This is a genomic window from Streptomyces sp. NPDC031340 (genome assembly GCF_055569945.1).
The window spans coordinates 1-50,716 of the sequence record NZ_JBVIIE010000065.1 but is presented as its reverse complement, the minus strand read 5'-3'; the positions used below and the strand labels follow the sequence as shown (position 1 = coordinate 50,716).

General features: G+C 69.1%; 42 protein-coding genes and 6 pseudogenes. 20 read left to right on the top strand and 28 right to left on the bottom strand.

The features are described 5' to 3' along the window. Positions 1-200: 200 nt before the first annotated feature. Positions 201-404 (bottom strand): annotated as a pseudogene (locus ACZ5GT_RS34840) (MFS transporter); the annotation flags it as partial. Between the two features lie 4 nt (positions 405-408). Here ACZ5GT_RS34840 and ACZ5GT_RS34835 point away from each other — a divergent pair. After that, positions 409-567, top strand: a pseudogene (locus tag ACZ5GT_RS34835) (MFS transporter); the annotation flags it as partial. 256 nt (positions 568-823) lie between these two features. Here the strand turns inward: ACZ5GT_RS34835 and npdG are convergent. The 9 genes from npdG to ACZ5GT_RS34790 form a co-directional block, all read right to left on the bottom strand. After that, complete coding sequence (gene npdG, locus ACZ5GT_RS34830; protein WP_469034454.1) at positions 824-1,552, bottom strand: NADPH-dependent F420 reductase; 729 nt, start codon at positions 1,550-1,552, stop codon at positions 824-826. A gap of 512 nt (positions 1,553-2,064) precedes the next feature. Further along, complete coding sequence (locus ACZ5GT_RS34825) at positions 2,065-3,024, bottom strand: alpha/beta fold hydrolase (protein ID WP_469034452.1); 960 nt, start codon at positions 3,022-3,024, stop codon at positions 2,065-2,067. 336 nt (positions 3,025-3,360) lie between these two features. Continuing rightward, positions 3,361-3,852, bottom strand: coding sequence for a carboxymuconolactone decarboxylase family protein (locus ACZ5GT_RS34820; RefSeq protein ID WP_469034451.1), 492 nt, complete (start codon positions 3,850-3,852; stop codon positions 3,361-3,363). Positions 3,853-4,178: 326 nt separating this feature from the next. Next, a complete protein-coding gene (locus ACZ5GT_RS34815; protein WP_469034449.1) occupies positions 4,179-5,030 on the bottom strand; it encodes an ABC transporter ATP-binding protein in 852 nt (283 codons plus the stop codon). Continuing rightward, a complete protein-coding gene (locus tag ACZ5GT_RS34810; RefSeq protein WP_469034447.1) occupies positions 5,027-5,845 on the bottom strand; it encodes an ABC transporter permease in 819 nt (272 codons plus the stop codon). The genes ACZ5GT_RS34815 and ACZ5GT_RS34810 overlap by 4 nt, the downstream gene beginning before the upstream one ends. Before the next feature lie 16 nt (positions 5,846-5,861). After that, positions 5,862-6,731 (bottom strand): ABC transporter permease, encoded by an 870-nt coding sequence (locus tag ACZ5GT_RS34805; protein ID WP_469034445.1) that lies wholly within the window; start codon positions 6,729-6,731, stop codon positions 5,862-5,864. 15 nt (positions 6,732-6,746) lie between these two features. Further along, a complete protein-coding gene (locus tag ACZ5GT_RS34800) occupies positions 6,747-7,754 on the bottom strand; it encodes an ABC transporter substrate-binding protein (protein ID WP_469034442.1) in 1,008 nt (335 codons plus the stop codon). A gap of 548 nt (positions 7,755-8,302) precedes the next feature. Beyond that, positions 8,303-9,229, bottom strand: a complete 927-nt coding sequence (locus ACZ5GT_RS34795) for an amidohydrolase family protein (protein ID WP_469034439.1) — start codon at positions 9,227-9,229, stop codon at positions 8,303-8,305. Further along, complete coding sequence (locus ACZ5GT_RS34790) at positions 9,222-10,049, bottom strand: SDR family NAD(P)-dependent oxidoreductase (protein ID WP_469034437.1); 828 nt, start codon at positions 10,047-10,049, stop codon at positions 9,222-9,224. Before ACZ5GT_RS34790 ends, ACZ5GT_RS34795 begins: the two co-directional genes overlap by 8 nt. A gap of 252 nt (positions 10,050-10,301) precedes the next feature. On the opposite strand from ACZ5GT_RS34790, the gene ACZ5GT_RS34785 reads away from it, so the two are divergent. The 3 genes from ACZ5GT_RS34785 (at position 10,302) to ACZ5GT_RS34775 (ending at position 13,356) form a co-directional block, all read left to right on the top strand. Beyond that, positions 10,302-11,660 (top strand): hypothetical protein, encoded by a 1,359-nt coding sequence (locus ACZ5GT_RS34785; RefSeq protein WP_469034435.1) that lies wholly within the window; start codon positions 10,302-10,304, stop codon positions 11,658-11,660. A gap of 302 nt (positions 11,661-11,962) precedes the next feature. Then, positions 11,963-12,718, top strand: coding sequence for a CoA transferase subunit A (locus tag ACZ5GT_RS34780; RefSeq protein WP_469034433.1), 756 nt, complete (start codon positions 11,963-11,965; stop codon positions 12,716-12,718). Between the two features lie 8 nt (positions 12,719-12,726). Next, positions 12,727-13,356 (top strand): CoA transferase subunit B, encoded by a 630-nt coding sequence (locus ACZ5GT_RS34775; protein ID WP_469034455.1) that lies wholly within the window; start codon positions 12,727-12,729, stop codon positions 13,354-13,356. A 421-nt stretch (positions 13,357-13,777) separates the two neighbouring features. Here the strand turns inward: ACZ5GT_RS34775 and ACZ5GT_RS34770 are convergent, their stop codons facing one another. From ACZ5GT_RS34770 to ACZ5GT_RS34760, 3 genes are read right to left on the bottom strand one after another with little or no spacing between them, the layout of a single operon-like run. Continuing rightward, positions 13,778-14,923 carry an FAD-dependent monooxygenase gene (locus tag ACZ5GT_RS34770; protein WP_469034429.1) on the bottom strand — a complete coding sequence of 382 codons (1,146 nt, stop codon included), beginning with the start codon at positions 14,921-14,923 and terminating at the stop codon, positions 13,778-13,780. Next, entirely contained in the window at positions 14,911-15,837 is a 927-nt protein-coding gene (locus tag ACZ5GT_RS34765) for an MBL fold metallo-hydrolase (protein WP_469034426.1), read from the bottom strand. The genes ACZ5GT_RS34770 and ACZ5GT_RS34765 overlap by 13 nt, the downstream gene beginning before the upstream one ends. 23 nt (positions 15,838-15,860) lie before the next feature. After that, entirely contained in the window at positions 15,861-16,907 is a 1,047-nt protein-coding gene (locus ACZ5GT_RS34760; RefSeq protein ID WP_469034423.1) for a VOC family protein, read from the bottom strand. A 130-nt stretch (positions 16,908-17,037) separates the two neighbouring features. Here ACZ5GT_RS34760 and ACZ5GT_RS34755 point away from each other — a divergent pair, with 130 nt between their 5' ends. The 4 genes from ACZ5GT_RS34755 to ACZ5GT_RS34740 are packed head-to-tail and all read left to right on the top strand — an operon-like array spanning position 17,038 to position 20,525. Beyond that, positions 17,038-17,538, top strand: a complete 501-nt coding sequence (locus ACZ5GT_RS34755; RefSeq protein ID WP_469034421.1) for a MarR family winged helix-turn-helix transcriptional regulator — start codon at positions 17,038-17,040, stop codon at positions 17,536-17,538. Further along, on the top strand, positions 17,535-18,548 hold the full coding sequence (locus tag ACZ5GT_RS34750; RefSeq protein ID WP_469034418.1) for a fumarylacetoacetate hydrolase family protein: 1,014 nt from the start codon (positions 17,535-17,537) through the stop codon (positions 18,546-18,548). Before ACZ5GT_RS34755 ends, ACZ5GT_RS34750 begins: the two co-directional genes overlap by 4 nt. Then, positions 18,545-19,585, top strand: a complete 1,041-nt coding sequence (locus tag ACZ5GT_RS34745) for an amidohydrolase family protein (protein ID WP_469034415.1) — start codon at positions 18,545-18,547, stop codon at positions 19,583-19,585. Before ACZ5GT_RS34750 ends, ACZ5GT_RS34745 begins: the two co-directional genes overlap by 4 nt. 10 nt (positions 19,586-19,595) lie before the next feature. Beyond that, positions 19,596-20,525 carry a fumarylacetoacetate hydrolase family protein gene (locus tag ACZ5GT_RS34740; protein WP_469034413.1) on the top strand — a complete coding sequence of 310 codons (930 nt, stop codon included), beginning with the start codon at positions 19,596-19,598 and terminating at the stop codon, positions 20,523-20,525. Positions 20,526-20,778: 253 nt separating this feature from the next. On the opposite strand, the gene ACZ5GT_RS34735 is transcribed toward ACZ5GT_RS34740, so the two are convergent. Next, entirely contained in the window at positions 20,779-21,519 is a 741-nt protein-coding gene (locus tag ACZ5GT_RS34735) for a GntR family transcriptional regulator (protein ID WP_469034411.1), read from the bottom strand. Between the two features lie 515 nt (positions 21,520-22,034). Here ACZ5GT_RS34735 and ACZ5GT_RS34730 point away from each other — a divergent pair. From ACZ5GT_RS34730 to ACZ5GT_RS34720, 3 genes and pseudogenes are all read left to right on the top strand, one after another. After that, the gene (locus ACZ5GT_RS34730) at positions 22,035-22,565 is read left to right on the top strand and encodes a nuclear transport factor 2 family protein (RefSeq protein WP_469034409.1); all 531 of its coding nucleotides are present in this window, start codon (positions 22,035-22,037) and stop codon (positions 22,563-22,565) included. Positions 22,566-22,906: 341 nt separating this feature from the next. Then, positions 22,907-25,326: pseudogene (locus ACZ5GT_RS34725) on the top strand (SpoIIE family protein phosphatase). 393 nt (positions 25,327-25,719) lie between these two features. Then, positions 25,720-26,835 (top strand): LLM class flavin-dependent oxidoreductase, encoded by a 1,116-nt coding sequence (locus tag ACZ5GT_RS34720; RefSeq protein ID WP_469034407.1) that lies wholly within the window; start codon positions 25,720-25,722, stop codon positions 26,833-26,835. Between the two features lie 124 nt (positions 26,836-26,959). On the opposite strand, the gene ACZ5GT_RS34715 is transcribed toward ACZ5GT_RS34720, so the two are convergent. Further along, positions 26,960-27,385 (bottom strand): hemerythrin domain-containing protein, encoded by a 426-nt coding sequence (locus tag ACZ5GT_RS34715; RefSeq protein WP_469034405.1) that lies wholly within the window; start codon positions 27,383-27,385, stop codon positions 26,960-26,962. Positions 27,386-27,614: 229 nt separating this feature from the next. Here ACZ5GT_RS34715 and ACZ5GT_RS34710 point away from each other — a divergent pair. After that, positions 27,615-27,846, top strand: a pseudogene (locus ACZ5GT_RS34710) (cytochrome bc1 complex cytochrome b subunit); the annotation flags it as partial. Positions 27,847-28,473: 627 nt separating this feature from the next. Here the strand turns inward: ACZ5GT_RS34710 and ACZ5GT_RS34705 are convergent. From ACZ5GT_RS34705 to ACZ5GT_RS34685, 5 genes are read right to left on the bottom strand one after another with little or no spacing between them, the layout of a single operon-like run. Beyond that, positions 28,474-28,914, bottom strand: coding sequence for a hypothetical protein (locus ACZ5GT_RS34705; RefSeq protein WP_469034403.1), 441 nt, complete (start codon positions 28,912-28,914; stop codon positions 28,474-28,476). Positions 28,915-28,958: 44 nt separating this feature from the next. Next, positions 28,959-30,035: a hypothetical protein gene (locus tag ACZ5GT_RS34700; protein ID WP_381087620.1), complete on the bottom strand. Its 1,077-nt coding sequence runs from the start codon at positions 30,033-30,035 to the stop codon at positions 28,959-28,961. Beyond that, the gene (locus tag ACZ5GT_RS34695; RefSeq protein ID WP_469034400.1) at positions 30,032-32,047 is read right to left on the bottom strand and encodes a hypothetical protein; all 2,016 of its coding nucleotides are present in this window, start codon (positions 32,045-32,047) and stop codon (positions 30,032-30,034) included. The genes ACZ5GT_RS34700 and ACZ5GT_RS34695 overlap by 4 nt, the downstream gene beginning before the upstream one ends. Continuing rightward, a complete protein-coding gene (locus ACZ5GT_RS34690) occupies positions 32,044-32,802 on the bottom strand; it encodes a toll/interleukin-1 receptor domain-containing protein (RefSeq protein ID WP_469034397.1) in 759 nt (252 codons plus the stop codon). The genes ACZ5GT_RS34695 and ACZ5GT_RS34690 overlap by 4 nt, the downstream gene beginning before the upstream one ends. A 13-nt stretch (positions 32,803-32,815) precedes the next feature. After that, the gene (locus tag ACZ5GT_RS34685) at positions 32,816-34,108 is read right to left on the bottom strand and encodes a helix-turn-helix domain-containing protein (RefSeq protein WP_469034394.1); all 1,293 of its coding nucleotides are present in this window, start codon (positions 34,106-34,108) and stop codon (positions 32,816-32,818) included. Between the two features lie 709 nt (positions 34,109-34,817). On the opposite strand from ACZ5GT_RS34685, the gene ACZ5GT_RS34680 reads away from it, so the two are divergent. Beyond that, entirely contained in the window at positions 34,818-35,180 is a 363-nt protein-coding gene (locus tag ACZ5GT_RS34680) for a hypothetical protein (protein ID WP_381087603.1), read from the top strand. After that, positions 35,177-35,836 (top strand): nucleotidyl transferase AbiEii/AbiGii toxin family protein, encoded by a 660-nt coding sequence (locus ACZ5GT_RS34675; protein WP_469034390.1) that lies wholly within the window; start codon positions 35,177-35,179, stop codon positions 35,834-35,836. The genes ACZ5GT_RS34680 and ACZ5GT_RS34675 overlap by 4 nt, the downstream gene beginning before the upstream one ends. A 7-nt stretch (positions 35,837-35,843) precedes the next feature. Here ACZ5GT_RS34675 and ACZ5GT_RS34670 read toward each other — a convergent pair whose 3' ends face one another. Further along, positions 35,844-36,209, bottom strand: a complete 366-nt coding sequence (locus tag ACZ5GT_RS34670) for a hypothetical protein (RefSeq protein ID WP_469034388.1) — start codon at positions 36,207-36,209, stop codon at positions 35,844-35,846. Positions 36,210-36,407: 198 nt separating this feature from the next. Between ACZ5GT_RS34670 and ACZ5GT_RS34665 the strand changes: the two genes are divergently transcribed. The 3 genes from ACZ5GT_RS34665 to ACZ5GT_RS34655 all read left to right on the top strand — a co-directional run bounded on the left by ACZ5GT_RS34665 (position 36,408) and on the right by ACZ5GT_RS34655 (position 39,988). Next, positions 36,408-36,989, top strand: a complete 582-nt coding sequence (locus ACZ5GT_RS34665) for an HNH endonuclease (RefSeq protein ID WP_469034386.1) — start codon at positions 36,408-36,410, stop codon at positions 36,987-36,989. 47 nt (positions 36,990-37,036) lie between these two features. Next, a protein-coding gene (locus tag ACZ5GT_RS34660) for an IS3 family transposase (protein WP_469034384.1) occupies positions 37,037-38,289 on the top strand; the annotation gives its coding sequence in 2 pieces (ribosomal slippage) (positions 37,037-37,319 and positions 37,319-38,289; 1,254 coding nt in all). A 568-nt stretch (positions 38,290-38,857) separates the two neighbouring features. Further along, positions 38,858-39,988 carry a hypothetical protein gene (locus ACZ5GT_RS34655; RefSeq protein ID WP_469034382.1) on the top strand — a complete coding sequence of 377 codons (1,131 nt, stop codon included), beginning with the start codon at positions 38,858-38,860 and terminating at the stop codon, positions 39,986-39,988. A 446-nt stretch (positions 39,989-40,434) separates the two neighbouring features. Here the strand turns inward: ACZ5GT_RS34655 and ACZ5GT_RS34650 are convergent. After that, a pseudogene (locus ACZ5GT_RS34650) lies at positions 40,435-40,690 on the bottom strand (YnfA family protein); the annotation flags it as partial. A 137-nt stretch (positions 40,691-40,827) separates the two neighbouring features. Here ACZ5GT_RS34650 and ACZ5GT_RS34645 point away from each other — a divergent pair. Both ACZ5GT_RS34645 and ACZ5GT_RS34640 read left to right on the top strand, forming a co-directional pair. Then, positions 40,828-41,091, top strand: a complete 264-nt coding sequence (locus ACZ5GT_RS34645; RefSeq protein WP_307080270.1) for a hypothetical protein — start codon at positions 40,828-40,830, stop codon at positions 41,089-41,091. A gap of 90 nt (positions 41,092-41,181) precedes the next feature. Further along, the gene (locus tag ACZ5GT_RS34640; RefSeq protein WP_469034379.1) at positions 41,182-41,691 is read left to right on the top strand and encodes a hypothetical protein; all 510 of its coding nucleotides are present in this window, start codon (positions 41,182-41,184) and stop codon (positions 41,689-41,691) included. On the opposite strand, the gene ACZ5GT_RS34635 is transcribed toward ACZ5GT_RS34640, so the two are convergent. The 5 genes from ACZ5GT_RS34635 to ACZ5GT_RS34615 form a co-directional block, all read right to left on the bottom strand. Continuing rightward, positions 41,692-42,087, bottom strand: a complete 396-nt coding sequence (locus tag ACZ5GT_RS34635; protein ID WP_469034376.1) for a MerR family DNA-binding protein — start codon at positions 42,085-42,087, stop codon at positions 41,692-41,694. Beyond that, entirely contained in the window at positions 42,084-42,182 is a 99-nt protein-coding gene (locus ACZ5GT_RS34630) for a MerR family DNA-binding transcriptional regulator (RefSeq protein ID WP_359760314.1), read from the bottom strand. Before ACZ5GT_RS34630 ends, ACZ5GT_RS34635 begins: the two co-directional genes overlap by 4 nt. A gap of 213 nt (positions 42,183-42,395) precedes the next feature. After that, positions 42,396-42,548, bottom strand: a complete 153-nt coding sequence (locus tag ACZ5GT_RS34625) for a hypothetical protein (RefSeq protein ID WP_234308088.1) — start codon at positions 42,546-42,548, stop codon at positions 42,396-42,398. 257 nt (positions 42,549-42,805) lie between these two features. After that, a complete protein-coding gene (locus ACZ5GT_RS34620) occupies positions 42,806-47,818 on the bottom strand; it encodes a hypothetical protein (RefSeq protein WP_469034373.1) in 5,013 nt (1,670 codons plus the stop codon). A 73-nt stretch (positions 47,819-47,891) separates the two neighbouring features. Then, positions 47,892-48,029, bottom strand: a complete 138-nt coding sequence (locus ACZ5GT_RS34615; protein WP_469034372.1) for a hypothetical protein — start codon at positions 48,027-48,029, stop codon at positions 47,892-47,894. A gap of 568 nt (positions 48,030-48,597) precedes the next feature. Between ACZ5GT_RS34615 and ACZ5GT_RS34610 the strand changes: the two are divergent. Then, positions 48,598-48,762: pseudogene (locus ACZ5GT_RS34610) on the top strand (tyrosine-type recombinase/integrase); the annotation flags it as partial. A gap of 559 nt (positions 48,763-49,321) precedes the next feature. Here the strand turns inward: ACZ5GT_RS34610 and ACZ5GT_RS34605 are convergent. Continuing rightward, entirely contained in the window at positions 49,322-49,987 is a 666-nt protein-coding gene (locus tag ACZ5GT_RS34605) for an endo alpha-1,4 polygalactosaminidase (protein ID WP_469034370.1), read from the bottom strand. Positions 49,988-50,716 lie beyond the last annotated feature (729 nt).

Here is a 50,716-nt window from a genome sequence, read left to right as displayed (position 1 = left end):
AGGTCCGCGTCCCCGACCCTGTGTCCCCCTCCCGAACGTGGTCTGTCTCTGCCCGGAGACCCCGCCCTCCCCCCCCCCCCCCCCCCCCCCCCCCCCACCCCCCCCCCCCCTCCCCCCCTCCCCCCCCCGCTCGGGCGTCGGGGCCGCACCGCGAACGGACTCTGCAGGCCGCGGTGCGGAAGGGACCCGTCAGGCTCCGGCTATGCCGCGACGGGCTGCGGCTGCTCTGCCGTGCCGAGGCGGCCGGTTCGGGCGAGTCCGGCGACCGAGGCCGCGCACGCGAGCCCGGTCGCGGTGAGGACCGTCCAGGGCAGCCAGCGGGCGTCGTGCCGGTGGGCGAAGTCCCACAGCGCGCCGGTGCCGAGATTGCCCAGGGTGATGCCGAGGCCGGAGACGGTGTTGTAGCTGATGATGGCCAACCAGTTCGCCATCAACCTCGCCTTCTACATGCTCATGCCCTACCTCGCCGCCCATCTGTCCGACGGGCTCGGGCTCGCCGCCTGGGCCGTCGGACTCGTGCTCGGCGTCCGCAACTTCTCCCAGCAGGGCATGTTCCTGTTCGTGGGCCAGCGGCGCGTAGGCGGCGACGTTGTCGGGGTTGTTGTACTGGTCCGGGCACCAGGCACCCGGGTGCGCGGTGAGGAGTTCTTCGACGCGCTGTCGGCGGCTTTCCTGCCAGCCGCCTTCCGGGTGGGGCGTGGCGACGAGTTCGACCTGGGCGCCGTAAGCGGTGAGCAGCCAACGGCAAGCACCGCTCCGGCCCAGGGCACGGAGCGGTCTCGTCGCATCACCGGCTCCGTCCGCATCGACACGAGGGGTCTTCTCAGACGTCGCTGAGGCGCAGGCCGGCGTGGGCCTTGTAGCGGCGGTTCACCGAGATCAGGTTGGCTACCAGCGACTCCACTTGGTGGGCGTTGCGCAGGCGTCCGCCGTAGACGCCGCGTGCGCCCGGGAGGCGTGAGGCCAGTGCCTGGACGGTGTCGGTGGCAACGCGATCATCGCCCAGGACGAGTACGTCGGTGTCTATCTTCTCGATCTGCCGGTCTTCCAGGGTGACGGCGGAGAGATGGTGAAACGCGGCGGTCACCCGGGAGCCCGGCAGCAGTGCGGCAGCCTGCTGGGCGGCGCTGCCCTCCTCGGGCCGGAGTGCGTAGGCCCCCATCTTGTCGAAGCCGAGCGGGTTGACGCAGTCGACCACGATCTTGCCGGCGAGCTCTTCGCGGAGCGTGGTCAGTAGCTCGGCATGTCCCTCCCAGGGAGTGGCGACGATCACCAGATCGCTCTCCCGTGCGGTCGTGGCGTTGTCAGCGCCGCGGACGTCCCTGCCGATGGCCGCGGCGGTGGAGGCGGCCCTGGCGGCGTTCCGTGAGCCGATGATGACCTGTTGGCTCGCGCCGGCGAGCCGGTAGGCGAGGCCGCGCCCCTGTGGGCCGGTGCCGCCGAGGATGCCGACGACCAGGCCGGACACATCAGGGAGGCGATGGGGATCGTTTCGGCCGGCTGCAGCGGGAGTCGAGGAACGGGTGTCGGCGGCTTCGTCGGGATTCGTCATGCTGTGGTCCTTGGCTCGTTCGGTTCGTTCTTCCGTGGCCCGTGCCGTTCGTGGTCAGCGGGCTGCTCGGGCCGTGGGGCGTGTCCGTAGCGGTAGTCAGGCGGTCAGGGACTCCACGCGGCATATCACCTCGCGGCAGAACACGCCCACCCCGTCGGGGTCGTCGGCGAACTGCGAGGGCTTGACGCACAAGGTGAAGCCCTGGGGCAGATGCTCGGGAGCCGCCGGAAGGATTGTCCGCGGCGTTGCCGTACTTGTGGGCGGAGCAGTCGCCCGTCCGCGTGTCCGGAATGGAGTCTTTCGCAGCGGACCGATACAACTGCGGCAACAGGGCCCTCCGGATGAGCAGTGGCGTAGACACCGTTTGCGCTACCGAGAGGCCCTGCCTCATGCCCCGTGCGGCCACAATCACCTGAACCGCACGCACGCACGAAACCCCCAGCTCCACACTCGGTTTCGGCTGATGGCGTGTGCATACGAAGACGCGTCTGCGAAGGATCGGGCGCGGGTGCTCAGTGACGGCGCAGGAAGCTGAGCACGACGCTGTTCCAGGCGTCGGGCTGCTCCCAGTGAGGGTTGTGGCCCGCCTCATCGATGACGTGCGTCTTGGCGTCTTGGAGATGCTGGGCAATGAGCCGCTTGACGGAGGGCGGGGTCCAAAGGTCCGCGTCGCCGGTGATCAGCTGAACCGGCAGGGCGATGGTTTCCAGAGCCGACCAGGTGATCTTGTTGGCGGACCTCTGGGAGTACGCGTCGTTCTGCTTGGCCCGCCGGTGGATCTCCAGCCAGGCCGCCACGCCGTCCGGGTTGCCACCCCGATAGGAGGGGCCCAATTCCCTGAACTCGACTGGAAGTGCATCGAACGGGGCAGGTCGGAGCGAGGCGGAGAGCTGCGTGTAGTCAGGGTCGGAGATGCCCATGACGCTGTTGGAGACGGTGAGGCTACGCAGCCGATCCGGGTGGGACAGGGCGTAGTCGACGGCTATCGCACCGCCCGCCGCCGAGGCGACCACGTGGAAACGCTCAAGGCCGAGATGGTCGGCCAGGGTGTGCAGATCTCCGGAGGCTGTATCCGCATCGGCCTGGTTTCCGGCCACCGAGCCGTAGGCGCCACGCCGCGAGTAGCCGATCGTCCGGAACCCGGCGCGGGCGAGCACCGGCTGCTGGTACGGCCAACTCTCGCCGCTGCCGGAGTAGGGGTGCAGCAGAACGACGGCCTCTCCGCTGCCGCCCGTGTCCCAGCACCACAGATTGCCACCCCCGACGACCGGGACCCTGTGCTCGGTCACCGGCATCTGCTTCGGCACGGGCACGGGCTCCCACGGCGCGCCCTGGTGGGTGTCCCTCTTCCGGTCCTGGCCGGCGGCGGTGTCGGCGACGGCACGCCCGGTGCCGATGCCGGCGACCGCCAAGGCGACCGCTGCCCAGCCGCCCCCTACCAGCGCACGGCGGCTGGGCCCTGATCCGTGCATTGCCTGTCTTTTACCCATGTCGACCTCTTTCGTTTATGGTCCTTTGATTCAGGCCGGCCGAACTCTAAATCATCGATTGTTCGGCAACAATGCCCTTACTCTTGATAGTCGCTGCTATCTGTGGTCAAGCCGAGAAGGTGCTCGTGCATTCGAACTGAGGAGGGAAAGTCGCACAGCCCGATCGCTGAACGGCGGACAATATGCCGGGCCCCGATGACCCGCCTAGAAATGCCCGCGCAAGTAAAAGGTGAAGCGAAAACTCACCCGGCAAATCGGCGAACTCGACCGGGGGACAACCTCAACCACGAAACGGACAAGAGCGCACGTTCCGCACCCTCAGACGTCCAGGGCCACCAGGAAGCGGGACACCATGTTGTACGCGGCGACGGTGGCGGTCAGTTCGACCAGCTCCGCGTCCGAGAAGTCGGCCCGCAGGGCGTCGAAGAGCACGTCAGGGACGTGAACGTCGCGGGTCATCGCGTCGGTGTATGCGATGACCCGCCGTAGGCGCTCGTCGAGCGCCGGGCTCTCCTCCCGCACGGCCGCCAGCTGGGATTCCCCCAATCCCGCTTCACGGGCCGGGCGCTCGTGCGCGGCCCATTCGTACGGCGCCCGGTTGAGGACGGCGATCCGCAGGATCACCAGTTCCCGGATGGCGGCGGGCAGGGCGATGCGCTGGCGGATGGCGCCGAGCAGGCTGTTCCAGCCGTCGGCCAGCTGCGGACTGTGCAGGAGCATGCGGTCGAGTGAATGCAGGTTTCCGCCGCGCCGCTCGCGGATGCGGTCGGCGATCTCGCCGCTGCCGTCGGTCTCGGGGATTCGTGCCATGTGGGTCCTCATTCGTGGGTGGTGCGCGACCTTCCGGGGGTGTTCTCGCGTGCCCAGGTCAGTGCGGCGACGTTATCGAGCGGCCCGTAGTCACCGGACGCGCCGGCGGTCGGCCGGGGCGGTCGTCGGCGCAGGTCGCCGGCCGGCTGCGAGGCGAAGGGGACACCGCGGAAGAACCGCGGAAGACATGGCCCCGTCCCGTTTCCCGAGCAGCCCCCTGGGGCGGTGCGTGCGCGTGGGTCTGTCATGTCGGTGCCTTGTGCGGATGGCCGTCCTTCATGATCAACGTCGCCGGTCGCGGCCCTGGCCCGCGTGGTCGAAGCGCATCATGGTCGGCTCATCATGCTTTCGGGTTCCTGGGGCGTCGAGGCAGGTGTCTCCGCCGTGTGGTGGGGCGGTGACGGGTGTGGGTCCCGGATCTGGGTGAGGACACGGGTTCGCAGGTCCGCGAAGCGTGGGTCGGCCCGGGTGGCGATCTGGTCGCGTTCGGCGCCCAGATCGACGGGGAGGTTGTCGATGACGGCCGTCGGCCTGCCGCCCAGGACAATGACGCGGTCGCCCAGGTACACGGCCTCGTCGATGTCGTGGGTGACGACGATGACGGTGATGCCGAGTCTCCTGCGCAGCGACAGCGTCAGGTCCTCCAGGTCGAAGCGGGACTGGGCGTCGACCGATCCGAACGGCTCGTCCATCAGCAGCACCGGCGCCTCGTAGGCGAGTCCGCGGGCGATGGCCACGCGCTGCTGCATGCCGCCGGACAACTGCCAGGGGTACTTGTCGCCCACGTCCGGAAGACCGACCGCGGCCAGGCACTCGTCGGCCCGCTTCCTGCGCTCGGCCCGCTTCACGCCCATCCCTTCCAGGGGGAAGGCCACGTTGTCCCGCACCCGCAGCCAGGGCATGAGGGAGCCGCGGTAGTCCTGGAAGACGACGGCGATGTCCGCCAGCGGCCTGGTGAGCGGCTGATCGCCGTATCTGACCGTGCCCGAGGAGGGGCGGGTCAGTCCGGACAGACAGCGCAGCAGGGTGGTCTTGCCGGCACCGGACGGGCCGACGATGCAGACGAACTCCCCCGGGTCGACGCGCAGCGACAATCCGTCGATCACCCGGTGCTCGTCCGCGCCGTGACCGAACGTCTTGCAGACGTCCTCCACGATCAGGCTGGATCCGCGTTTCATGATGAGACGACCTCGTTCCGGTGCTGGGTCCGCCGGGTTCGGGGCGGACGCTGGTGGTACCAGCCGAGCAGCGCGTACTCGGCCGCCAGGAGAAGGACACTCAGCGCGTAGCCGAGGATGCCGATCAGGATGGTGCCGGCCCAGGTCTCCGGGACGGCGAAGCTGGACCCGCTCTCCAGGATGAAGTTGCCGAGGCCGACCGGGGATCCGTAGATCTCGCTGACGACCATGAGGACGACGGCGATGGACAGGGCGATCCGGATGCCTGCGAAGATCTGCGGCAGGGCGCCCGGCAGCACTACCTTGACCAGCCGCAGCCGCCAGGGAATGCGGTAGCTGCGCGCGGTCTCGTGGACGGCCGGGTTGATGCCCTGGACTCCGCTGACGGTGTTGAGCAGGATCGGCCACAGGGAACCCAGAGCGATCAGGAAGATCTTGGGGCCCCATCCGATGCCCAGAGTCAGGATGATGACCGGGACGAACGCCACCGTCGGTGTCGCGCGGGCGAAGTCCAGCAGCGGGGCGGTCGCCTGGCGCAGCGGCTTGACCTCTCCGATCACCAGGCCGGCCCCGACACCGAGGACCGTGGCGGCGGCAAGGCCCAGGACGATGTTGCGCAGGCTGAACAGCAGGTCGCCGACGAGCCCGCCGTGGAGGAGTTCCCGCCACAGGACGGTGAGCACGTCCGTCAGAGGCGGGAAGTAGAAGCTGGTGCTGCCCGCGGTGGCAAGCACGAGGACGGCGAACACCAGGAGCGGCAGCCACAGCTGCTTGAGCAGAGACTTCCAGAGCGTCCTGGACAGGTTCGAGAGCATGGGTCTTCTCCCCGCCTCAATCGGTGTGCGCGGGCGGACGCCAGCGCAGCAGCCGGGATTCGACGAGCTGGGACAGCTGGTTGATCGAGTAGCCGATCAGCCCCGCGGTGAAGATGTAGGCGTACGCCTCCGCCGACGCGCCACCCTGCTGGTCCTGGACGACCTGGTGGCCGATGCCCGGCAGCGTGGTGAGCACCTCGACTCCGATGGCGACCAGCACGGAGGTCGTCGCGGCCAGCCGCAGCCCGGTCATGATCGACGGGGTGGCGCACGGCAGGACCACCTTGCGGAAGTTCAGCAGCCGGGGGATGCGGTAGCTTTGGACGGTCTCCGCGATCATCGGCGTCACCGCGCGCGCTCCGTACTGGGCCTGCAGGAAGACGGGGAAGACACAGGCGATGAAGACCACCGTGGCCTTCATCGACGGCGTCGACCCCATGACCAGCAGGAACACCGGCAGCAGCGCGATGACCGGGAACGACCGCAGGATGTCCACCAGCAACCGGGAGGACTGCTCGGCAGCCGCGTAGGTCCCCGTGGCGAGGCCGAGCGGGACGCCGATCACGACGGCCGCGGCATAGCCGGTGACCGCGCCGCGCAGGGTGTCGGCGACCGCCTGCCAGTACGCGGCGCTGCCGACGAGTTCGGGGAACTTCGCGAACACCGCCCCCGGGGTGGGCAGCGCCATGGAACTCACCAGGCCGGCCGCGGCGATCAGCGCCCACACGGCGAGTACGACCAGTACGGCGGACAGCTGGAGCAGCATGATCCTGCCGCGCGCCCGGGCGGCGGCCCTCCTGCGCCCGGTGAGCGAGAGGAGGGCCGGAGCGGTGTCCCGGCGGGTGGATGTGGCCGGGGCGAGGTCCCGGCCGGTGGATGTGGCCATCGTTTCCTCGCCGCCTCAGCTGCTGGATGTGACGGTCGGCGCCTGGTTCCAGTACAGAGCGTCGTCCTTGGGAGCGCTGGTGAGGAGGCCGTACTCGTTCATCTTGGTGATCATGGTCCGCACGAGCGTGGCGTTGATGTTCTTGTCATAGTGCGCGATCGACGACTTGTCGATGTAGTCGGCGGGCACCTGGGTGTACTTCTTGTCGACCGCCTTGACCGCGTCGGGGTGTTTGTCGGCGTACGCCAGGGCCTTGGCGACGGCGTCGGTGAACTTCTTGGCAGTGGCGGCGTTGGCCGACAGGTACTTCTGGCTGGAGAAGAGCACCCCGAGGGGGATGCCCGGCAGCTCGTTCATGCCGTTGCCCACGGAGCGCAGGCCTGCCGCCTTGCCGGCCGCGTAGAAGGCGCCGAAGTTGTAGACGGCGTCGGTCTTGCCGGTGCCGGCGGCGTCGTTGAGGGAGGTGACGGGCAGCGCCACGAACTTTACCTTGCTGGGGTCACCGCCGTCCTTCTCGACCAGGTACTGGGCGACGAAGTGAATGTTGCCGCCCAGGGCCGCCAGGCCCACGGTCTTGCCCTCCAGGTCGGAGAAGCGCTTGATGTGGCTGCCCTTCTTCACCAGCAGCCCCTCGGTGCGGGCACCGTCCGCCGTGGAGGAGACCAGTCCGCTGACCATGCGGATGGGCAACTTCTTGGCGGCGCCCTTGAGGAAGCCGGAGGCGTCGGTCATGGCGAACTGCGCCTCGCCGTTGAGGACCGAGGGGGCGTTCTGCGAGGTGTCCGGCGCGCCGGGCTTGATGGTGACGTCCAGGCCGGCGTCCTTGAAGTAGCCCTGGTCCTGCGCTATGTAGAGGGGCTCGAAGAGCGCGCCGGTGGAACGCAGGACGGTGATCCTGGCCGTGCCGTCACTGCTCTTGGACGGCGACGCCTGCGAGCCGCAGGCGGCGAGCGGCGCGGCGACGGCGAGCGTCACGACGGCTACGGGGAGTCGTCCCCATGTGGTTCTCGAACGCTTCGTCATGAGGTTGTGCTCCTTTGTGCGGGTACGACTCTCGGCGGGTGTGTGCCGGTGCGGCCGCGTGGGCGGATGGAGGCGGCACGGATGGTGGGCTCCGGTGGGACCGTGGAGGTCCCGAAGAGACCACCGGGTCGTTCGATCGCGGACCTTCTCCGGGGGTTCGGCCTGCTCGCGGCCGGGGCCATGGCGGGAAGCGGTCAGCGAAGTCGTTGTCGAGTCAGCGGTCGTGCATGCAGTTCCACCCGGCTCCGTCCCCCGGAACGGACGGGGACCGGGAGCCCTTCGACCCGGGCGGGCCGTACGGCCCCGGTCACGTTCCGCCCGTCTCTGGCGATGACGTCAGCCTCGCCGATGTCACCACCAGGGTGGATGATGGCTTCACCAAGGGCCTCGGCAGGCTTCGGACCGGCTGACCTGGACAACTTTGTCTCCTCGGGCGGTGCGATACCGCGACGCTACTGTCGACACTAATTGCGGGTCAAGTGGCGTATCGCATCTATTTTGACCTCCCTGTCGACACTATTCGGTAACGGTGAGGCGTGAGTGACGGCCTACGCGACGGGCGGGAAGTCGAAGAGTTCCGCCGGGTTGTCGACCATCAGCCGGCGCAGCAGTTCGGGGTCGGGTGCGATGCCGGCCAGCAGGTCGACCAGCAGGCCGTCGTCGGGGGCGGCCCCCACGATGTTCACGTGGGGATAGTCGGTGCCCCACAGCACGCGCTCCGGCGCGTAGGCCACGAGGGACGCGGCAAGCGCCACCGCGTCGGCGTAGGGCGGCCCCTGCCGGGAGACCCGGTCCACGCCGCTGACCTTGAGCCAGACGTCGCCCGTGTCCAGCAGAGCGCGCAGGCTGCGCAGCGAGGCGCTGCCGGGTCCTTCCGTGATGTCCACGCGGGCGAGGTGGTCGATGACCACCCGGCCCGGCAACGACCGGATGAGACGTTCATGGTCCGCCACCTCGCGGCCGCTGACATGGATCTCGGCGGCCCAGCCGAGACCGTCGACGCGCTCCAGTACGGAATCGATCTCCTCACGGGTCGGTGCGCTGCCCAGATGCGGAAGGAAGTTGAGACGGAAAGCGCGCACTCCGGCGCGGTGCAACTCCTCGAGCTCCGCCCGGGTGGTCCTCTCACCGATCAGCGCGACCCCGCGCAGCCGCCCGCCGCCGGACGCGAGGGCATCCAGCAGCATCCGGTGGTCGGAGCCTTGGCAGGACGACTGCACGATCACGGCACGGGACAGGCCGAGATGGTCGTGGAGGGCGCCGAGCTGCTCCTTGGGAGCGTCGACCGGAGTGAACGTGCGGTCGGCGGCGTACGGGAAGACCTCGGCCGGACCGAAGACGTGGCAGTGGGCGTCGCAACTGCCGGGCGGCAGCACGAGGGCGGGTTTGCGGGGCGCCGGGTGCGGGGGTGGGCAGCCGGGCGACGGCACTGCCGGGGCGGCCGCCCTGGCCCTGGTGACGGCGGACTCAGTCACAGCGGACCGTCATTCCACCGTCGACGACGATCTCCGTGCCGGTGACGAAGCGGGCCTCGTCGGAGGCGAGGAACAGCGCGGCGTAAGCGGTGTCGCGGCCGTCACCCATGAAACCCAGCGGGATCCGGGCCTGCCGCTGCGCCAGCAGCTTCTCCACGTCGCCGCCCGCGCGCTGTCCGGCGAGGCGCGCCTCGACCATGGGGGTGTGCAGCTGTCCGGGGACCACGGTGTTCACGCGGATGCCGTCGGACGCGTACTCGACGGCGGTCACCCGGGAGAGCTGGACGACCGCGGCCTTGGCTGCCGCGTAGCCCACCTGCGCGGCGCCCGTCCAGCGCAGCCCCGACGCCGACGCGGTGTTCACGATCGAGCCTCCTCCGCCGCGCCGCATCACCGGGATGACGTGCTTGCAGGCCAGGAAGGAGCTGGTGAGATTGGTCCGCAGCTGGCTGTCCCAGTCCTCCAGGCTGAGCTCGACGGCCCCGCCCGCGCGCGAGCCGCCGACGTTGTTGACGAGGATGTCGATCCGGCCCGCCGTCCGCTCGGCCTCCTCGAAGTAGGCCTGGACCTCTGCGGGCTCGGTGACGTCCAGCACGGATGTGTGGACGGTGCCGCCCTCCTCGCGGATCTGCCGGGCGGTGACCTCCAGGGAGTCCTTGTCCCGGTCGGTCAGGAAGACGGTGGCACCCTCCCGGGCGAAGATCACGGCCGTCGCACGACCGTTGCCCCAGCCCGGGCCGACACTGCCGGCCCCGCTGATGACGGCGATCCGGCCCGCCAGCCGACCATGCCGGGGGCCTCCGCCGACGTCTTGGCTCACGATGATTCTCCTCGGTCGGAACTGAGTTCAAGTGTCGACAGCATCACCTAGTGTCGACAAAAAGTAAACTCCGTGCCGCGTATCGGCCCGGAATGGGCAGGAGTATTGCAAGCAGTGTCGACAGAATGTTTGGATGGGTCATCCTTGGCGAGCAGGGAACCGCTGATGTCCGGCGGCGCGCCAGAGGAGACAGAGGACCGGTCACGGCCGGACAGCGGCCCTCCCGGGCCACCGACGACTTACGGAGGGTTCATGGACAAGCCGGCAGTGTTCACCGCCGAGGAGATCGCCCGCTTCCGGGCCGAACTCGCCGCGAAGCGCGCCCCCGGCGCCTACGAGCCCGGCCGCTGGTCGGTCAGCCCGCTCAACCGGCGGCCGGAAGTGACCGGCCCGCTGCCGCGGTCCGTCCGTCTGCGCGACGCCACGCTCCGGTCCGTCGAGACCCTGCCCGGCGTCGTTGCCTCCGTCGAGGCCAAGGAGGCGTATCTGCGCCGGCTCGTCGACGCGGGTGTCGGCGAGATCGTCACCGCGGGGGTCACCGGGCGGGACGACGCGGCGCTGCGCGCGGAGGTCGCCATCATCAAGAGCGGAGCCACCGGGGACACCGCCTGCCGGGCGGTGTGCCCCCTGATGCGCACGATCCAGGACATCGACCGTGCCGCCGACGCCGGTTACGACGGCGTGCAGATCTGGGTGGACCTCCTGGGCGAGGCGGCGCTGATCTACCAGCCGGCCGTCTATCAACGGTCGTGGAAGGGCGAGGACTGGCGCACCGCTCACACCCCGCGCAGTCACGTCGACGTACTCGCCGGCGCGATCCCGCTCGTCCGGCACGCCCGTTCCCGCGGCCTCGACGTCATCGTGCCGATACTGATGGTCTCCTACGTCGCGGAAGAGGTTCTGGAAGAGTCCGTCACCGCGCTCACCGGGGCCGGCGCCACCGAGATCACCCTGTTCGACGGACCGGGCGCGATGAGCCCGGAGGCGTACGCGTATTTCGTCCGCCGCACGAAGGAACTGGCACCCGAGGTCGAAGTCGGAGTGCACCCGCACAACACCTTCGGCCTGGCGGTCGGGTGCGCGATCGGCGCCGCCCGGGCCGGCGCCGCCGTCGTCGAACTGTCCGTCAACGGCTACTGCGGCGGCCCCGGAAACGCCGACCTGGCCGCCACCGCACTGGCCTTCGAGGCGCTGTACGGGGTGAGTACGGGCATCCGCCCGGGGGAGTTGACCGCTTTGGCCCGCGCCGGGGAGGAGCTGACCGGCTACCACCTCGCCTGGAACCACCCGGTGACCGGCACACACTCCTTCTCCTGGGGCGGTATGGACTTCATCACCCAGGAGACCGCGGTCGACCCGTTGCTGCACAACTGCCTGGAACCCGCGTTCGTGGGCAACGAGCGCAAGGTCCCGTTCACTCCTGACAGCGGCCCCTACACGCTCACCGACAAACTGTCGGCACTCGGCGCCGACCTCACGCACGCCCAGATCGACGAGGTGCTGCGACGCGCCCGCGAGGTCATGGCCCGCGAAGGCCGTCTGCTCACCGACCCGGACCTGGCGGCGCTCGCGGAACAGGTCGCTGCGTCCTCATCGTGCCAGGAGTCGTAGACCACGCCGAGGCGGAGGCCGTCGGCGGCGCCCCGCGCGGGCGCGCTCCGGCCACACCGGACAGTTCCTGCCGGCGGACAAGCACCGGCGCCCCGCGCGGGCGCGCTCCGGCGCTTCGCCCGCACCGGCCCCGACGCGGCACTCACCGGCGCCGGCCTCCCCGCCCCGCCACCGCGCCTGTCGCCGTCCCCGCGCCGGACGTGCCCGGCGTCCCGGGCAGCCCGCGACCACCGGGCCGGCTGATGCCCGGACCATCTGCGACCACCGGGGAGCCACATCCCCCGAGCCAAGGAGCCCGCCCCGTGAACAAGGTTTGCGTGACCGCCGCAGAAGCGGTCCTCGACATCGCCGATGGGTCGTCACTGGCTGTCGGCGGATTCGGCCTCAGCGGCGTGCCCGAGGTCCTCATCCGAGCCCTCTACGAGCAGGGTGCCACCGGACTCCGGGTCGTGTCGAACAACTGCGGTGTCGACGGCCGTGGCCTGGGCGTGCTGCTGGCCGCCGGGCGCATCGCCCGCGTGACCGGCTCGTACGTCGGCGAGAACCAGGAGTTCGCCCGCCAGTACCTGTCCGGCGAACTGGAGGTCGAACTGACCCCGCAGGGCACGCTCGCCGAGCGGCTGCGGGCGGGCGGCGCGGGCATCCCCGCCTTCTACACGCCGGCCGGCGTCGGCACCCAGGTCGCCGAGGGCGGTCTGCCCTGGCGCCACACGCCCGACGGCGACGTGGCGATCGCTTCCCCGCGCAAGGAGAGCCGCCGCTTCGACGGACGCACCTACGTGCTGGAGTACGGCATCACCACCGACTTCGCGCTGATCCGGGCGGCGAAGGCCGACCGGCACGGCAACCTCGTCTTCAACAAGACCGCCGCCAACTTCAATCCACTGGCCGCGATGGCGGGACGCGTCGCGATCGCCGAGGTCGAGGAACTCGTCGAACCGGGCGGGATCCGGCCGGACGAGGTCCACCTGCCGGGCGTCTTCGTCCAGCGGATCGTCGTACTGACGCCGGCCCAGGCCGCCGACAAGCAGATAGAGAAGAGGACCGTCCGCACATGAACACGCCCATGGGCTGGACCCGCGGCCAGATGGCCGCCCGCGCCGCCGCCGAACTCACCGACGGCTCCTACGTCAACCTCGGCATCGGCCTGCCCACCCTGGTCCCCGGCCACCTCCCCCCGGACGTGCACGTCGTGCTGCACTCCGAGAACGGCATCCTGGGCACCGGTCCGTATCCGACCGAGGACGAGGTCGACCCGGATCTCATCAACGCGGGCAAGGAGACCGTCACGGTGTTGCCGGGCGCATCCTTCTTCGACTCCGCGCTCTCCTTCGGGATGATCCGAGGTGGGCACATCGACACGGCGGTCCTGGGAGCGATGCAGGTGTCGCAGAACGGGGACCTCGCCAACTGGATGATTCCCGGCAAGATGGTCAAGGGGATGGGCGGCGCGATGGATCTCGTCCACGGCGCCCGCCGCGTCATCGTCCTGATGGAGCACACCGCCAAGGACGGCTCCCCGAAGATCGTCGAGAAGTGCACGCTGCCGCTCACGGGTGAGAGGTGTGTGCACCGTGTCATCACCGACCTCGGTGTCCTCGACATCACCCCGGACGGCGTCACCCTCGTCGAAACCGCCCCCGGCGTGGCCGTCGAGGACGTCACCATGCGTACCGGCGCGCCGTTGCGCTTCTGAGACGCACCGTCGAGTGCTCCGGCCGGAGCGCATCCGCTGCACGGCTCGGATGGAGGACGGCCCGCCGTATCTTCCTCTTACGGAAGCTCTGCGTGCGGGCCGCTCGCGTGTGCGGCCGGGTGCGGGCACCGCGCGACCTCCAGCACGCCGCCTCCGCCGGGCCGGGCGCCGACCGTCAGCTCGCCCGGCGTCCTCCGGGGCAGCACTCCGCCCGGCGTCCTGCCGCCGCGTGACCACATGCGCGATGCCGTCCTCGACCCGGCCGGACCGATGCCGCGCCGTGACGTGGAAAGCCCGCACCGGGGTGTCGCAGCCGGGGATTCCGGCCGCGACGGCCCAGTGCGGGCCCATCGTTCTGACTGACGAGTCGGTCCACCGGTCAGCGCGGCGAACGACTACGCCGGGAGGACGATCGGAGGCTTCACGGGGCGTCCGCCAGCAAGCGAGTGATCTCCATCTGGCGGTCGCCCAGGCCGGCCGCGAACGCCGCCTTGCGCTCGATGTCGCTCTCCATCTCGTTCTGCAGGATCGCGTGCGCCTGGTCCTGGACGTACTTCACCCGCTCGTAGCGACGCCGCATGAACGAGGCGAGCGCGTCCTGGACGTCGCGGCCGAGGAGTTCGTCGGCCAGCACGATCGCGTCCTCCATCGCCATGGCGGCACCCTGTGCCAGGTGCGGAGCCACCGCGTGGGCCGCGTCGCCGATCAGGATGATGTTGCCCTTGTGCCACGGTGCCGGCAGGAACACCTCCTGCAGTGGCGCCCAGTGGACCTCGCTGTCGGCGGTGATCACGTCGCGTGCGTGGCCGACGAGTCCGCCGAAGCCGACGAGCTTGTCCTTGAGCGTCGGGATCATGGTGGCCGGGTCGGGAACGGCGCCCCAGTCGCCCTCCTCCACGACGAGCAGGTACATGATCTTCTCGTTGAGGTGCAGCACCGACGCCTTGACGAGGCTTCCGTTCCGGTACTCGCTCAGCACCATGTCCGGGCGCCGGTCGACCGCCACCCGCCAGCACGCGTATCCGGTGGGCACGGGGTCGTGGCCGCTGCCGAACATCAGGTTCCGCAGCGGGGAACGGATGCCGTCGGCACCGACCACGAGGTCGTACCGGGCCGTCGTCCCGTCGGTGAAGGTGACGTCCACGCCGGCGCCGTCGTCCTCGAGGCTCTCCCAGGTGAGGCCGAGGCGCACGGTGGCCCCGGCCTTCTCGGCGGCTTCGGTGAGGATCCGGTGCAGGTCAGCCCGCGTCATGGACACCTGGAACGGTACGTCCGGCGGGTCGACCGGCGTGAACTCGGCGGTCAGCCGCCCCTCGGAGTCGTACCGGCGGATTCCGCGGTACTGGTAGCCGTGAGCCACCACCTCGTCGTAGACGCCGAGGGCGCGCAGGGCCCGCAGTGCGTTCGCCGGGTGGTTCAGCCCGACACCGACGGTGGCGTTCACCGCCTTGACCTCGACGACGTCGACCGTCCAGCCGGTGGACGCGAGCGTGATGCCCGCGGCCAGACCGCCGATGCCGGCACCGACGATCAATGCCCGGCGGGGGGGTCTTCCTACGCGTGACATGTCAGCGGCCTCCCGCCGTTGAGGACCATCATGTCGCGACGGGTCGCGATGAGGTCGATTTCCTGTCCTGGTGCGGCGCCGTCGAGTTCGGCGAAGGCGCGGTGCAGATTGGCGACGAGCCGTTCGCCGTCCGTGAGGTGCGCGAACGGATGCCCGGGGTTCGCGCGCGCGATGTCCAGGGGGGTCAGACCGCGTTTGCGGCCGGCCCGGGCGAGCTCCAGGACGAACTCGAGGTAGGCGATCTCCACCTCGAAGACCTCGGGCCCGCAGAGCTCGCCGTGACCGGGCACGACGACCTCCGGTTGCCAGCCGATGAGGGTGCTCAGCACTTCGAGGGAGCCGCTGATCGACCCCGCCGAGACGAGCGGCGTGCTGCCGTTGAAGGCCAGGTCGCCGGCGAACAGCACACCCTGCTCCTCGATCCACACCACGAGGTCGCCGGTGGTGTGCGCGGGAGTGGGCATCGCACGGATCTCGACGCCGAGACCGTTCGCCCACCAGGTCACGTGCCCGTCGACGGTGATGGTCGGACGGGTCGGCCGCAGGTCGCCCCAGACGACATGGGGAAAGGGGCCCGTGGGGTCGGGGACCGTCGGCACGTGCTCGAGCATGGGCTCCCGTGCTCGGGAGTGCGTGATGACCGCCGCGTCCGGGAACAGGTAGTTGCCGTTGGTGTGGTCCGTGTGCCAGTGGGTGTTGACCAGCCCCATGACCGGCAGCCCGGACGTGGCGTTGACCGTGTCGCGGAAGGCGAGCGTACGCGCTTCGGTCGCCGTGGTGTCGACCACGAGCACATGCTCGTCACCGACGACGAATCCGGTGTTGTTGATGAACCAGCCGCCGTCGGGCTGGACGTACGCGAAGACCGCGGGTGCGACTTCGTGGAGGGTGGCGTCTTCGATCCTGGTGGTCATGGTGGTCTCTTCACGCGTCGGCATCAGATCGGGGCGGGGACCCAGAGCCCGCTGTCCTGCTGGGTCACGGAGTCGAGTGCGAACAGGTCCTCGAGACCCCCCGCGGTGCCCCACTGGTCGTACCAGTCGGGCGTCGCGGGCCAGATCCGCGGTTGCCAGGCGTCCTCGTCGACGATGCGTTCGAGTTCGGTCGTGTACTCCACGACGTTGCCGTGCGGGTCGGCGAAGTAGGAAAAGGTGTTGTCGCCGGCGCTGTGGCGACCGGGGCCCCACAGCGGCTTGTGACCGTGCCGGACGAGCCGGCCGGTGCCGCGGAGGTACTCGTCGAGCCCGCGCATCTCGAAGGAGACGTGGTTCAACGAGACCTTGGTCCGCTGGGCGATGGCGAGGCAGTGGTGTTCCTCCGAGCAGCGGAGGAACGCCATCCGGTCGGAGAGCCAGTCCGAGAGCCGGAAGGCGAGGTGAGTGCGGTACCACTCGACAGTGGCCTGTACGTCGGTGCTGTTGAGGACGACATGGCTCAGCTTCCTCGGCACCGACTCACCCGGTTCCAGTGCCCGGAACGGTTTCGGACGCACGTCGGCGGAGACTTCGACGAGCCGGCCGTCGATGTCGAAGAAGCGCATGCCGTAGCCGCCACCGGGACTGTCCTGGACTCCCGGCTCGCGGACGATGCGCACGCCGGCCCGGCCGAGGCCCTCGCACAGCGCGTCGACGGCGGCGGCGCTCTTCGCGGCGAACGAGATGACGTCCACACGCTGCGATTCGGCCTGGCGAAGCCGGATGATGTACGGCTCGGCGGAGCCGACGGAGCCGAGGAACACGACTCCGGTGTCCTCAGCCACCCTGTAGAGCCCCCAGATGCCTTCGTAGAAGGCGGTCGCCTTCGCCAGGTCCGGGACGCCCAGGCCTACATGGCGCAGGCCCGCCAAGGCCGACCGCGCCGCGGTCACCGAGGCTGGTTCAGCCCCCTGGGATGCGAACGGCGGAAGTGACCGCCGGACGAACTCGGGCGGCTCGACGTCGACGACGGCTCCGCCACCGCCGCCGTGCGGCCTGGTCTGGACCATATGTCTCTCCTGAACGGCTGAAGTGTGTGACGACTGAGTGACGACTGTCTCCGAGCGATCCTCTTATGTCAATCAGTTGACGTTAAGCAGTTGACGCGAAAGACTTCCGCCAACCGAAGGGAGTGGTGCCATGCCCCACGAGGACCAGCAGATCGAGACGACCGAGCGGCTCATGTACCTGCTCAACCGGATTCGCGTACACACCGCCGACGCCGTCGCTTCCGCCCTCTCCGACCTGGAGCTGACGGGAACACAGGCGTTGATCCTCGAGACGCTCCTGGAAAGCGGGCCCACGAGCGCCGCGGAACTCGGACGTCGCTGCCTGATCACCCGTCAGGCGCTGAGCGCGCCGCTCAACGCCCTCGAACGGCGCGGGCTCGTGAGCCGCCCCCAGCCCGACGTCTCGGCGCGGCAGCGCCCGAGCAGCCTCACCGACAGCGGCCGGGAGATCGCCGCCTCGGTTCGGGAACGCGTGCTCCGGCTCGAGCGTGGGTCACTGCAGTCGTTCACCGCGGAGGAACGCGCCACCCTTGAGCAGCTGCTCCGGCGCTACGCCGACTTCTGGACCGGTCAGGCCGGATCCCGCCCCGCGTTCGCCGAGGCCGAACCGGCCGGAAGGAGCCCGAAGTGACCGAGCCGATCTGGCACAACCTTCCGACGGGCGGATTCGGCTTCGCCCGCTATCTCGGTGCGGACGGACCTGACATCGCGCTGGTGACCGACGGTGAGGCCTATCCCCTGTCCGCCACCGGGATCGTCGATGGCCCGGTGGCGGCACTGCAGGCTCTGCTCGGCGGATGGGACGACATCCTCGACGCCCTGCAGAGGTGGATCCGGGCCGGACGGCAGACCGGCGTCACGCCGCTCGGCCTGCGTCGCACCGATCTGCTGCCGCCGGTCGAGCCGCTGCAGATCTTCCAGGCGGCCGCGAACTACCGCAAGCACGTGATCGATCTGATGGTCGCCTCGCCGCGGCCGGAGCACGTGCACGAGAACGAGGCACGACGCCGCGAGATCGCGACGGCGCTGATGGATCAGCGCGCGGCCTCCGGTACTCCCACCGTGTTCGCCGGTATGCCCACCAGCGTGACAGGGCCGTACTCCGACGTCGTCATCCCCCGGATCACCGCCCAGTGCGACTGGGAGCTGGAACTGGCCGTCGTCATCGGGCGACCGGCGCGTTACGTGTCGGCCGCCGACGCGATGTCGTACGTGGCCGGCTACACGATCGTCAACGACGTGTCGATGCGCGACTGGCTGTACCCGACCGGGGACAGCGGTCGCGGTGCCGACTGGCTGGCCTGCAAGGGCGCGCCGACGTTCCTCCCGTCGGGTCCGTTCGTCGTGCCGGCCCGGTTCGTCCCGGATCCCAGCGAGCTGACGATCACGCTGGAGCTCAACGGCACGACCATGCAGCACGAGAGCGCCGCCGACATGATCTTCGACATCCCGCGGCTCATCGAACACACTTCACGGTTCGCCGAACTGCGGCCGGGTGATGTGCTGCTGACCGGATCTCCGGCGGGCAACGGCGTGCACCACGGGCGGTTCCTCCGTGACGGCGACGTGATGACCGGAGCGATCACCGGTCTCGGCGTGCAGGAGACGCCCGTGGTCGACGAGAACCCGGCCCGCCAGTGAGCACCGGGAGCATCGACGTCCACGCCCACGCGCACGCGCCGACCGCCGGGCGGCTGGCGCAAGACATGCCGGGATACCAGGCGCACCTGGCCGGTCTGGCCCGCCGGTACCGCGACCCGAAGACCGCCGCGCACATGCGCGGGATCGAGCATGTCTGGGCGCACAAGCTGAGCGATCTTCCCGCCCGCCTGGCCGACATGGACCGCGCCGGGGTGACGGCACAGCTGGTGTCCGTCAACCCGGGCCAGTACCACCACTGGGCCGACCCCGCAGAGGCCGAGGCGCTGGTCGCCGCCACCAACGACGACCTGGCGCAGCTGATCTCCCGCCGGCCGGACCGGCTGGCGGCTCTGGGCCATGTGTCGCTGCAGCACCCGGAACTCGCGGCGGGGCAACTCGACGGCCTGATGCGCCGACCGGGTTTCGTCGGCGCGCAGATCTCCACCCAGGCGACCGGGATGGACCTGTCGGACCGACGCCTCGACGACTTCTGGCAGGTCGCGGAGCGGCACGAAGCGGTGATCTTCCTGCACCCGCTGGGCTGTCCGGAACTGACCGACCGGCTCGCTCCCTCGTATCTGAACAACATCATCGGACAGCCGGTCGAGACCACGATCGCCCTTGCGCACCTCATCTTCACCGGCGTCCTCGACCGTCATCCGCGTCTGCGTATCTGTGCGGCGCACGGCGGCGGCTACCTGCCCACCTGTCCGGGCCGCGGCGAGCACGCGTACCGGGTGCGGCCGGACAGTCACTCCATGGCGCACCCGCCGGGCTGGTACCTGCGCCGCATGTGGTTCGACACCGTGATCCACTCGCCGGCCGGTGCTCGCGCCCTCATCGACTCCGTCGGGGCCGGCCGTCTTGTCGTCGGAACCGACTACCCCTTCGACATGGGGGTCGACGAACCGGAGAGGTTCCTCGCCGAAGTCCAGGGACTCGACGAATCGGACCGCGAAGCCATCCGCACCGGCAATGCGCGGCAGCTGCTGGGCAGCCGGTCCTCTCTGCTGACCTCCACCGCCCCTGACAACTGAAGGAACCCGCATGCGCTGGACCGCTTACACCTCCCCGACGGACGCAACGCCACGTATCGGCGTTCTCGACGGAGACCGGATCGCCGAATGCCCGTCCTCCCGTCGCCTGCTCGACCTCCTTGACGCCGACGGCTCCCGCCTCACGGCGGCGGCCGACGAGGCCATGTCCGTCGGCCGGCGGTGGCGGCTGACAGACCTGACGCTCCAGGCCCCCATCCCGGTACCGCCGTCCATCCGTGACTTCATGGCGTTCGAGGAGCACCTCAAGCCGATCCTGGCCGCGCGCGGTGGGGCGATCGACCCGGCGTGGTACGAGATCCCGGCGTTCTACTTCACCAATCCAGCCGCGGTCACGGGGCCGAACACCGACGTCCGGGCGGCGCCGGGCGCAGTCCAGCTCGACTACGAACTCGAGCTCGCCGCCGTGATCGGCCGCCCAGGCCGCAACCTCACCCCGGAGCAGGGCCAGGCGGCGATCGCCGGTTACCTGCTCATGTGCGACTGGAGCGCGCGCGACCTGCAGCGCAGGGAACGCCCGGTCGGGTTGGGCCCGGTCAAGGGCAAGGACTGGGCCACCTCGTTCGGTCCGTTCTTCGTCACGGCGGACGAACTGCCGGTCGCACCGGGGGCGCGGACGCCGGACATCACGCTGACCGCGGCCGTCAACGGACGGCCCTACAGCGAGGGCCACCTCCGCGACGTCTACTGGACCTTCGGACAGATGATCAGTTACGCCTCCCGCGGTACGGAAGTCCGTCCCGGGGACATCATCGGCAGCGGCACGGTGGGGACCGGTTGCATCGCGGACCTGTCCGCGCGGTTCGGCCAGGAGCAGTACCCGTGGCTCAAGCCCGGTGACCGCGTCCGGCTGGACGGCGGTCTCCTGGGCGCGATCGACTGCAGGCTGCTCGACGCGGACCCGGTCGTGCCGCTCGACTGAGCGGACGGCCCGTCCTGTCCGGCGCAGGCTCGCCCTGTGCGTCGTACACGAACCCGCCGCCGTCGGCGCCGGCACGGGCCAGGGGTGTGCGCTGCTCGTGCGCAATCCCGGCGGGGAGGGTGGGCCACCCGGCCCATCGCCCGGTGCACCTGCTGCCTGCGGTCCAGCCGTCGGCGCGCGTTCCGGGCGGCAAGCTGCCAGTGGACGGCGGAGTCCTCGCCAAGCGGATCTGCAGAGCGGGAACCGGTGCGGGTCAGCTCGTGGAGCGGCGCTTGCGCGCCGTCTTGCGGCCGTCCGCGGTGTCCTGTTCGATCTGGTCCTCCACGGCACGCAGTGCCCGCACGGTGGCCCCCGCGATCAGGGCGGAGGCGAGCTCACCGTCCCGTTCCTCGCAGGCCTGGATCAGCCGTTCCTGGTCGTCGATGCTGTAGGCCAGCCGCCCCGGGCGGGTCAGGCTCAGGTGCCGCAGCATGAGGGTGCGCAGGGCGAGCGAGTCGAGTATCTGCTTCAGGGTGGCGTTCCCGACGATCTCTGTCATCCGCTCCTGGAGCAGCACGTGGCTCCAGAAGTACGCGTCCACGTCCCCGGCGTCCGCGAGTTCACGCATCGCCTCCACCCGGGTGCGCAGTTCGGACAGCTGGTCGTCGGTGGCTCGTTCGACCAGTAGTCCCGCGAGCATGGACAGCAGTTGCCTGCGTACCTGGTAGATGTCCCGGATGTCGGCGAGGGAGGGGGCGGCGACCCGGGGGCGGCGGCGCGCCTTCATCTCGACCAGGCCCTCCTGCTCGAGGAGCATCAGGGCTTCCCGCACCGGCGTGCGGCTGGTGTCGAATCTGCGGGAGAGGTCGACGCTGTTGAGGTCCTGGCCGGGCCCCAGCCGGCCCTCGATGATGCCGGACCCCACCCACTCCGCGATCTGCGCGACCAGTGGCTCCCGGCGGTCCCGAAGCCGCAGCAGCCGATCCAGCACCAGGTGCGTGTCCTGATCCGACATGTGCCGCGCCCCCTGTTTCCGTACCGCCTCAGTCCCACCTCTTGTCGACACTATCGTATGTCATGCGGCTTCTCCGCCGTGCTGGAATACCGGCTGTCGACACCCGTCGTGCGGGCGATGGCTCCGGTCCCGGGATGCGGTCACATCCGGGGACCGGTTCATGTCCGTGTGGGCGACACTCTGAAAAACCCACCGAAGCCGGAAGGCGGCCCCCGGCCTCAGCATGACTCGGCTCACGGCCGCGTCATCGAGGGCACCTGGAGCCGGGCGCGCTCGGACGTCCCGGCAACGGTCCCGCTCGGCTGCGTCTGTCATCGATCAGCGGATCCGCGTTGATCAGACGTCCCCTCGTCGGTGTTGGTGGTGCGACCCGCCGCGAGGCGCGCGGACCGCGCTGGTGCCGCGAACGGCCAGTGAGGCGGGGACGACAAGAAGTGTCGACAGAAATGCTTCATGTCGATTAGAATTCAAATCAGAAAGGTGACACTGTCGACAATAATCTCCCCGGAGTGCTGATGATCTCTCTTCCCCCGCAGGGCTGGGCCCATCGCCAGGGCCGGCTCGCGATGCGTGGGCTGCAGCGAGCCGACTTCGGCCCGAAGGCACTCGCGGCGCGGGCCCGCATCGCGGACGCGTTCCACCGTTTCGGCATCGCGTACGACGAGGCGCAGATCGACGTGATCGCCAGCTGTTTCACCGAAGATGTGGTCTTCGAGGTGGCCGAGGGGCGGGCCGAGCCGTTCACCCGGTTCGACGGGCGCGTCGAGGTAGGAGACCGGCTGGCCCGGATCATCGCCGAGCAGGGCGACCAGCGACGGCATCTGATGACCAACATCATCGTTGACGAGCTCGACCTGGCGACGGGGACCGCCGCGGCCATCGCCTACGGCGCGGTGACCGTGGCCGCCGACGGTCTCCGCCTGGGCGCCAGCGTCGTCTACGATGCCCGGCTGCGGCGCGAGCAGGACGGGTGCTGGCGTTTCTCGGCGTTCTTCATCGGTATGGATGCGTACGAAGGCGTCAAGCCGGCCTCGGGCGTGGAGTGACCCGTGCGCCTCACCCTCCTACTTCGCGCCGGGGCCGTCGAAGAGGGTGAGCTCGGTGGCGCCCGCACCGGTGAGCACGGTGACGGATTCGGAGGACCTCGTCGGTACCGCACTGGACCATCAGCGACGGCACGATGACGTCGAGACCGCGGGACGATGTGGTTCCGGACGCGGCCGGCCGGAGATCCCGAGGCATGGGGCCCCGCCGGTGAGAAACCAAGCGGTGCGCACGTAAGACCTCCCTGGTGTCCGGGCCTCAAGCCTGGAAGCCGCTCCATCGGGCGATATCTCGCCCACGCTTTCAGAATGAAGAGAGCGGGAACGATCTCATCGGGGACGACATGTGTAGCGATGCAGCCGTACCGAACTCTCGTGGCGACCGCCCGGATGATCCAGTCGAGGCGGTGTACACGGCTACCGCCACTGCCGATGAGCGGGGTGTCGTCACGGAGTGGGGTGAGGGGGCCCGGCAGGTGCTCGGCTACCTGCCCGAGGAGATCGTGGGGCGGCCCGCCGCCGACCTTTTTGTGCAGGATGCCGGCCAGGCGGCTTGGCCGGCCTTGACAGGCCGGGGTCGGTGGACCGGAAGTGCGGCGTTGCGGCACCGGGACGGCCACCGGGTGGAGGCGCGTCTGTTCGTGCACCGCGGAGTGGCGCACGGCGGGGCGGGCGAGTGGTTCCTGGTGTTCGCCGTTGCACCGGGGCGGCGACCGCCTGAGAAGGACGCTCTGGTGCGGTGGGGCTTCGCTCAGTCCCCGTGCCTCCTGGCGATCTACGACACGGATCTTCGGTCCGTGCAGGCGAACGCGGACATGGAGCGTGCGCTCGCCATGCCGGACGACAGGATGCGCGGATTGCGCCTGTCGGAGATCCTGGCGCATCCGGACGCCGAGAGGAACGAATGGGCGATGCGCCAGGTACTGGAGACCGGCGAGCGGCAATTCCTGGAGAACTATCTGCGCCTGCCGGGCGAGAGCCGCCAGCACGCCTGGTCGATCAGCCTCGCTCCGCTGAGAGATCCGACCGGCTCGTTGCGCGGCGTGTGCCTCGCGGCGCGCGACATCACTGAGCAGTACTGGGCCCGGCAGCGGTTGCTGCTGGTCAGCGAGGCCAGCACCCGCATCGGCAGCACCCTGGACATCGCGCGTACCGCGCAGGAACTAGTGGACGTGGCAGTCCCTCAGCTCGCGGATTTCAGCAGCGTCGACCTGCTCACCTTCCTCGACCGCGGTGATGAGCCTCCCTCCGGCCCGCTGACCGGGCAGGTCACCATGCGCCGCGCCGCCCAGCAGTCCGTGCTCGAGGGCATACCCGAGTCGCTGGTCGCCGTCGGGAGCGTTGCCACCTATCCCGAGTTCTCTCCGCCCGCCGAATGCCTGGCCGCGGACCGGCCGGCGATCTACGAGATGACCGACTCCGCCATCGCCAAGTGGGCGGCCTTCGACCCTCCCCGGGCGGCGAAGATGCGATCCATAGGGGCCCACTCGGCAATGGTGGTGCCGCTGCGCGCCCGTGGCGTCACCCTCGGTGTTGCACTCTTCTCCCGGCACCGGCGCCCGGAGCCCTTCGATCAGGACGACCTGTTGCTGGCCGAGGAGATCACGGCACGAGCCGCCGTCTGTATCGACAACGCCCGACGCTACACCCGCGAGCGCACCACCGCCACGACACTGCAACGCAGCCTGCTGCCGCAGACGTTCCCCGACCAGGCGGCAGTCGAGTTCGTCTTCCGCTACCTGCCCGCCGGTGCCGAGGCCGGTGTGGGTGGGGACTGGTTCGACGTGATCCCGCTGTCCGGCGCACGCGTCGCCCTCGTCGTCGGCGATGTCGTCGGCCACGGCATCCAGGCCTCCGCCACCATGGGTCGGCTGCGTACCGCGCGGTACACACCCTGGCCGACATCGACCTCCCGCCCGACGAGCTGCTCACCCATCTCGACGACCTCGTCATCCGCCTGTCCGCCGAAACAGTCACCGAAACCGCCGGGGACATCGGCGCCACCTGCCTGTACGCGGTCTACGACCCGGTCTCCCGCCGTTGTACGTTTGCCCGCGCCGGCCACCCCCCGCCCGCCGTGATCACGCCGGACGGCGCAGCCGACATCCTCGACCTCCCCGCCGGTCCGCCGCTCGGCCTGGGCGGCCTGCCCTTCGAATCGGCTGAGGTCGAACTGCCCGAAGGCAGCCTCCTCGCCTTCTACACCGACGGCCTGATCGAGACCCGCCGCTGCGACGTCGATGAAGGACTTTCCACGCTGTGCCACGCTCTCCGGCAGCCTGCCCCATCCCTGGACGCCATCTGCGACACTGTACTCAAAGCGCTGCTCCCCGCCCGCCCCGACGACGACATCGCGCTTCTCCTCGCCCGCACCCGCGCCCTGGGAGCCGGTCATGTCGCCACCTGGGACCTCCCCTCTGATCCCTCGTGCGTCGCCCTGACCCGGCGTAACGCCTCCGCCCAGCTGACCGCCTGGGGGCTCGAGGAGGGCGCGTTCACCACCGAACTGGTCGTCAGCGAACTGGTCACGAACGCCATCCGCTATGGCGAGCCCCCCATCCAACTGCGGCTGATTCACGACCGCAGCCTGATTTGCGAAGTCTCCGACGGCAGCAGCACGGCACCGCACCTACGTCGGGCCCGCGTTCTCGACGAGGGTGGCCGCGGCCTGCTCCTGGTCGCCCAGTTGACCCAACGCTGGGGCACCCGACACACCCCTCACGGAAAGACCATCTGGGCCGAACAGAAGCTTTCCGCCGACTGATCCCGGGCCCCGTTCATGCGGCCGCGGCCCGGTCCGGTCCAGGATGCTCGCTGGTGTGCAGTCGTCGAGGAGCTACGGAGAGCCGTCCAGTACCGACGATGTTGTTCAGGCAGGAGAGCGACAGTCGGTGTCCTCGGTCGATTCTCTGGTCGCGCGACTGGTGTCGACAGTTTCTCGACTGAAGGTCGTCCATCAAGGCAACGGGCCGCCCGCCGAAGAAGCTCACCTGCTCGACGGCTGACACCTCAGTGCTCCTTGGTTAGATGAGAGGTGGCGTCGTAAGCCCGGCCACGCGATGCGGCAGTCTCACTCAATCGTTTCTCTTGACACCTCAATGTGTCGACACTAGCGTCCACTTTTGGCCGGTGACAGCGTGTCGGCACCCTCTCGCCGGTGAATGATGCTGGTGGCGTCTTCGTACCCGAGGAAGAATCAATGGCAAATGATCAACCGTCGGCCTTCAGGCACTCCGTCGTACTGGCGGTCGACCCGTTCGACGTCCTCACCCGTGTGGCCCAGGACCTGGAGCGGCGCGGCGCCTACCGGGTCTGGACCACCGAGCTTCCCGGCCGCGACGCCGTTCTGCGGGCCGTGCACATCGGCGCCGCGACGAGCACGGTGCGCCTCGGCACCGGCATCGCATACGCACCGACCCGCCACCCGGTGCTCGCTGCCTCTTCGGCCCACGAGGCGAACCTGGCGACAGGGGGGCGGTTCACCCTCGGCATCGGCACCGGGGCGACGCCCATCCGGCAGGCGATCGGGGCTGAGTTCGATCACCCCGGCGTGCGGCTCGCCGAGTACGTAGCGCTGGTCAAGGCCGCGCTGACGGCCCGCGACGGCCTCGAATTCGCCGGTCGCTTCTACAACGTCTCGCTTCCCGAGCTGCGTCTGGGAACGATCGGCGAGCCGCCGAAGGTGATCGCCTCGGGACTCAATCCCGCCGCCCTCAAAGCAGTCGCGCGGACCGCCGACGGCATCGCCCTGCACCCGCTCGCCCTGCTGCAGCCCTACCTGGACGATGTGGTGCTGCCCGCCGTGGCCGCCGGACAGGGCTCCAACACCCCGGAACTGTACGCCTGGTGCGTCACATCGGTCGACCATGACCGCGCCGCCGCCCGGGAGCGTGCCCGGGCCCGGCTGGCGCTCTACCTCGCGAACCCGGGTTTCGCCCGACTGCTCGTCGGTCACCGCTGGGAATCGGCGGGCGAGCGCATCCGGGCCGCCGCTGCGGCCGGCCACCATTCGGACTGGAGTGAGGTATCAGGACTCGTCCCGGACGGCCTGCTTGACGAGCTGGCGCTCTCGGGCTCGCCCGACGAGGTGCGCGACCAGTTGACCGCCATGGAATCGAGGCTGGCCGGCCGAGGCGTCACCGAAATTGCCCTGCAGGTCCCGGGTATGGCCGCCTCGCCCGCAGAACTCGACGATCAGCTGCGTGGGATCGGAGACATCCTCACGAAGCCCGCCTCGGCTGTACCCGTCGACGGGGCACGCTCAGGAGGCTGACCGGTGTGCCGAAGGCGATGCAGGCCATCACCTCGCCGTCGGCAACAACCAAGACGGCCACTGACACGAAAATGACGTGTGGGTGAGTCGGCCGGTCACGCCGTGATGGGTTCGAAGCGGATGGTCAGGCCCCCGCGTCGCGCAGGACGGCAACGGGGCTCATGGCCTGCAGACGGGGGAACAACCGCTGCTCCAGCCCTACCACGTGCTCGGTGACGCCCGAGACGAGGCACAGCAGGAGATGGACATGCCGTTCGCTGCTTGACGGCACGCCCTCGAGGGACTTCAGCGTCCGCTGGATGTCTTCGTCAGCGGCAAGCAGCTCGCTCACCCCCTCGCCCCCGTCCACGACGTAACGGTCCACGAGCGGGTACAGGCGCTCCTTCTCCGCCACCAGATGGCTCACCAGGCGGGTACTGGCCTGTTCCACCAGTGACGTGCGCTCGTCGCTTCCGGGTGGAGCGGACCGCACCCGGTCGAGAAGGCTCTGGATCCCGCGGTGGTCCGCCGCGAGCTGCCCGAGGATGTCGATGCCGCTGTCACTCCCCACTCGAGCTCCCTGAAGGTGAGGCGCCGGCGGTCACCGGCAGCTGCCGGCCCTGGATGCCCGCCACACCGTCTTTTCATTCCGTAGGGGGCGCGACTGGTTGAGGAATGCGGCCTTCGGGTATCCGGGCGCCGTCGCGCGAGCCGTCGGGCCGTGCGGCGTGCACGAAGGGCCGGGCGGAAGAGGAGTGGTGCGGGCGTGCTACTACGGCGGCGCAGGGAGAAGATGAGGGGAAGGGCAGGCACGGCAGGCGGCCTTCCGGACGTACGTCGCGACCGACCGGCGGTCGCCGGCGTCGGAACTGGCCGGCCGGCTGCTGCGCAAAGCCTTCCCCGATCACTGGTCGTTCCTGCTGGGGGGATCGCGCTCTACAGTCGCCTCGTCCTTGTGCTGACGGGAACCTACCTGACGCTCTACTTCGATCCCAGCCTCGCCAAGGCGCCTACACCGGCTCCTACGAGCCCTTGCAGGGCACCACCGGGCGGCGCTTCATCTTCGTGGCGGCCATCGGCGTCCACATGCTGAGGATCTTCTTCACCGGTGCCGACGATGAGGCATCAACGGTGCCTGGTTCTCAGCAGCATGACCACGACGGCCACGGCCAGAATCCCAAACATGACGGCGAACCAGGGGAAGAGTTCTTCCGCTCCTGCCGCCACACGAAGATTGCTTCCGAAGTTCATCGGGATCGCCTTTTTACGATGGGTCCCCGGGTACCCCTGGACGGGTCCCCACCACCGCACGGACGGCATTTCCCGTCGTTCCTTTCCGGAAGTTTCGGCACACCTTCGGCGGTTCGACGTTCCGATCAGCATGAGTCCCGCCGGTCCGAGACGGTCGTCGGCGAGTCCGACGGGCGGCGCTGTACAGTGATGAACGCCCTTGACCTGCAGCAAGCAGGCAGGGAGCCGTCTTCCAGGAGTTCAACATGCTGCGCACCATGTTCAAGTCCAAGATCTAGCGTTTGGGTGTTTCCGCAGTTCAGAGCCCTGATTGCCGCCTCCAGGTCAGCAAAAGGTCAGCATCAGGCCGGACGGTGTCCGGCTTGCTGACCTGCACCGCGGCAGGGGGCCTGCTGCCCTGCCCTGCGACTATTCCCGGCGCGGGGACGGATTCGGCGGGAAGGCCAGGCCGGTGACGTTGCCGGCCTGGACGATCGGGCCGTGCTGGGTGCCGCCGGAGACGGTGTTGTGCACCGTTGCTGGGCGGTCCGCTGCGGCCGCCAGTCGGCGCAGCGACGCCCCGAGAGCACTCAGTTCCTTGCCGGTGAGCGCCCCGGCTTCCACCAGCCCGCAGAGACGAGTCTGCCACTCGGCCGCGATGCCGGACGCGGCGCGCCCGTCCGCCGCGGTGCCCGTGAGGAGCAGCCGCGCACGCGCGTCGTCCAGGCCGGTGATCGCGACGGTGTCCGCGCCCGCACGTGCCAGGAACCGGCTCATCAGTGCGCGGGCGTGAGTCCAGGAATCGGTGACCATGAGGGAGACCAGGGTGGTGGCCCCCGATGCCGCCATCGCGGCCAGTTCTGCGTCCATCGCGTCCTCCTGGATGCGCAGGGATGAAATCTTCAGGTCGACGGTCAGACCGTGTCGGTCGACGGCCCGGGGTCGGACGCCGGTTCCGCTCCGGTCTCGGGAGCGAGAGGTCTCGGCGGATCGAATCGGCGTAGGAGGTCCTCCGCTGTCTCGTGGCGGTTGTGCTGCTCGACGAGCTGCGAGAACTGTCGGGCCAGCATCGCCCGCCGGTCGTCGTCCTCCGTGAAGCCCATAGCTTCGAAGAACCCCGACAGGTGGTCTGCAGCCGAGGGCTCACGGGCTGGGAGATCGGCAGACTCCGTGCCGATGTCCGGCGTCCAGGGTCCTCCTGGCCGGTTCGGCAGCATCTCGAGCAGGCGCTCGGGGATGTCGGCGTCGTTGGCAGCGGAGGTCAGCTGCGCCAGCAAGGGGAGGTCGGCCACGGTCTTGGCCACGTGCTCGTCGTTCCTGGTGAGCCACCACACGACGGCGCTGCCGGTGTCCTTGAGGGCGTCCTCGCCCAGATACCGGCGCTTGCTCTGCTCGTACTTGCGCTGGTGCTCCCAGACCGCCTCGTCCTTGCGCACGCCGGCGAGCCGATCCAGACGCTCCTGGTCCTCGTCGGGCAACGTGAGGTTGATGTCCTCCGCCATCGCCCGGAGGTGGCCCGTGGAATCCGGGCACATGCGGCTGAGGGCGCCACCGAGTTCGTGCTGAAGGAGCGAGGCGTGGCCGGGTTCCCGCTTCTCGGTAATCGCGCGGGCCCGGCTGAGGACCGCGTCGACGGCGAGGCCGGCCGGGTTGACGACCGTGGCGCGCCCCGGACCGTCGGCGAAGCACCACCGTACGGTCGCTGAGAAGACGAAGTGGTAGTCGTCCCAGAGGCTCGGGAGCGCGACTCGGTTGACGCGGTACTCGGTTCGCTCCACCGGGGCAGCCGTGAGCTGCTCCTCGAAGCTGACCGGCACCGGGCCGCGGCGCTGCGAGGCCACCCGGAAGGTCACCGCGGGCAGCACGAGAAGAAGCGCGGCCAGCGCCGGCCAGGTCCAGCCGGGCCACCGCTGCACCAGGCCGACGATGGTCAGCAGCAGGCCGCACATAACAGTGAGGAACACGGTCGTCGTCTTGCGTGCGGTCGTCATGATCGCCCCCTTCTGGCCGATGCAGACGGGGCGGCAGGACCGAGGTTCTGTGCCACGCCGATTTTGTGGAGCAACAGATCGGTCGTCTCGGTGGAGTGGGCGCCGGCGCCCGGAGAAGTGAACTCCGCCTGGCGTGCGGACGCGTACAACGCGGCGAACGCCGCGCCCCGGTCCTCCCCGCATCGGTCGGCGGCAGCGACCAGCAGGTCGAGGAGGACCTCCCCCCGGTCACCGGCGCCCTCGGCCGCCCAGTGCAGCCAGCTCTGTATCTCTGCCCGTGGTGCCACGCGTCGGCCTTCCGGCCGCGACACCGCGTGGGTCAGCACGGCACGCCAGCACGTGATCAGCGAGCGTCGTACCCCGTCCTCGTCGACCAGGGCGCGAGTGGTGACGGAGCGGTCCGTGAGCGGCTCCGGATCGCTGACGCGCAGAAAGATGGCCGGGTCGGTCGGTGCGAGGTCGCCGCGTGCCAGCCGGTCGAGCAGCCTTCGGCGTAGCCGTCGGCTGCCGGCCACCAGGTGGCACAGGGCCTGCAGCGCATGGGCCGTGCCGCGCTCACGCCGGGCGAGATGGTGCAGCCGGATCAGGGCGTGATCCGGATGGCCCAGCGCGAGGACGTCGGCGCAGACCTGGACCAGCACCTGGGCGAACTCACCGGTCAGCCGGCGGTACGCGCACCACTGGTAGATCCGCTCGCGGAAGTCCCTGCCATGGGCGGGGTCCGCGAGACCGCAGGTGAGCGCCTGGACCGCGGCCTCCGACCGGGCTCTGCCCGCTCCCTGTGCGCTCCACCGTTCGGCGAGCGCGGCGAGCGCGTCGGGCCGCCCGGTTCGCAGATACTCACCCGCCAGCCGGGCCACCAGGCCGTCGCGGACGTCCGGCACGAGATACGGGTCGCTCGACTCGACGACCCGCGCGGCCCACGCGCCGAGGTGCGGCCGCAGGTCGGGCATGTGGTCCCAGAAGTGGGCGCGGACGGCGGAGTCGTAGTCCAACTCGGTGAACCGCACGCGACCGTCCGGCCCGGGGCGGGCCGAGATTTCCGACAGCCGCTGGGCGAGGTCCTTGCGCTGGAGGAGCGGAGTCTCCTCCTCGGGGGCCCCGACCGTGCTCAGCAGAAGTGCGGATGCCCGGTGGACGACGTCGGCGTGCGCGCCGTGGAGCATGGACACGGCGACCATCAGGGCGCGTTGGGAGGCATCGTGCAAACCGGCGACGCGGTCGGCGACTTCGGCGCGGCGCCCGGCGCGCGCACGTTTCGCGGCCGCGCACCACTCGGGGAATCCCTCGCCGGGCCCGGCCGTTTCGCGGGCACGGCGTATGCGGTCGGCGAAGTCGGCGATCTCCCGCATGGGTTTGCGTTCGCTCAGGAACTCGTCGACAGTGACGTCGTTCCGGAGAAACTGCTCGCACGGCACGCCGTGGGCGCGCAGGTGTCGTCTGAGAACCTCCATGGGGAAAGCTGGCGGTTCGATCTCGACACGGAAGTGCTGCAGGTCGGGATCGAGAGCCCCTTCGTGCGGCATGACGACGACGAGATGGGCCCGCCGCTCGCGCACCGTCTGGCGCAGGGCGGGAAGGCCGCCCCGGGCCGCATGCCACAGACCGGCCTCCGCGGTGGACAGGTCGAGCAGCAGCCGGTCGCCCGGGTCGACGAAAGCCGGGTCGTACAGCGGCAGCTCGTCCCGCTCGGCGGGCAGGAGTTCGCGGAAGGCACCGCCGGGACGGTGGTGTTCGCGCAACAGTACGCGAGCCGTGGCCGAGCGGCCGCTGCCGGGAGCACCGTCGAGGATGACGGTGCCCCTCTCCTCGAGCGTGTCGCGTGCCCTTCCCATGTTGACCGGAGCGACTAACACCCCCCGGGTCCAGCGCAGTTGGTCATCGGGAAGCTGCCGGAAGACCGGCTTTCGGGGTTCGTGGGCAGCGGAGCCGAGGTTGACGTAGATGTGGCCGTCGCCCGTGTGCGTGACGCCCCGCGTGCTCTCGACCCGGGTGGTGTGTTCTGTGCTCACCGTCGTTCGCCCTGGGGCCGCTCCGGCTCCCCGAACCGCTGGTGGACGTCCCCGTGGTGGTCGCCCTCGGTGTACGTCGTCCCGGTGCCCGAGATGTAGCGGTCGCCCGACACATGGCGTGAGTTGTTGTAGATGCTGCCGCTGCCCGTGTGGACCGTGCCGTGGGAGTTCTTCACGATCGTGCCGCCGACGTCACCGCTGAAGTCGCCCGCTTGGACGGACGTTCCACTCACGTCCCCGATCGAGTTGTGCACGCTGGTCGACGTCGGCGACGGCTCGCCGGGCTCGATCAGGTCCCGCAGCTCGGGCACCAGCTCGGCGACCAGATCGCCGATACGCCGGATGCCGGCCTCGGTGTCGTGGGTGCTGTCGAACGGTACGGACTGCAGATCGGCGAGCCGCGCCAGCTCAGGGGGCATGGCCGCTTTGTTCAGCCGGTCGGTCTTGCGGCCGTCCAGCACGGGAACGACGATGAGCCCGCACTCGAAAGCGGCCTCGATCTCCTTGCGCACCCAGTCGTCGGGATCGTGCAACCGACTGCGGAAGTTCGCCCAGTCCGGTCCTATGACGGCCAGCAGCACGCAGCTGTGGCGTAACGCGGTCAGGAGAACCTCGGGGTAGGCCTCCCCTGGGGTGATGGACCTGGACGCGCGGAAGACGCAGTCCTGGCCGAAGCGACGTGACAGCTCCTGGTCGAGGAGGGCCGCGGTCCGCTCGCCGTCGCCGGTGCGGTAGTTGATGAACACGTGGGGCATGCCAGTGACTCCTTCAGATGGTGGAGGGGCGCGACAACGTGCCGAGTCGCGGTCCCAGCCGGCGTACGGAGGAATGGTTCGCGTGGCGCGCCAGGGCGCGGGCGAGCCGTCTCAGGTCGGTCGTGACCGTGGCGGAACCCACGGCCTCCACTCCGTCGAGCAGGGGCGCCGCCAGGTCGCAGGCGTGGTCGATCTCGCCGGCCGACGCGTAGGCGAGTGCGCGGCGGACGCCGTACCTGACCTGGGTACGAACCGCGTCCTCGCCGACCAGGGCGAGTTGTCGGTCCAGTTCCTCGCTCGCCTCCCGCGGCTGTCCGAGATCGACCAGGCACCAGCCGGTGACCATGCCGACCGGATCGGGAAGGTGCATGGTGCCGATCACCGGCTCGTCGGTCCCTTCGTCCTGGAGAGAAAGAAGCGCACGCGCGCGGTCCAGCGCGTCGAGACAAGCCCGGCGGTCACCCGCCAGGGCGTGGCCCTGGGCTTCGCGCTGTGCAGCGAGCCCGCGTATCCGCGGGGGCAGGGCCCTGCTCTGTGCGCGACGGGCCAGAGCGACTGTCTGCTCGGCGTCGTCCCGGTACAGCGTGATCAGGGCCCGGCGGACCAGCGCGTAACCCGCCAGTGCCCGGTCGCCGCCGGCGGCCGCCAGATCGACCGCGCGCTGCGTCCACCACAGAGCCGCCCGCTCGTCCCCGGTCTCCTGCACCAGCCAGCCGACGTATTCGGCGTACCGGGACCCAAGGGCCAGCAGGTGGCGACGGGTGCCGCTGTCACAGTGGGCGGACAGTTCCCGCAGGGTATGGGTCTGTGCGATCAGAACGGGCAGGAGTAGACCGGGCGCCACCGTCTGGCCGAGTCTGCGGTAGTGGGTGAACAGCGAGCGGGAGGCTTCCACCATGTCCGCGCCCGCGACTGGCGAGGCCGGGCCCGCGCTGTCGGACCGCCACGCCATCAGCGAAGCGGCACCCGCGCCTATGGCATCCCGTCGACTTAAGGGCTGGAAGGTGTTCGGGCCGTCCGGCGACAACTGCATGATCCAGTCCTCCTCGTGGACAAAGCCCGGCGCCGGATCGACGGGCGGGTCGGTGGTCTCTGGTGCGAGCAGGGACAGCAGGGCCCCGCCGGCCCCGAGGGCGGCGTCACACAGGCGGGCGAGATCACGGCTGGGGGCCTTCAGGCCCCGTTCCACCTTGCTCAACTGCGCCTTGCTGTAGTGCACGGAGCCGGACAGGGCGGTGAGGCTGAGCCCTGCTTCCAGACGCCGCTTCCTCAACTCCTCGCCGAACCCGGTGGACGGCTGTGGCACGGAAACCTCCAACCCCTCCCGCCATCGGCCGAGTCGGCGCTGCACGTAGCGTGCGGCAGTCTGGCCGGGGCGGACAAGACGATCGATGCTGTTTCCCGTTTCCTTCTCCGACAGGGGAACGCGACATGCGCGGCAGGGAGGACCGGAGAAACGGATTATCTGGAAGTCGTGCCGAAAAGGGAGGCGATCGTGCGCTCGACCACCCACCGGATGACGTCCAGGCCACTGCCGTGGTCCTCGCCACGCTCGGCGATCACCGGTGTGATGCCGAGAGCCCGCACCAGGCGGCGGTACTTGTCATGGTCGCAGCCGCGGTCTGCGAGCAGGGCATCAGGCCGTCGGCGCGGGCGGCAGACCGGTCCCGCTACCCGCGGGATGCCCTGACCGTCGCCCGCCGGGTGCCCTCTCGTCCACTGCGCCGGCGCCATGGGCCTCCTCGGGACCGTCGTCATTCCCTACGCCGAGACGGAAGCCGCAGCCGACTCCATCGCGGCGGTCCTCCGCGTGACCTGCTGTGCCACGATCACCCGCGCCCGCGAGCGGTGCTGGTCCTAGGTCGGCAGGGCAGCTGGTTGCTACGCCACCTGGGGTTGTACGGGTAGGCCATGATGAGCGTCCGAGGGAGGGGCGGGCGGCGCCCGACCCGTACATACGGCAGGGGAGCTCCGTTTCCGCCATGCCGCCGCCTCCCAGCAGCGATACTGGATGCATGGACTCGACGATCACCGCCCCCCGCGCCGAGGTACTGCGGGACCGCTACCGCAGCCGACTGCCCGAGCGCTTGCATGAGCTGGCCGGCCCCGTCGAGGGCAACGTGGACCTGCCGCTCCACATCGTCTGGTCCGGGCGGACGAGCTACAGCCTGGACCGTCCGAAGTCCCGCATGACGCTCTACCGGACCGTCCTCGCCGAAGGACTGAGTGAGGACCTGGTGGCCCTCCTGCACCACCGGCTGCTCGCGGATCAGTGGCCCGTGCTGCGGCGCTTGATCAGTCCCTACATCCGCGAGGTCTGGGAGGACGCCTTCCCCGAGCTGCTCCGCACCGCTCCGGCCGACACGGCCGCCGCGTGAAGCTCACTCCGCTCCACGAGCGTCTCCTCGCCGACATCCTCGACCTCGGCTCCCCCTACCCCCTGGTCCTCACCGGCGGATATGCCGTGCAGGCCCACGGCCTGGTCGAACGCTTCAGCCGTGACCTCGACGTCGCCACCGAGAACCCCGCTCCGATGCAGGAGATCATCGCCTCACTCACAGCGGGCCTCAGCGCGCGCGGATGGCGTACCACGCACGTCCAGACCGATCCGCTCAGCGGCCGGTTCCTCGTCACCGATCCGGACACCGGCGAGGAGTGCGAGGTCGACGTCCTCAAGGAGGCGTTCTGGGCTCCGCCCGCCCAGACCCCCTACGGCCCCGTTCTTTCCCTCGACGACGTGATCGGCACCAAGGTCCGTGCCCTCGCCGACCGCGGCACCGTCCGCGACCTCATCGACGTCCAGGCTGCCTCCCGCCACCGCTCCACCGCCGACCTCGAATCCCTGGGCCGCCGTCGCGCCCACGACGAGTTCAGCCTCGAAGACCTCCGGGACCGGCTCATCGGCGCGGACTGGTACGAGGATGAGGACTACACCGCGTACGGGCTCACCCCCCGGCAGATCGAAGAACTCAAGGCGTGGGCGCTGGAGTGGGCGGAGGATCTGGGTGCGCGGATCCATGACGAGAACGCCTGAGAGGCGGTCATCGCGGCGAAACCGGGGTGCGGTAACGGTCAAACACTGCATCCCGCTCCCACTCCCAGGTCCAGTCCGGGTCCCGACGGTGGAACTCGGTAACAGCCAGCTCGAAGAATTGGTCGGAAGGCTTCCGGCTGGATCCATTGACTACCAGCGCTGACAGCATCGGCTCGGGACCGGTGCTGTCCCGGCGGCAGACGTCTGCCAGTAGAAGCGACATCATCCGGCCGTGGTAGTGCACCCGGTGCTCCGGTGCCACGGCCTCGCTCAGTGCCTTGTAGGTGTTGGTCCGGCCCTCTCGGGCCCACCCCTTCAGAATCGTCACCATGGCGTCCCGGGCAGCCATGTAGTCCGCATCTCCGTACTTCATCTGAGCCTCCTCCAGCCGACTGGAGCGACACGGTATCGAGTCGGGGCGGTGCCGAGGTTGGATCTGAAAAGTTGCCCGCTGCCGCCTCGGAGACGGAGGAGCGGGGACGTCCACCGCGACGTCCGGCGCGCCCCTCCGATTGTCAGTGCCGCCTCCTACGATCGCCGCTGATCAGCCTGCAGCAACGGAGGGGGTGTGATGGCCGAGATCCGTCGCGGCGAGCGAGGCAAGCAGAAGACCTGGCAGTGGCTCATGGTCCTGACGGCGCATCGAGGCCTGTGTGTCTACTGCGGTCGTTCTGCGGCCACCACGATTGACCACGAGAAGCCCATCATTGATACCGGAGCAGACGTCTGGTGGAACTTCGTTCCAGCCTGCGAAGACTGCAATCGCTGGAAGAGGGGCCGTACCGCGCGGCGATGGGTGGCCGACATGGATCTCCATCGCAGGTATCCGGAGGCAGGCTTCGCAACTCGAGGTATGCCTCCCAGGGTGTACGCCGGCATCACAAGACGTGTGGAGCGTGTGCAGCGAGAGAGAGCCGACATGGACCGGCGCGAAAGGTTCCAACTGCACTACGGCAGTGAGAAGCACCGGAACAAGGCAGAGTGGTTCGAGATCCTCGATCGCTGCAAGGCCGAGCTGCGAGGCTACCCCCACTATCCTTGGCGGACGCCGAAACTGAGGACTTCGCGGACCGTCTGTACGCGCCTGATCTGCTGCGGTTATCAGCATCCCAAGGCAAAGCATTTGGTGGCTTTCCTGGAACCTGAGGAGTGAACCGCCCCGGTTCGGATGGAGACTCGATTTCATGAAAGGATCGAGTCATGGCACGACCTTCCCGTTACCCACTTGAGCTCCGCCGTCGTGCGGTGCGCATGGTCGCCGAGGTGCGCGACGACTATCCGAACGAGACGGCCGCTTTGCAGGCGGTGACCGAGAAGCTCGGCATCGGCTCTCGCGAGACGCTGCGGAACTGGGTGAAGCAGCAGGAGATCGACGCGGGGACGCGTCCGGGGACGACGACGGAGGAGTCCGCCCAGCTCAGGGCGTTGAAGAAGGAGAACGCCGAGCTGAAGCGGGCCAACGAGATCCTGAAGGCCGCGGCGAGTTTCTTCGCGGCCGAGCTCGACCGGCCACACACACGCTCGTAGCGTTCATCGACGAGCACCGGGACCGCTTCGGCGGCGTCGAGCCGATCTGCAGGACCCTCACCGAGCACGACTGCAAGATCGCCCCTTCCACCTATTACGCCCACAAGAAACGCCTGGCTGCCCCTTCTGCCCGTGCCGTGCGGGACGCGGAACTCAAGGAGTTGATCCGCCAGGTCCACACCGACAACTACCGCGTCTACGGGGCCCGGAAGATCTGGCGGGAGCTGAGCTGGCAGGGTCACACGGTGGCCCGCTGCACCGTCGAACGGCTGATGCGCGAGCTGGGCATCGCCGGCGCCGTCCGCAGCAAGAGGGTCATCACCACGATCCCGGACCAGCAGGCCGAGCGGGCGCCGGACCGGGTGGACCGCGACTTCGTCGCCGGCGCACCGAACCGCTGCTGGGTCGCGGATTTCACGCACGTGGCGACCTGGGCCGGGGTGGTCTACGTCGCCTTCGTCGTGGACACCTTCTCCCGCCGGATCGTCGGCTGGTCCGCCGCGACGTCGAAGGAGACCCAGCTCGTCCTGGACGCTCTGGAGATGGCACTGTGGCAGCGCGACCGCGATGAATATCCTTATGTTCGGGGCGAGTTGATACATCACAGCAACGCGGGCAGCCAGTACACCAGTTTCAAGCTGGCCGAACACCTGGACGCGGCCGGCATCGCGGCCTCGATCGGCTCTGTCGGAGATGCGTACGACAACGCCCTGATAAAGAGCACGATCGGCCTGTTCAAGACCGAGTTGATCAAGCCGCGGCGGCCCTGGAAGACCCTCTCCCAGGTCGAGCTGGCCACCGCCGAGTACGTCGACTGGTACAACCACCGCCGACTCCACGGTGAGATAGGCCATGTCCCACCCGTCGAGTACGAGACCAACTACTACACAGAACTCACAAAACCCCAGCTCACAACCACAATCTGAAGTCTCTACCGAACCCGGGGCGGTTCACCTTCATCTGTCTCCCCTCAGCTGGTGACGAACGTTCCAGAATCGGGTGGCTGAGGAGGCACGACAACGCGGTCCGGGAGAATGGCGTGATCCACACGCTGTATAGGCTAGATTGACGCACTGTAGTTGGACGGTGAGGGGTTCGCTTCTGAGGGGCCCGTGCAGAGAGTGGGGTCGTTGCGTAGCGATTCAGGTCCTTGCACCGCCCTCCTTTAGGGCCCTTCTCGGGTTGTCGTCCGAGCACGCGTTGTGGAGAGCTGAGCTTGCAGGGGGGAGCCGCGCAGCGCCCGGCGGCACTGCGCGGCCAATGTCGGTGGCAACGTCTAGAGTGCGGCACATGTCTGCCTCGTCAACTGAGCTCAAGGCTGAGGAGCCCCTGGCGCCGGTGTACCCCTTCAATGCGCCAGGGGAGCCGATCACCCTCTACGACGGACCCATTGGACCGGCCGGGGCTGAGGTGCCCGGGGTTGTCCAGTACGACTGCTCCCCGAAGCCCGGGATCTCTTGGCGGTTGCGTACCGAAGACTATGACCCCACCTCTATGGACAGGACTGAGCTGAGTCTGCTCAACCCTGGCATCGAACTGCCGGTGTCCGCCAGAGACGCTGTGAGCGGCTGGTCCAACGGCACTTCCTACGGAGACCCCACCGCCCCGCTCGACCGTGTTGTTGCCCACTGGTTCAATCTGCCCCGATGGCGTGGATCAGCCCACCTCGAGGCTCATGCTGCTGATGGGACGCCGCGACTGGTGTCGGCCGGACGCAGTGTGTATGAGGCGGACGGGTGGAGGATCACGCTCGACGTCCGCCCCGATCACAAGGCCGTCTTCTCTGATGTGCGCCAGGCCGACGTCTACGTCATGACTCACGTGATGGAGATCCGTCGGCTGGACGGAGCCACGTTCACGGCCGCCGAGGTCACCCCGGTTCTCAGTGCGTTGCACGTCGGACTGTCCTTCGCGCTCGGCCGGTGGGTCGCCCCCGCCCTGCCCGTCGGCCTGAACGACCAGGAGCATACGGTGTGGGGCCAGTGGGGCCCGATGCTCTGCGACCCAGCACGCCGCATCAGCTCCGGCTGGTGGTACCCCGAAGACCAGAAGTCCTTGGCAGATCTGCTGGCCTGCCTCCTGCCCACCTTCCGCGATCCCGGCAAGGGGCAGGCGCTTCGCCTGCAGATGCAGTACGCGATCACTGCCATAGTCGATCGAGGGTTCGTCGAGCAGCGGATCATGAGCGGAGCTGCGGGACTGGAGCATGTGATGTGGCAGGAACTCGTGCTCAGCGGGCGGCTCACGGAAGCCGAGTACACATCCCGCGCACGGCCGGCTCATGACAAACTGCGTATGGTCCTGACGGAGTCCGGGGTCAATCTGAGGGTGCGCGCAGACCGTCTGCCAGCAGCCGCTGCTTATGCGGCCAGACAGCGGGTAGACAGCACTCGGCCGGCGGACGGCGCCGACGTCGTCACCCGAGTCCGTAACCGTCTCGTGCATCCCAAGGAGACACAAGAGCCCGTCTACGGGGTCAAAGGACTGGTCACCGACACCTGGCTCCTGACTCGCCACTACCTCGCGCTGCTGGTGCTCCGCTCGATCGGCTACCGAGGCTCCTACCAGGACCTCTCCAGGACCAACAGGTGGGTCGGTGAGACCGAGCCCGTCCCATGGGCGTGAGGTCGAGCAAGCCTTCAGGAGCCGACAGCGCTCTTTCCGGGCTTGGAGGCCCCTGCGGTCGTACGAGGTGCTGGGCGACATTGTTGCGGCTGATGTCCTGCGAAGTCGCAGCCTCGCGGATCGTGCGCTACCGCATCCTCTATTGATGACGGCGGCGTCCGAGTCCCGATTCGGTGACCGGAGGCCGACTGTGGCCTCCAGCCATGCCAACCTTTGGCACCGGGATGAAGCCGCGAACTTGAAGGTGCCCCGTGTGGGAGATAGAGGCGGATCAGCACCTCTGATGGGAATTCTTGAAGACGGCCAGGGCTGCTCGTCGCCCCGCTCGGTCAGGGGGTCAACAGAGTGGGGAGTGGCAACGAGCATGGAGAGCCCGACACTGAGGAACACCAGAGCGGAGATCAGTTCATCCCTGCTGGGTGCTGGCAAACGGTGGACGAGGTCGGTCAGTGGCTACGGGGCGCGTGCATGATCACGGCCATCCCCGCGAGGCACACCAGGGCGCCGATCACGTCCCAGCGGTCGGGCCGGTAGCCATCGGTGACTATGCCCCCAGGCGATCGACCCGGCCACGAAGATCCCGCCGTACACGGCGAGGATACGCCCAGAGTTGTCGTCGGACTGGAAAGTGGCCGCCACCCCATACAAGCCCAGCGCGATGACGCCAGCGCCGATCCAGATCCAGCCCTGGTGCTCGCGAAGCAACAGTCAAGAGCTGTGGATGGGACCTTTCGACGGGGTGATCTCAGCAGCCGCGAGCCGGGCGTTTTCGCGCACCTTCGAGGCGGTATTGGCGGACAACAGTGCGGCGGTAACCCCCAGCGTGACAACATCAACGCATGGGCATCTTCAACTCCATCGCGCGTGGCCTCGGTAGCCTCCGCCCGCTGTCCGACGCGGAACTCGCAGACGAACGCGAGGCGCTGCGAGAGCGTTACGTATCCGCTGGGGATGTCAACGAAGCGGATAAACTGTACGACGAGCTGCACCGCTACGACGCAGAGATGATTCGCCGTGCAAACGAGGCCTATGCCCGCGAGAACCCGAACCCACCAGAGCCCAGGCATCGCGAGCACGGGTGGTACCTGCCGAACGACGACTAGGCGGGCGTCTACAGGTGACGAGTAGGTTCTTTTGCATGCAGTTCCGGCGAACCCGCCTACAGCGCAGGGTCGTTGGGCGACAAGCTCTGCATGCTGGCACCGATCCCCCCTCCTCCACCGTCGCAGCGGAGCGTCATCATCAAGAAGCCCCGCAGCCTGGCCCGACGGCTCATGCAGGAGGCCGGCAGCGGGCCGATGCCCGTTCTTGCCCTGCGCATCCAGCACCGCGCCCGCGCCACCGCCAATGACTTCCTTCGCGAGCACGGGTACCGTGAACACCGGCTCTACGTCCTGGAGATCGCAGGACACACACCCCGCATCAAGATCGGGTACAGCAGCGCTCCATGGGAACGCCTCACCTGGCACATCGGGGAAGCCAATCGCTGGCAACACACGCTGATCCAGGCCCATTTCTCCGACGCTCTGCCCGACAAGGCCACGGCCAAAAGCGCCGAGCAGCAGGCGCACGCGTTCATGAGCAAGTTCTATGACTGCGTGCCGGGCTCTCCGGAGATGTTCGTTGCCAGTGACTTCCGCGCCGGGAAGACCTGCGTGGAGACTGCCGTGGCCTGTGCGCTGTGTGGACGGTCGGAGCAATAGTCAAGATCTGTGGACCGCTGAAGTCATGGCGCCACACACGCGAAGGCGGCCAGGCCCCCGAGCGCCTTCGGGGCGCGGTGGGGGCGGTGGGCAGCAGCAAGGTCCGGCATGGCAGTTCTCCTCGGCGAACTCGGTGAAGGGGATGGAATAGCAGGCGCTGAACGCGCACACGGTCAGGTCGTCGCGGCCCGCCGCGACGGCGGCGACCAGGGCGGTGCGGATGGTGGCCAGGTCGGCGATCTTCGCGTCGACCTCGGCGAGCTTGGCCGCAGCACGTTCCTGGAGGCCCGCCACGGGGCAGCCGTGGCGGTGGCGGCCGGCCTCCAGCAGCTCGGCGACCTCCTCCAGCGTGAACCCGAGCCGCTGGGCCGCCTTGATCACCCCCAGCGCGGTCACCGCCTCCTCGCCGCACAGGCGGTGACCGCCATGCTTCGTTCCGGCTCGGCCAGCAGGCCGCGCCGCTCGTAGTAGCGCAGCGTCTGCACGTTCACCCCGGCCGCCTCGGCGACCTGCCCGCTGCGCAGGCCCGAGCTCAGGGAGACTCCTGCGAGGCAGCGGTCCGCGCCGCCAGGGCGTCCAGGACCGCCTCGCGCGCCGGGTCCACTGAAATGTCCAGAGAGATCAAGTCCTCGCCCGGGGTGGCGGTCAAGGTGAAGAACGAGCAGCGGCCGCTCTCACGCTCCGCCAGGGCACGGACCCGCTCCTCAACGCCCCAGGTCCAGGCGCAGCCGGAGCGGCTGCGGCCGGGACAGCGACGTCAGCCGCTGGGACAACAGCGCATCCCACTCCGCGACCCGCAAGGGCCGCTCCTCGGTGGGCAGCGTGCAGGACTGGGGCACCCATGCCAGATCACTCATCGCACTCACTCCCGTCATCACGCCCCCGAGGGCGGGGGCACCTTCAACGGTAAACCTGTACCTAGGTGCAGGTTTCAAGTCTTGGGTGCGGCTACAGGTGGGGAGATCCACTGAGCATGTGTGGGGTGGGCCGAGTATGGGGTGGCCAATTTCAAAGAGCCCCATCACCTCGCCGGAACGTGCTCCCTGGCGCCGGAGCCGGTCCTGGGCGAACACAAGGCCGGCTGCCCCCGCACCCCGGGGGCCCCGCGGCGGGGTCATTCCTCCATACGCTGCAGGTCGGCCGCCCGGTGGTCACCCGCGGACGCCAACCCGTCGACGAGGCGTCGCCACCGTGCGGTCTGGTCCGGTGTCATGGCATCACGTGAGTGAAGCGTCCGGAGCCAGTCGGGGAGGTACCAGCACCTGTTCGCGGCGATGCGATGGTTGCCGTCCATCAGTCGCTCCGCCAGGCGGAGTCCCGTGTCCCTCTGCCATGTGAGCGGGGCGCACTTGCCGAGTTGTGCGAGTGTATCGAGGGCCTTCGGTTCCTGACGGGCGAGTACTGTCCAGCGGTCCAGGAGGCTGGTGAGGATGTCGGGATGGAGCCAGTCCTGCCGGGCGCGAGCCAGGGTCGCGTCGATGTCGGTGTCACTTATGTCGATTTCGGGCGCGGGCAGGAGCGACCCCAGCGCGAGGCCGTCCCAGTGGTGGCTGGTGCGTAGCCCGGTGCCGTCGCCGATGGCGTCGAGGGCGGCCTCCATGACGACGGGCCAGACGGCAGGGAGGGACGGGCGCAGGCCGTCGTCGTAGGTGAAGAGTACGGCGAGGTCGCGGAGGAACTGGTGCAGGGCGCGGCTGTTAGCGGCGAAGTGCTGTGCGTGTGCTTTGAGCGGCTCGGTGTTGCCACTGACCGCTAGGTCGACAATGACGCGCGCGCTTCGCTTGCTGTGCCGGTTCTCGTACCCCTCCTTGGCCCAGTGGTCGGTGGCGCGGGCGTGGGCGGCGAGCAGGGTTTCGGTGAGTCTGTTCGCCCGATCCGCCACGCAACTGTCGCTGAGGGATGCCGCGCCGGCGGCCACGAGCGGGGGGATCAGCGAGATCAGGTACAGCTGTTCCGTATCGACCTCGGGCAGCGTTCGCTCGTAGGGGCCGTCGAGCCGGGGACGCTCCCGTGTGCCAGTCTTCGGGTCCCAGTCGCCCAGTCGACAGTCCCGCAGTCCCGCCTCCACGGCGTCTAGCGCCACCTGGTGGCGGCACGGGCCCGGCTGTCGGTCGGTGTCGCATGGCGCGGCCCAGACGCATTCGAGAGCCCGGGCGAACGCCATGCGCACCTCGTCGAAGTGGTTCGTGCTGCAGCGGGTCAAGACGTCGATGATCGCCTGCCGGTCGAGGACGGCGTCGTCGGAGGTCACCGCTAGGAGTGCCGCCAGGCCGGTCGCTGCGGACCGGTCGGCCCCCATCGAGTAGTAGGAGGAGGCGGCGTACCCGGTACGGCTCGGTTCGGTGATCGCCTCGATCAGGACGGTCGTCGCCCATCGCAGGTCGTCGACCGGAACCCGGAGCCGTCCGCGAGCCTGTGCGACGGCAGCGGTGGCGGCGACGGCGGCGATCGGGTTAAGCCGGTCGACAGGAAGACCGGGTGTGTCGTCGCCCAAGGACCGCGCCTCGGCTATGTCGGCCAGAAGCGTGTCGGGAGGGGCGGTGCGACCGTCGGATCCGGCGTAGGTGTTCTGCAGGCGCAGGGCCCGGCCAGCCCGGTCGAGCATCTCGGTGTCGGGCCGCATGCGAGTCGCCAGCGGCTCGGGATGCTGGTACTGCACGGTCAAGTTGCCGGATCCGGCGGTTTCCAGGCGGAAGTTCTCAGGCCTGAACGTCGCTGCCCACACCTGCACCGAGGCGAGGAAGTGGTCGGCCTCCGAGTCGTCCTGGGAGTCGGCGACCATTTCCTCCGCGCGGCGGACGAGTTCCTCTCCGGTGGCCGCGAGCTCGTCCACCCGGCCCTGGTCCCCCGAGAGGACCGCGCGCATAGTGAGTTCGGCGGCGACATCGCGCGGGCTGCTTCGGCGACGGGACCGCCCCACGAGATCGGTCTCGTCCGGGCCTTGTACGTGCAGTACTCCTTCACCGGCGACTCGCACGAACTCCAGCTGCCACACGTTCGGATCCCGCATCCAGGGGATCAACAGATCGCCGGCCTGCTCCAGATGGCGCACCAGGAACCCGACGGCCAGACCGGGCATGGCCAAGTTGTTGCAGTCGCGCAACAAAAGCTCCACGACCTGGGCGGGAGAGATGCCGACGACGGCCACGAGTTGGTCCGCGAGGCGCTCGACCGCGAGCAGCGCGCTCACGCACGGGTACGGGCCGATCGACCCTCCCCGGTACCAGGCCCAGACGTGTTCATCCCCGACGCAGTGCCGAACTCCCACTCCCGGCAGATCCAGTTCTGCTCCGGTCGGCTCGTCAGCGGGTGCTCGGACATCGTCGCCGTGCACCCCGACCCGGACGGCCGCAGCGTGGTCGAGCATCCGGTTGATCAGAGCCAGTGCAGGGAGGGTGTGCGCCTTCAGGAGCGGCCAGAAGGGCCCCCGATACCACCCCGCCATCTGTTCGGTGATGCTTCCGCGGGCGAGGTGATGTCGGATGCCGTCGTCGAACGGGTACGAGTGGGACCAGCCGTATCTGTCCTCCTCAGGGTCGTGCTGTTCGATGTAGTAGGACTCGGCCAGGGCCAGCAGCAGATCCGGCTGATGCCTGGCCATCTCCGTCGCGGCCCAGAAGCTCTCCACGGCGGGCTCGAGACGCGCACCGTCGTCGTCGGCGATTCCCCTGAGGAACGCCTCGGCGCGCCTGTCGAGGTCGGTGCCGAGCATCGCCAGGGCTTCCACTGCGAATTCGTCCGAGTGCTCCGTATCGGATGCGAGCACGCGGTCCCGCAGCGCCTGCCGGATCGGGACTGGCTCGCTTGTCTCGGCCTGCACTAGTCCATACAGCCACGCCAGCACCAGTTCGCGGACTCTGCGGCCCACGTCGTGGGCGGTCCGTGAGTCGCTGTCGGAGCCGGTGTCGTGTGGGTGGCAGAAGGCCAGCTCGACCAGGGGCGCGAGTATCAGCGGGTCGCCGACGCCATGGGGCGCGTAACGCTGCATGGCCAGCCGGATTACCGTGCGCAAGCCGGCTTGCTGGTCCATCTGCAGCGCGGGCCATACACGGTCGAGTACCTTTCCGGCGGCACCGAGGGTGAGCACTGCCTCCCACGGCACGTCCGACCACCGCTCGCCGTGGTCGGACGCGATCCCGTCGAAGACGGTGCGCAGGTGGGCGAGCGACCGTTCGACGTCATCGGCGCCGAGTAGATGGGCCTGGCACGCGATGCGTGCGGCACGCAGCGCCCAGCGCGGCGCGTCGGCGGTTGAGAGGAGAGCGAAGCCGTCCGTGACGAGCAGCCGCACCACCGCCATGTCTCGCACGAGATCGCTGGCGAACCGATCAGACGGGCTCCAGGCGCTGGTCGCGCCGAGCGGTGCCAGCAGACCGTCGGAGCGCAGGGAGGGCAAGGCGGCCGGGTCCGGTGGCACGGCGGTTTCGCGGGTAAGTAGTTGGCGTCTGGCCAGTGCCTGGAGAGACTGGTCGCGAGCGTCGGGGGAGGGGCCTCCCGCCGTCATCATCTCTCCGCGGCGTACAAGGTTGCGCCAGACGGCGGCGAACAGGTCGGCCTCCGACGCCGCTCCCTGAGGGGCCGCCACGCCCGGGCCCGCGCGCAACAGCATGTCCACCAGACCAGGTCTGCCCAGCAACCACCGCGTCCGCTCGTCACCGGCCCACTGCCGCAGCTGCGGAAAGACCTCGACGAGCCGCGTGGTCTCGGCTGTAGTCAGCTGGGGGACCTCGTGCTCGCGGACGAGATCCTCGACGATTCCGCCGTCCTGCGCCACGCTCTCCGCAGCCTGAACGAGCACGTCACGTGCGGCTCCCGAACCGTCGGCACGGGTGACCGCCACCACGCCGAGTCCGGCGGCCATGGCCGCCCGCGCGAGGTCCGAGAGCAGCTGGGCACGTCCTTCCAGCACCGACTCCGCGCCGTCGACGACCAGCAGACGCCCCTTACCCACCGCAGAGGCACCCAGCACCGCGGCGAGGCGGGCGCCGAGCAGCGCCTCGAATTCCGCAAGCGTTGCGGGGATCTCCCGCAGGTTCAGCACGGTGACCGCGACTCCATCGGCTCGCAGCCGCCCAGCGGTACGCAGGGCCAAAGCCGACTTGCCGGCGTCGGGCTCCCCGTGGACGACCAGCGCGGTCGCCCGCGAGGCGACCGCCCTCGCTTCGGCGGCCAGAGCATTTCCGGCTTCGGCGCGCTCCAACTCGAGGTTCTCGCCGGCACCGGTCAACCGGAACCGGACGAGGTTCTCGGCCGTCTCCGACAGGGCGTCGAGGGCACGCCACGCCGGGGCGTAGGACGGGGAGCGGTCAACGACCGCAGCCCCAGAGAGCTGCCTTCGGAGCATGCTCTCGGTGACGGTGGCCGCTGTCGGGGCGTAACTCCGAGACAGTCTCCCCAGAGCTTCGAACAGGGTGGCGGAACCCTCCACAGAGGCATCGGGGACGACACTCCGCAGGCGGGCCACAGCCGCCGTACGGTCGGACTCGTCGGCCCCCTCCAGCCTCAGTTGCCGCAACCAGAGCACGTGCAGGAATCGCCAGGTCAGTTCGGCGGCAGGCCTTTCAGTACTCACCTTCGGACTGCTGGCTGCCTGAGCGATCAACGCGTCCAGATGGCTCAGCCGCCTGCGAATCGCTTCAGTCGTGCGTCCCGGCTGCTTCACTACCGCGCGGAACGACTCCTCGTCGGGCTGCCCCCGTGCGATCACGGCCAGCTCATGCACCTGCCGTACGGCAGGACTGGTGCTGGCCACAGCGAGCGCCAGCCGCCAATGCCCCGCGCCGGCCTCGGCCCAGTGATCCGTGACGATCCGCAGGTAGGACACGAGTAGGTCCGCCGTGGAGTCGTCGCTGGTCGTGAATGCCGGGGCCCGGCGCACACCGATCGACAACCGCCGCTGTGCTCCGTCGGCCGTGTCCCCAACGACGATCAGGTCGTCCACGGGGCTGAAACTGCTGTCCTGGAAGCGTACGGACACCGGCGTCACGTCATCACCCAGTGCCGGTACGGGATCGCCGAGGAGGAGGTGCGCCAGCAGGACGGCACCGAAGTCGTGCTCCAAGACCGTGCCACCGCCGCCGGTCGCGTACGGGCTGGCCACCTGCTCTGCTGCGTCGCGCCCCACCATCTCCGCATCATAGGACGCGCCACCGACAGTACAGGCGGGCACGACGTCGCGCGGTTCGGTGCCACGACCCGTCTCAGGCGAGGAGGTTGAAGGCAGTCTTCTCCAGGAGGGCGTTGGTGTTCGTATCGTGGCCGAGGCCGAGGCCGAGGGCGAGGATCTGGTACGGGAGGGCGGCGGGCCGCTCCGTGAGGCGGGCGGAGCCGCCGGTCATGGGTAGCAGCCCGAACGCATTCGGGTAGCGGTCCTCTGCACCGGCGGTGCAGAAGTCCGTCTCGTCCGGGCGGCGCGGCTCGTCGAGGAACGAAGGGCGCGGCCCCTTGAGCAGTGACCCGATGGCACCCCCAAATCTCCTGATATGCCGTCAGGTAAGTCAGCGTTTCGTCAGCATCGATCCTGGCAAGTTCCGCGAAGAGCGTTCGAGTAGGTGCACCTTCGACGAGCCACAACAGCCGTGTTCGCGCTGAAGCCCAGGCAGGAGCCTGCTCACCGAAGTGAAGCGATGTTCCTCACAATCTTCGACTCAGGCGCGTGCCAGTTGTAGAGTGATACCGCCCTTGACCTGCAGAAAGCCGGCAGGGAGCCGTCTTCCAGGAGTCCAAAGTGCTGCGTACTCTGTTCAAGTCCAAGATCTAGCGTTTGGGTGTTTTCGCAGGTCAGGGCCCTGATCGGCGCCTTCAGGTCAGCAAACGGTCAGCATCGGGTCGGACGGTGTCCGGCTTGCCGACCTGCATCCGCGGCAGGGATCTGCCGCTCCGCCCGGCGCCCTGGTCGGAAGGAATTTCGCCTCGAACGCGCTCGGCCACGGCATACCGGTCACTGACGTGGCGGAGTGAATGGGTCACAAGTCGATCGAGGAGGCCTATCGCACGTATCGCCATCTGATGCCGGGCGGCATCAACTGGGCTCTCCTTCAACGGGCGGCCGAAACGGGACCGTTCGACTGAACGGTGGACGCGGGACCCGTAGCGGCCAGTGCGGGCTCGGGCGGTGGCGGAAGCGGAGGCGCGGTCGGAGCACGTGTGGACGACGCGCCGGAACTGGCTGAAACGTTTCAAAGAGATGGATGTGAACGGAATTTATGGGTGCAGTCGCGGGCCGTCAATAGGTATGCCGCAGACCTCCGGAAGGCTTCGCGTCTTTCCGCGGGAGCGGCTGCGCCGGCACAGCTCGACGGTCACGGTGAATGCCCTCGTGAACGAGTGGCGAGAGCGCGGTTCCTCGTTCCCGATGCGGGGAAGACGGGCCGGAGAGCGCTCAGGAACTGCGACGTCCGTGTCACAGGCGGGGCGGATGGCGACGAGGCCCCGCACCGGTGACAGGTGAGTCACCGGCGCGGGGGCCTCGTGCGTTCGGCGTCGTCCGAGACGACCGCCTACCGCCGGGCGGCGGCGTCGTAGCTCTCAGCGGTCTGCCGCGGTCTGCCGGGTGCTTGCCGCCGTCCTGGACGGCACCGCTCCAGCCGCGACGCCACCGGTTCCATCCGTGCCCCCGACCGAGGAAGGCTCACTGCACGTTCGCGCATGTCTTGCGTACGTACCCGCGGGCCCCGGGTGTGCGGACCTCCACGTCGCGTTGAACGATGCTGAACTTCTTCGACCACCCCTTGCAGGCCGCCTTTATGCCCTTGTCGGCGTATTCGATGTCGATGACGTTGTTGCCGAAGTACTTCTGGAAGTCGACGCACTCGCGGTTGCCGTCACCCTCGTTGTCCTCGTAGGCGCCACACTCCTCCGCGATGGCGAAGTCGATGCCGAGGGAGGCGGCATGAGGCGCCAGTTCGCTGGTGTTCTTCTGCGCGATGGCAAGGTTGTCGGCGTGTGCGCGCTGGGCCAGTGCGGACATGAGGGCCTCGTTGTCCGCGGGCTTCAGCAGCTTGCGGGAACGCGAGTAGGAGTCGTAGTTGTCCGGCTCGATGGCGTCGAAGCCGTGCTGGGCGCACTGGTCGATCCAGGGTCCCAGCTTCCGCATGATGCCGTCGCGTTTGGCCGCGGTCGACGTGTCGAGCAGGGCCTCGTTCCAGTTGCCGTCCTTCACCACCTTGCCGTGGGAGTCACGGAGCAGCAGATCGGACCACTGGCCGTCGGCGCCCGTCTGCGCCTGGAAGGCGTTGATGTAGCAGATGTTGTACAGGCCTGCGGCGGGGCGGTCCTCGTGGTCCCGACTGACCACCTGGACCCCGTTGGGTGGAGTGTAGCTACCGCCGATCTGCTAGTCGAAGTTCGCGTTCTGCGGCGGCAACCGGACAGAACTGGCCCCGTGGGCGAAACTTCCGACCATCAGCGCCCCCGCTGCGAGGGCCACGGCGGCCGCGATGCCCGTACGCGAACGCCAGACCCGACGACGTGTGTGAGAGGCTGCTTTCATGGCAGTGTTTGCCTTTCCATAGGTTCACAGATGCAGATCAGTGCCTGCGGCGGACGTCTTTGCACGAGGAAGCCGTCGCGACGGGGTGCGTCCCGGTCCAGGGGGCTGCCGGCGCCGGAAGGCGTCCGGCGCGGCACCGGCCGACCGGCTGTCGGCGGGGGCGGGCGTTCGTCCGTGCAGACCGGCCCACGTTCCCGCGCCACGACGTGAGATCAACTGGACGGGGAAGCGCGGCTCCTGGCCAAAGACGCCGGGGACACGGATCCAGGCGTTGTCCCATCAGTGGGCCACGCGGTGCCCCGGGCTCGTCCCGGACGCCGGTGTGCCGCCACCGACGTCCTCCGGCCGTGTGGCACGCGGACGGTACGCCCGGGTTGCGAGAGCCGGGCCAGCCCGTCGCATCCGCTACTTGCGGGGACCGGCCCGTTCACTGCATGGGCTCCTCCTTGTTCTCCGCGGGCGGGGGGGGGGGGGGAGGGGGGGGGGGGGGGGGGGGGGGGGGGGGGGGGGGGGGGGGGGGGGGGGGGGGGGGAG

Coding starts and splice junctions, on each gene's coding strand:
- ACZ5GT_RS34700 (WP_381087620.1), bottom strand. CDS start 30,035: ATGACGACCGCACGCAAGACGACGACCGTGTTCCTCACTGTTATGTGC.
- ACZ5GT_RS34820 (WP_469034451.1), bottom strand. CDS start 3,852: ATGGCACGAATCCCCGAGACCGACGGCAGCGGCGAGATCGCCGACCGC.
- ACZ5GT_RS34615 (WP_469034372.1), bottom strand. CDS start 48,029: ATGACCGGCGGCTCCGCCCGCCTCACGGAGCGGCCCGCCGCCCTCCCG.
- ACZ5GT_RS34740 (WP_469034413.1), top strand. CDS start 19,596: ATGCGCTGGACCGCTTACACCTCCCCGACGGACGCAACGCCACGTATC.
- ACZ5GT_RS34825 (WP_469034452.1), bottom strand. CDS start 3,024: ATGCACGGATCAGGGCCCAGCCGCCGTGCGCTGGTAGGGGGCGGCTGG.
- ACZ5GT_RS34810 (WP_469034447.1), bottom strand. CDS start 5,845: ATGCTCTCGAACCTGTCCAGGACGCTCTGGAAGTCTCTGCTCAAGCAG.
- ACZ5GT_RS34805 (WP_469034445.1), bottom strand. CDS start 6,731: ATGGCCACATCCACCGGCCGGGACCTCGCCCCGGCCACATCCACCCGC.
- npdG (WP_469034454.1), bottom strand. CDS start 1,552: ATGACGAATCCCGACGAAGCCGCCGACACCCGTTCCTCGACTCCCGCT.
- ACZ5GT_RS34730 (WP_469034409.1), top strand. CDS start 22,035: ATGATCTCTCTTCCCCCGCAGGGCTGGGCCCATCGCCAGGGCCGGCTC.
- ACZ5GT_RS34815 (WP_469034449.1), bottom strand. CDS start 5,030: ATGAAACGCGGATCCAGCCTGATCGTGGAGGACGTCTGCAAGACGTTC.
- ACZ5GT_RS34670 (WP_469034388.1), bottom strand. CDS start 36,209: ATGAAGTACGGAGATGCGGACTACATGGCTGCCCGGGACGCCATGGTG.
- ACZ5GT_RS34665 (WP_469034386.1), top strand. CDS start 36,408: ATGGCCGAGATCCGTCGCGGCGAGCGAGGCAAGCAGAAGACCTGGCAG.
- ACZ5GT_RS34620 (WP_469034373.1), bottom strand. CDS start 47,818: ATGGTGGGGCGCGACGCAGCAGAGCAGGTGGCCAGCCCGTACGCGACC.
- ACZ5GT_RS34625 (WP_234308088.1), bottom strand. CDS start 42,548: ATGAGTGATCTGGCATGGGTGCCCCAGTCCTGCACGCTGCCCACCGAG.
- ACZ5GT_RS34690 (WP_469034397.1), bottom strand. CDS start 32,802: ATGCCCCACGTGTTCATCAACTACCGCACCGGCGACGGCGAGCGGACC.
- ACZ5GT_RS34735 (WP_469034411.1), bottom strand. CDS start 21,519: ATGTCGGATCAGGACACGCACCTGGTGCTGGATCGGCTGCTGCGGCTT.
- ACZ5GT_RS34640 (WP_469034379.1), top strand. CDS start 41,182: ATGCTGGCACCGATCCCCCCTCCTCCACCGTCGCAGCGGAGCGTCATC.
- ACZ5GT_RS34770 (WP_469034429.1), bottom strand. CDS start 14,923: ATGTCACGCGTAGGAAGACCCCCCCGCCGGGCATTGATCGTCGGTGCC.
- ACZ5GT_RS34680 (WP_381087603.1), top strand. CDS start 34,818: ATGGACTCGACGATCACCGCCCCCCGCGCCGAGGTACTGCGGGACCGC.
- ACZ5GT_RS34785 (WP_469034435.1), top strand. CDS start 10,302: ATGGACAAGCCGGCAGTGTTCACCGCCGAGGAGATCGCCCGCTTCCGG.
- ACZ5GT_RS34800 (WP_469034442.1), bottom strand. CDS start 7,754: ATGACGAAGCGTTCGAGAACCACATGGGGACGACTCCCCGTAGCCGTC.
- ACZ5GT_RS34760 (WP_469034423.1), bottom strand. CDS start 16,907: ATGGTCCAGACCAGGCCGCACGGCGGCGGTGGCGGAGCCGTCGTCGAC.
- ACZ5GT_RS34775 (WP_469034455.1), top strand. CDS start 12,727: ATGGGCTGGACCCGCGGCCAGATGGCCGCCCGCGCCGCCGCCGAACTC.
- ACZ5GT_RS34645 (WP_307080270.1), top strand. CDS start 40,828: ATGGGCATCTTCAACTCCATCGCGCGTGGCCTCGGTAGCCTCCGCCCG.
- ACZ5GT_RS34655 (WP_469034382.1), top strand. CDS start 38,858: ATGGACAGGACTGAGCTGAGTCTGCTCAACCCTGGCATCGAACTGCCG.
- ACZ5GT_RS34755 (WP_469034421.1), top strand. CDS start 17,038: ATGCCCCACGAGGACCAGCAGATCGAGACGACCGAGCGGCTCATGTAC.
- ACZ5GT_RS34765 (WP_469034426.1), bottom strand. CDS start 15,837: ATGACCACCAGGATCGAAGACGCCACCCTCCACGAAGTCGCACCCGCG.
- ACZ5GT_RS34705 (WP_469034403.1), bottom strand. CDS start 28,914: ATGGACGCAGAACTGGCCGCGATGGCGGCATCGGGGGCCACCACCCTG.